Raw genomic sequence first — 57,671 nt, 5'->3', positions numbered from 1 at the left:
GTCTGTAGGCTTCCAGCTCAGCCGGGGACATCTTCGCCAGCCGGGACGCATCGGGCATCGACTGCGCGTGGGCGATCGCGGCGGCGGCAAGGGGGACCAGCAGGGAAAGAAGGAACTTTTGCATCTTTTTGTATTATGGTATCAGGGCAGCTCTTGCAGCCATTTCTCCGCGAACGGTTTCGTCACATCATAGACTTCCTTACCGGCGCGATAGATCATCTTCCAATCATTGCTCTTGTATTGATAGTCCTGTTTGTCAAACACCTGCTTCCCGTTCTTTTCATGCGTCGTGGCGCTGAAGTCGACCGTCGCGGCAAGCGTGAGGTACTGCTGGATGCGCCCCTTTATGAACAGGCGGCAGTCTTCAGGGTACTGCTTTTGCCAGTTCTGTGTGGCTTTTGCGAAGCGTTCCAGGTCTTGCCTGCGGGTATTCACCTGGGCCTGGTAAAGCGCCGCTATCTCGGCGTTGTTCGGGTCCTGGTAGGCGGCAAGGTTTTTTTTGTGGTCCTGCAATATCTTTTCCATCGTCTTTTTCATCTCGCCGGTGGAGGTCTTCAGGGCGCTTTCGGTGTTGGCGATGAGCCGTTTGGTGTCTTCGGTCTTGTCCTGCCGGAGTTGGTCTTTCGACCGGGTCCGGTCGACGGGTTCCAGCGGTTTGGCGTCTTTGCGAAGCTTGTCATAGGCGGCCTTGAAGGCGGGTCCCGACAGGTATTGCCGGGTATAGGCAAGCAGATCGGCGGTAGCGGCGGCCCGGTCGCCACGGGCGATGTTCCTGGCGTTTCTCACTCCTTCCGAATGAAGATAGCCGTCGAGAAAACTGAATTTGATCTTGTCGGATCCGTCCTGCTGGGTGATGCCCAGCTGTTTCCAGATGCCTTCGGCGAGACGGGGAGCAACGACGAAGGAGACAAGGACGCAGCAGGCGTAGAGCAAAGCTGCGGCTGCGATCCAGCGAATGGTGTGTTTCATTTTATTTGCATGTTAGAGTTTGATGAATTCGACCCGCCGGTTCTGGGCGCGGCCTTCTTTTGTCTTGTTATCGCCGATGGGTTCGGTCTCGCCCTTGCCTTCGGCGTCGATACGGCTCGGATCGATATTCCAATCCTTAGCGAATGCATCTCTGACCGCGGCGGCCCGCTTCTTCGAGAGCTCGAGATTGGCTGCGTCATCGCCATCGCTGCTGGTATGGCCGACGATCCGTATGCGGACGGAGGGATTCTCCTTTAAGACCGTGGCGATGTCCTTGAGTACGCCTGCCGATTCAGGCCGGATAGCCGCGCTGTTGAGGTCGAAAACAATGCCGTTCGTGGAAAATTTGCCGTCCTCGAGGAGCTTATGCCGGGTGTCGGGCAGACCGGTGGCGATTCGCAGGTTGCTGATGTAGACGCCATAGCCTTCTTCGGGATAGTTGGTTGCGCCGACCTCGATCCGCAGCTGATTCATCGTATCGGCAGCCGGCATTCCTTTCGGCACGTCAAAGACCTTTAGTCCATTGATCCAATAGCGGAACCGCTGATTCTGCACCTGGATGGCGACGTGCATGGGCTGGCCATACCAGTTCTGCAATTGCCCGATATTCACCAGGTCGCCTTTGAAGACCGATACGTTCTCCTTGAAGGCTTCGAAGAGGGCGCGGGAGGTATTGCCTTCGAAAGGGGCTATCAGCGCAGTCGCGGCGGCAAATTGTTTGTAGTCCTTGAGAAGGGTATTATCGTCCGGCGAGAGGTCGTGGCTGGCCAGCAGGGATGCGAGAAACTGCGGGTACATCCACCCATTGTTCTTCAGTTGCAGGAGCAGGTCGAACTCGATGGTGTAGTCCTGTCCAAAGCTTGCCTTGTTAGCCGACAGATAGGCGACCGACTTGTGGACGCGAAGCCAGCGGCCGGGGAATTTGTCCAGGGTGACCACCTCGCCCGAGCCGCTGCTGTTCCATCCAACGGGCAGTTCACCGGGGGCCTCCTGGGAGAAGTCTTCGGCATATAAAATTTTTTCACCGGGAACAAAGTCGTATTTGGCATAGCTGCTCACGCCGGCAGTTTCCGTGGCCGCTGCCGGAGCGGATGAGCCGGCGCCGGGCACATCCTTTCCCTCCGCTTTGTCGAGGGTCTTGTCCATGCCCTGGTCGACCCGTCGATCGATCCGTTGATTGATCTTGTTCTTTGCCTTGTTGATCAGCCCGCCGAGCTGCCCGAAACATCGGGCGGACAGCAGGGAGGAGAGGAGGATTATGGGAATATATTTTAGCATGTTGGTGTTTTTACAAGTGCAAATTTGGCGGGAGGAAGGTGACGGAGCAATGCCGGGGTGAATGGACTGCGTTTTTTGGTCAATGGATTGGCGGCGTCTTTGCGGGTGTCACCGTCTTCAGGTAGTTAAAGATGGCTTTCAGCTCGGTGTCCGACATCCGGCCAAAGGAAGGCCAGGGCATGGGGCTGCCGGCGATCAACCGTCCCTTGCGAAAGCGGGCGATGAAATCCTGTTGCGACCAGCCCGCGATACGACTGCCGGGACCGGGTGTCAGATTGGGCGTGATAAAGCCGTCGATATTGGCGCCGCCGGCAAAGGGCGGACCGGTGAAGGCGCCGGCGAGATCCCGTTGGGTATGGCAGCCGCTGCATTCTGCAACGCTGAGCGCCAGGTATTGGCCATAGGCGGCAGAGGTATCCTCCCTGACGGTGACAGGCACGGGGCCCGAGGGACCGACCGGCTTGACCAGGAAGGCCTTTACGATGTTACCCAGGGGATTCAAGCGGTTCGTGGGGACAGGATGGTGAAGTGGTTTCTGCGCCCGCAAATAAGAGATCACGGCCCGGAGGTCTTCGTCGCTCATATTATGGAAGGGCATGAAGTCATACACAGCCGTGCCGTCCGGGTGCACGCCATAGCGCAGCGCCCGGGCGATCTCCGCATCGCTGAAATTGCCGATACCCGTAGCCTTGTCGGGCGTGATATTCCGCGAGTAGATCGTGCCCACGGGCAGATCGAACGCGACGGCCCCGCCAAGCGATACGTCTTCCCCGAGCGCCGCGAGCGAGTCGGGGTTATTATGATTGTGACAGTTGATACAATGGGCGGGGCCGAACACCAGGTGCCTGCCCCGGGCGATAACGGCGCTGTCCGTGGATGCCTTTATGTCCGGATAGGGGGCGTCATAGTGGAGGTTTTGCCGGGAAAGGACCGTGATGGTAAACCCGATAAGAAGCAAGAGGGTCACGATAGCCGTCCATTTTCCGATCTTCTTGAGTCGTCGCATGCGATAAAATTTGGCGCAAGCTAGAGCGGACGACCGGCTGGTCGAAGGGCAACGTGCACAAATTGGGGGATTTGGCGAATGAACTGTAAGCCGAGGATGGGGCCTTCAATTCGTTCGGCCGGCGTGACAGTTCATACAGCGATCGTATGATCCTCCAATCTTATTTGAAGCAGTCGGTGAATATTCTTACCCGATCCTGAAGGCGATCGCGTGTTCGCCTACCGGCTTGTTCTGTAATGCCGGCGGGATCAGGATGACCATCGTCTTTCCGTCCTGGCGCCATTTCAGTTTTTCTTTCCGGCCGAGAATGGTAACGCTGCTTTTGGGCTTTGCGGTGAACCGTTCGATGGGAATTTCCGCGGGCAACACCACGTCTTTTCCTGCCCCGAGGAAGAAAGCGTAAACCCGGGCGCTGTCCTTCGACTGGGTCAGGTAGACGTTGCCCGATACGGACGACCAGGGTGCGATCGTCCGGCTGTTGTAGATTCCTTCGCCGTTGACCTTCAGCCAGGCGCCCATTTCTTTTAGCCGCAGATAGGCCGTATCCGCCCAGTCGCCATCGGGCGAGGGGCCGACGTTGAGGAGGAAGTTGCCGCCGCGGGAGACGATCTTCACCAGCAGCTGGACCAGTTGAGTGGTGGATTTATAGTGGTCATTGGGAACATAGCTCCAGGAATTCCCCATGGTCATGCAGGTTTCCCAAGGGTCGTCGAGGGGATGAGTGGGGACCTGTTGTTCTGGTGTGGTGTAGTTCTCGTATTCTCCCTGTACGCTCCGGTCGACTACAATAAGTCCCGGTTGATGGCTGCGGGCCATTGCGGCGATCTTCGGCATGTCGATATCCTGTTCGTAGCGGATGCCCCGTTGCCATTCCACGGCAGGGTCGACGGTGTACAGCGGACGCACCCATCCGCCGTCCAGCCAGAGGACGTCCATCTTGCCATAGCCGGTCATGAGCTCTTCGATCTGCCTGTAGGTGTAGTCGCTGAACGCCTTCCAGCGATCGGGATATTTCGCGGGGTCATAGTTGACGTTCCGGTCCTTTGGCGGGAAATAGGGCCACCAGTAATTTTCCGTGTGCCAGTCGGGTTTGGAGAAATAGGCGCCGATCATAAAACCGTCCTTGCGAAAGGCGTCGAACACCTCTTTGGCCACGTTACTCTTTGGATTGGTATGGAATGGAGTCTTGTCAGAGGTGATCTTATAATCCGTCTGTTTCGTATCGAACATACAGAATCCGTCGTGGTGCTTGGTGGTGAAGACCACATATTTCATCCCGGCTTCCTTTGCCGCCTCGGCCCATTTGGCCGGATCGAAATGGGTGGGATTGAAGGTCGTTTGTAAATTCTCGTAGGCTTTTACATAGCCATTGTAGGTCGCCGAATACGGTCCGCGGCGTTGCGTCCAGCCTTCGTCTTCCGGGCAGATGCTCCAGCTTTCGACGACACCCCACTGGCTATAGGTGCCCCAGTGCATCATGAGCCCGAACTTACTATCCTGCCAGTCGGCGATCTTTTGTCTTACCGCGCCGTCCGCGGGTTGGAAGTAGACCTGGTAGCTGTTGGCTTTCCAGAGTGCATAGCGTTTGTACTGGTCGGCCAGCCGGTGTTGGAATTCGATATAGCTTTTGTCTGTCCGTTTCGGGCTCCAGAGGACCTCGGACAGTGCGCTAAGGCGCGGGAAGAGCATATATTCGACTTTTCGGGGGTTGGCCATGTATTCCGACCACATGTTCGCCTGGGCGCCCTGGATGTATTTGGCTTCCTCGTCGGTGAGGCCGGCGGGGATCGGTTCGTATTTGTAGACCGTCTCCAGCGGCAGGTAGCCGCCAATGGTCAGTGAGTCGTCATTATGGGTTTGCGCATGATCGAAATAGACATAAGTGCCCGGAGTCATGATCACGTTATGATGCTGTTTGGCCGCCTCGATGCCGCCTTTCTCGCCGCGCCAGCTCATGACGGTGGCGTTGGGCGCTACCCCACCTTCGAGGATCTCGTCCCAACCGATTATCTGCTTGCCCTTTGAGTTGATATACTTTTCCATCCGGCCGATGAAATAGCTTTGGAGCTCCTCTTCGTTCTTCAAACCCAATGCCTTCATCCGGGCCTGGCATTTGGGGCAGGCCTTCCAGCTGTCCTTGGGACATTCGTCGCCACCGATATGGATATAGGTGGAAGGGAATAGCGGCATCACCTCGTCGAGTACGTCCTGCAGGAAGCTGAACACGCTGTCATTGCCCGCGCAGAAGACGTCTTTGTGGACGCCGAAATTATGCGGGACGGTATAGGGCCCGCCCGTGCAACCCAAATACGGGTAAGCGGCCAGCGCGGCCGTTGCATGACCCGGCATTTCGATCTCGGGAATGATGGTGATATACCGGTCGGCGGCGTATTGCACGACCTCTTTTATCTGGTCCTGCGTATAGTAGCCGCCATGCCGCGTGCTGTCATCGCCGGTCCCGGGGTGATGCCCGATGATGGTGCCGCTGCGCCAGGCGCCGACCTCGGTCAGCTTCGGGTATTTTTTGATCTCGACACGCCATCCCTGGTCTTCCGTGAGATGCCAATGGAAGTAGTTCATTTTGTGGAGTGCGATATAATCGAGGTAGCGTTTTATAAAGTCGACCGGGAAGAAGTGGCGGCCGACGTCGAGATGCAGCCCGCGGTAGGCGAAGCGGGGTTCGTCTTCTATGGCGACGGCGGGGACGGCAAAGGTCCCCCCGGCGGCGGGGCGGATAGCCGGACCATTGGGTGTGCTCTCGAAGGGGCTTACCGGCAGCAGCTGGATGAGCGTCTGCATCCCGTAAAAGGTCCCGGGATCCGTATTGCCGGTGATGGTGATCGCCGTTGGGGCGGCCTTTAACGTATAGTGGTCTTTCGGGGAACTGCCACCGGTGGTGGTTTGGAACTGAATGTAATTGGAAGCCGGCGCAGATGCGACGACGTGCAGCTTCAATCCATAGAAACGCTGGAGATAGTCGTTAAAGAAGGACACCGTCGGTTTTTGCGCCGGGTCCGCCACGATCACCGTGTTGGCGTTGAGAGAGAAGGACCCGTCGTGCCATTGGGTGCTGACGGGTTGGGGGATGATGCCGATGGGCTGGGCATCCGTTCGGGCGCCGGGCATAAAGAGCCCGAGCACCAGCAGCAGTCGTATGATCTTTGTCATGCGACGAATATAAGGCAAACTTATTTTAGCACCGGGAGGAAAATCCCACTCGGATGCGCTTCGTCATGCCAGATTCGGATGGTCGCCTTTTGAAAGTCGCTTTCTTTTGCGGTCGGGATATTGACGAAGGTCTGTGGATTCCGGTCGACCAGCGGGAACCAGCTGCTTTGCACCTGGACCATGATCCGATGTCCTTTTTTAAAGACATGGTCGATCTCGTTGAGGTCGAAGGACACTTCGGTCGGCTTCCCCGGGACCAGCGGCTCGGGTTTTTCGAAGCTGTTGCGGAACTTGCAGCGGAAGACCTCCGCACGGACCAGCCGCTGGTAGCTGGTGGGATCGGTCGTTGTGGCGATCCCGTCTTCCTTTCCCGGCAGGACGTCGATGAGCTTGACGATCAGGTCGGCGTCCGTTCCGGTGGAGGAAAGCCAGATGTCGGCCTTGAGCCGCCCGGTCACCGTGACGGAATCCGTCAGCGGATCCGTTTGATACGTGAGCACATCCGGCCGCGCTGCGGCAAAACGCTGATCGGTGACGATATATCGGTTGTCCCGGCCGCCATGGACTCCATCGATATAGGGGACGGGATTGGCTGGATCGCTGATATATTCGTCATGGCCGGTGAGGCCGGCCCGGTCGGTCCCCAGCCTGTGGTCATATTGAAAAAGATACTTTACCGGTATCGCTTGCTTCGGCGGCCAGGTATCGTAATGCTTCCACTGATTAGCGCCTGTCTCGAAGACCGTGGCTTCGGCCTGCGGCTGGGTGAAAGCGGAATCCTTCAGATAGTGATTGAAAAATTCCGATTCGACCGCATGATAATATTCGTTGACGTTTTGCTGAAAATCGAGCGGGCCGAACTTTGTCCAGGTCTTGCCGGCCCAGCCGCCATGGGTCCAGGGACCCATGACCAGGTAATTCCGATTGGGCGTCGATTGTTTTTCGATGGCCTCGTATGTGCGCAAGGCGCCGAACATGTCTTCGGCATCGAACCAGCCGCCGACGACAAGGACGGCGGGCTTGATATCTTTCAGATGTGTCCGGATATTCCGCGCGCGCCAGTACTCATCATAAGTTGAGTGGCCGAGATATTCGTCCCAGATCTTACCCTGGTGGTTGAAGTATTCCGCGTTATTGCTGTTCTTTACGGGCCCGAGCTTGAGAAAGAAATCATAGGCGTCCCGGATATCGGCGCGGAACAGGGTACGATCGTAGTTCGTTACCGGCGCCGGCCTCGGGATATCGAAGGAATTATCGAAGTCAAAATTATCGAGCAGGAAGAAGGCGCCGTTATGATTGGCGTCATCACCGATGAACTCGTCCGTCACCGGCGCCTGGGGTGAGACCGCCTTTATTGCCGGGTGCGCATCGGGAAGACTCGCCGACGCATAGAAGCCCGGGTAGGAAATGCCCCAAAGACCTACTCTGCCGTTGTTGTTGGCGATGTTTTTGAGTAGCCAGTCCACGGTGTCCCAGGTATCGGTGCTCTCGTCCGTCTCTTTGGAGCCTTTCTTATGATCTTTTGCCGGCGTCATCTCCTGGAAATCGCCTTCACTCATGTATCTGCCCCGGACATCCTGGTACACAAAGATGAACCCACCGCGCATCAGGCGCGACGAAGGACCGAGGTTGCCTCTGTAAAGCGTATCGCCATAAGGACCCGAGGAATAGGGACTCCGCTCCATCAGGAAGGGCCAGGGATGGCTGTGATCCTTTGGGGTATAAATTGCGGTAAAGAGTTTCTTGCCGTCACGCATGGGGATATAGACCTCGGTCTTATCGTAGTTGTGTTTTACATAATCCGGGATGGGTACCGGCGTCTGGCAGGCGCCGAACAGGGGAAGCGCGAACAGGCAAGCGAAGAATAAGGTTGGCTTAGGCATATTATTGTTTTAATACCGGCAGAATGATCCGCGAGGAATGATCCGCATCATGAAACACACGGATCGTTTCCTTCTGAAAATCGCTGTCGTCGGCCGTATAAATATCCACAAATTTTTGCGGATTCCGGTCAACCAGCGGGAACCAGCTGCTTTGGATCTGGATCATCAGCCGATGTCCTTTCCTGAAAGTATGTGCGACGTCGGGAACGGCGAACTTCACTGTCTCCACCTTGCCGGGAGTGAAAGCTTTTGGCGTCTCGAAGCTTTCCCTGAAGCGGCCCCGCATGACCTCGCCATGCACCAGCATCTGGTAACCGCCCATCGGGTAGCTTGCTGCGTTGTCATGGCTGCGAACAGGTACCGGACCTTGAGTCGTATAGCTGAAATCGTCGGGGAATACGTCGATGACCTTTACCACGAAATCGGCGTCGGTGCTGCTGAGACTTACCTTCAGATCGGCGACGACGGGGCCGGCAAGCGTCAGATCTTCCTGCAACACGGGAGTCTGGAAGGTGAGTACGTCCGTGCGCCGGGAGGCGAAGCGTTGGTCATCGGTCATATATTCCCGTGTCCGGAAGAAATGGACATCCTTCGTATAGGGAACGGGGTGGGCAGGATCGCTGATGTATTCGGAGAAGCTGCTTTTGTTTTTTGGGGCGTCCCAGGCCAGGCCGCCATCGGCTTGCAGATAGATGGGTTGTTCCTGCGATCCGCGGGGGGGCCACCGATCGAATTGGCGCCACTGGTTCTCGCCGCTGAAGAAGACGGTCGCGGCGGGCAGTTTGGGCTCTTCTCCCTTGCCTTTCAGGTAATAGTTGAAGAAAGGGATCTCGATATTGTTCTGGTACCAGAACGAGGTGTTGGAGCCCCACTGGACGTTGCCCAGGTGGGTGCCGTCATTCGACGCCCATTCACCATGGTACCAGGGACCCATCACCAGATGGCTGTTGGTAGCGGGTGACTGGGTCTTGATGGCTTTGTAGAGGTTCCAGGCGCCGAAGCAGTCTTCGGCGTCATAGAGACCGCCGACGACGAGCATCACGGGTTTGATGTCGTGCATCGCCACCCGGGCATTGCGGGCCTGCCACCAGGCGTCGCGGTTGGGATGCGCGTACAGGTCCTTCCAGAAGGCGATGCTGTCACCGGTCAGCTTCATGATGTTCTTCAGGGCGCCCGTTTCGAGGTACCATTTATAATTGTCTTTGGTATAGTAATCGAACCCCGAGGGGCCCACCGTCGTCGGCTGTGGGCGAGGTTTGCCAAAGGAAGAATAGAAGGCCCAGCCGTCCATGACAAAGAACGCTCCATTGTGATGGAAGTCATCACCCATGAACCAGTCCGTCACCGGCGCCTGGGGGCTGACGGCTTTCAGGGCCGGGTGGGCGCTGGCGGCGGCCATCGTCGAATAAAAGCCGGGATAGGAAATTCCAAAAACCCCGACTCTTCCATTGTTGTGCGGAACATTTTTGACCATCCAGTCGATCGCATCATAGGTATCGCTGGCTTCGTCTATGTCGGACGGGGACTTCTTGTCTTTAATAAAGGGCCGGACATCCACAAACTGGCCTTCGCTCATCCATCGGCCGCGTACGTCCTGGCTCGCGACGATATATCCCTCCCTGAGATAGTACCGGAGATAACCGGTATGAAAATTGCGCCACTTGTCCGTGCCATAGGGCGCACAGGAATAGGGTGTACGGGTCAGCAGGATCGGGTGCGGCTCAGTGGTATCTTTTGGAATATAAAAAGTGGTGAAGAGCTTGATCCCGTCCCGCATCGGAATATACCGTTCAATCTTGTAGTAATTTTCCCGGATCCAGGCGCTGTCCTGTGGGGTGCCCTGTGACCAGGCGGCGATAGCAGGGGAAAAAAGCAGTAAAAAAAGGAGTTTTCTCATTTTATCCATTATATTTAGCTCTGCCAATTTAGGGAAAGTTGACCAGCCCCCAATGGCCTGTTCGCGGGGATTTTTTTATGACTGAAGAAGAACAACTGATAACCACTTTCTATGAACGGTTCCGGCAAGGCGACTGGAAGGCTATGCTGGATTGTTATCATGAGGAGGTGTTTTTCTACGATCCCGTGTTCGAAAGCCTGGAGGGGCCGAAGGTGAAGGCCATGTGGGAGATGCTTTTGAGCAATACGAACGATATCCGGCTCAGCTTTGGGAATGTGGAAGGGTCGGACGGATATGGCTCCTGTGAGTGGGTGGCTACCTATACTTTTCCCCCTACCGGGAGAAAGGTGATCAATAGGGTCAAGGCGCATTTCTTCATTGCCGGCGGTAAGATCGCCGAACACCATGATGACTTCAACCTATGGAAGTGGAGCGCCCGGGCCCTCGGTATCCGGGGACTGTTGTTCGGATGGACGTCCACGTTAAGGACCCGGCTGCGCCGCAAGGCCCGGAGCAACCTTGAAAGATTTATCGCAGCGAAAAAGAGTTAATCCTATAATACCATGTCCAATCGTCGTTCATTTTTGCATTCATCCCTTTTGGGATCACTGGGTATTTTTCTGACAAAAAAGGCGGGCGCCGTGACCCGGGGACCGGGTGATAGGGCGTCCCATATTCGTGGCATCGGCGAGGTTCCCGGGCGGGTGCCGGGTCATCCTGTCGTTATTTCCACCTGGGACACGGGGCTCGCGGCAAACAAGGGCGCCTGGGAGGTGTTGAGCCGTAACGGATCGGCCCTCGACGCCGTGGAAGCGGGGGTAAAGGTCACCGAATCCTCCGTCAATTGTTGTGTGGGGCTCGGCGCCAATCCCGATCGCGATGGTTATGTGACGCTCGATGCGAGCATCATGGATCATCAGTTCAATTGCGGCAGCGTAGCCTTTCTCGAGCGGATCAAGCATCCCATTTCGGTGGCCCGCCGGGTGATGGAAAAGACGCCGCATGTCCTGCTTGTCGGGGTAGGGGCCCAGCAATTTGCCATTGCGGAGGGTTTCCCGCTCGAGGATGGGAAGTTGTCCGAGGATGCGAAGAAGAGCTATGAGCAGTGGCTGAAGAAGTCGGAGTACAAGCCGGTGATCAATATCGAGAATACGAAGAGTAGCGCTTTCGGGGCCGCGCCCTCTAATGATTGGGGTGCCGCCGCGCCTGCCCGCCTGCCCAACGGAAAATGGAATCACGACACCATCGGCATGGTGGCGATGGATGCGAGTGGCAATCTCAGCGGGAGCGTAACTACCAGCGGCATGGGCTTCAAGATGCGCGGCCGGGTCGGCGATTCCCCGATCATCGGGGCCGGGATGTTCGTCGATAACGAGGTGGGCGCCGTAGCGGCTACCGGCCAGGGCGAGGACGTCATCCGGATGTGTGGCAGCCATGCGGTTGTGGAATTTATGCGCCAGGGGATGTCACCCGAACAGGCCTGCAAGGCGGCGGTGGAGCGGATCGCCCGGATCAAAAAGGAGAAAGCCAGGGACATCCAGGTTGCGTTTATCGCGCTGAATAAAAAGGGTGAACACGGGGCCTATGCTTTGCAGAAAGGTTTTTCTTATGCGCTAAAGAACAATAACGAAGAGCGGATGGTTGAAGTAAATAGTCTGATATAATGGGTTTTCAATTAGAGATATGTTCTTTTAACCTGGCCTCGGCGATGGTGGCCCAGGGGGCCGGGGCCGATCGGATCGAGCTTTGCGCGTCGCCTGCCGAGGGAGGTGTGACCCCGTCCCCGGGGACCATCCGGGGCGCCAGGGAGCAGTTGCGTATTGCGCTTTACCCCATCATCCGGCCCAGGGGCGGGGATTTTTTGTATTCGGACGAGGAGTTCCAGGTCATGCTTCGGGATATTGAATACTGTAAACAGGTGGGATGCAATGGCGTAGTCATCGGAATGCTTTGTGCAGACGGGACGGTCGACCAGGCCCGATGCGCCCGGCTGGTGGAAGCGGCCTATCCGCTTGGCGTCACCTTTCATCGCGCCTTTGACTGGGCGGCCAATCCCTTCGAAGCGATGGAGACCATTATCCAGCTGGGTTGCGAGCGTATCCTGACCTCGGGTCAACGGCCGACGGCCGCAGAAGGGGTCTCTCTGATCGACCAACTTGTCCGGGAGGCCGACGACCGCATCGTCATCATGCCGGGCTCGGGTATCCGGTCGGGGAATATCGTATCGTTGGCCGAAAAGACCGGCGCCTCCGAGTTCCATACCTCGGCGCGGCTGCTGAAAGCCAGCGCGACGGACTACGTGAACGCCCACATGAAGGAGTCGCAGGACTTCTTTATGGCGGGAGAAGAAGAGATCAAAAAGATAAAAGAGCAGCTGCTCACCTTCGAGAGCTAGCTGCCTTCCAGGCTATTTCAACTTCGTTATCTTCAGCATATTCGTCGGCAAATGGTCTTCGATGGGAAGGCTGCCGGTATTGACCACCACATCACCTGCTTTGATAAATCCGCGTTCTTTCAGGATCGTGTGCTGGTCATGGATGATATCGTCGACACTGACCTCTTCGTCGTAGTGGAAGGCGCGGACACCCCAACTGAGGCTCAGCTGGTTGATCAGGCTTTTTTCCTTGGAGAAGATATACAACGGTGATTTCGGGCGATAGCTCGAAAGGATGAAGGCCGTATAACCACTCTGGGTCATCCCTACGAGTGCATCTGCATTGGCGTCCTTGGCCAGCTTACAGGCGTTGTAGCAGATGGCGTCGGAGAGGAAGGAAGGCGAGTGTGGCTGAGGCACCAGGTCGTCCTCCCGGTTATAGGGATACTCGGTGCGTTCCACTTCCAGGATGATCTTCCGCATCGTCTCGACGACCAGCGCGGGATGCTGACCGGTAGCCGTTTCTGCGCTGAGCATGACCGCGTCGGCGCCTTCCAGCACGGCGTTGGCCACGTCGGTGATCTCACTGCGGTTGGGTTTTACGCGATCGATCATGCTTTCCATCATCTGGGTGGCCACGATGACGGGTTTGGCGCGGTGGATACATTTGCGGATGATCTCCCGCTGAGCCATCGGGACCTTTTCGACGGGCAGCTCCACGCCGAGGTCGCCGCGGGCGACCATGACGGCGTCGGACTCCAGCACGATATTGCGCAGGTCGTCCATCGCCGAGGGCATTTCGATCTTGGCGATGACCTTGCTCACGCTTTTGGCCTCGGCCAGCCGGCGCTTCAGATCGATGATATCCTCCACTTTGCGGACAAAGGACAGGGCGACCCAGTCCACCTTCTGCCCGATGATGAAGTCCAGGTCGACAAGGTCTTTTTCGGTGAGGGCGGGCAGGGAGATCTTAGTATCGGGAAGGTTAACGCCCTTCTTCGGCAACAGCTTTCCGCCATAGGTGACGGCCACTTTGACATCACCGTCGGGCGATACGTTGACGACCACCACTTCCAGCTTGCCGTCGTCGATCAATATCTTGTTGCCCACCTGTACGTCGTGGTGGAGATTGGGGTAGGAGACATAGATCTTTTCTTTTGTCCCGACCACTTTTTCCCGGGAAGTAAAGGTCAGGATATCGCCGGGGACGATGTCGAGGCTTCCGTCCTTGATATCCCCGACGCGGAGTTTGGGACCCTGCAGGTCGGCGAGGATGGAGATATTATAAGGTTCGGAAATATTGATGTTGCGGATGTGCTCGATGATCTTTGCCTTGTCTTCGTGTGATCCATGAGAGAAATTGAGCCGGAAAACATTGACGCCGGCCTTTACCAGCTCGAGCAGTTTGTCATATGTGTCACAGGCGGGCCCCACGGTGGCGACGATCTTCGTTTTGTGGAACGTGTGTTGCAGACCTGCCTCTTTATCCATATCCTGGTACAGGTACTTCGATAAATGTTTTGACATTGACGGGGGATTTTTTTTTATATGACGAGGCCTTTCCGGGGCCTCAGGATGCTAATATTTTTACGATCTTCAGCCAGTCCTCGCTGATCTTCTGTTTTGCTTTTACGGCTTTCTCCAGCGGAGTAAAGTGCATCTTGTTATTGACGATGCCGATCATGACGTTGTGTCTTCCTTCCAGCAGGCTTTCTACCGCCGAATAGCCCATGCGGCTGGCAATGAGCCGATCCAGGCAGGTGGGGGCTCCGCCGCGCTGGATGTGACCCAGGACACAGACCCGGGTGTCGGCATTGGGAACCCGTTCCTTGATGATCGCGGCCACGTCCTCGGCGCCACGGTCGCCTTCGGCTACGACGATGAGGTTGACCAGCTTACGCCGGCGTTCTTTCTCGAGCAGGGAGCTGACGAGTTCTTCGATATCGGTCTTGCGTTCGGGGATGAGGATATTCTCGGCGCCGGTTGCGATGCCGCTGTGCAGGGCGATATAGCCCGCGTCGCGACCCATAACCTCGATGATGAAGAGGCGGTCGTGAGCATCGGCGGTGTCCCGGATCTTATCGATGGCTTCAACGGCGGTATTGACGGCCGTGTCGAAACCGATGGTGAAGTCTGTGCCCGCGATGTCCTTGTCGATGGTGCCGGGGAGGCCGATACAGGGGATGTCGAATTCCTGGCTCAGCTTATGGGCGCCGCGAAAGGACCCGTCCCCGCCGATGATGACCAGGCCATTGATGCCCAGTTTTTTGAGGTTGGCATAGGCCTTTTTACGACCCTCGTGCTCAAAGAATTCCTTGCAGCGCGCGGTCTTGAGGATGGTGCCGCCGCGCTGGATGATATTGGCGACGCTCCGGGAATGCATGGGTACGATATCGTTTTCGATCATGCCGGCGTAACCGCGCATGATGCCAAATACCTCCAGTCCATTATAAATACCAGTACGAACAACGGCACGGATGGCGGCATTCATCCCCGGGGCATCGCCGCCGGATGTGAGTACGCCTATTTTTGTGACTTTGCTTTCCATCTTGGAAGACCCTTCTTAGTTTTGAAGTTTAAAAAAGCTTTAACCAATGGCAGGATTTGTTGAAAATTTTCTACCTTAAGGCCTTTGATCAATCGAAGTCCCAAAAGTAAGGATTTGATCTTGAACCACAAGCGGCTAGCAAAAAGTGTATATGGAATTTGGTAAAGTACAGTATATAGATAACATTGATTTCACATTGCCGCCCGATGATCCGGTGACGCTTCGGATGTGGGAACGGCGGTCCGGGGCCTCGAAACAACCGCTTAGGGTAAGGGTCGGCGGCACCGAGTGGGGGCGCACCAGCTGGCTTGGGAGAGTATACCCCAAGGGGACAAAATCGACGAATTTTCTACCATTTTACGCGAAGCAGTTCAGCACGGTCGAAGGCAATACGTTGTATTACGGTCTTCAGCCACCGGCGACGATCGAACGCTGGGCTTCCATGACGGGGGACGATTTCCGGTTCTGCCCGAAATTCCTGGAGACGATCAGCCATAAGCAGCAGCTGGTGGATGCGGCCGCGGATACCGGCGCTTTTATCGAATCCGTTCGCCATTTTGGTCCCCGGCTTGGCCCGGCCTTCCTGCAACTGTCTGAGGGCTTTGGTCCTGATCGGGCGCCGGTGTTGATGAATTATGTGCGCGGATTGCCCCGCGATTTCCGTGCACATGTCGAACTCCGGCATCCGGCGTGGTTTGGATCTGCCGCGGCCGACCGGTTTGGCTCTTCCGAAGAGCCGGTCACGGCGACCTTCGAGCTCTTCCGCGAGCTGGGCATCGGAACGGTGATCACCGATGTCGCCGGCCGCCGGGACGTGCTGCATATGCGGTTGACCGCTCCCGTGGCCTTTATCCGCTTTGTCAGCAACGGGCTGCATCGGTTGGACTACTCGCGGGTGGACGCCTGGGCCGAACGGCTTGCCGCCTGGGCGGTCAAAGGATTGGAGGAGGTGTATTTTTTTGTGCATAGTCCCCAAGAGCAGACCTCGCCGGAGATGATGGCATACGTCATCGGGAAATTCAACGAGCGGTTGGGGGCAGGACTGCCGGTTCCGAATCTTGCCAACGGCGGGCAGGCGGAGACGCTGTCGTTGTTTTAAGGGGTAGCGACGAACATCAGCCGCCCGGGTGATCGTCCTCATGATTGCCGGATCGCCGAATAGTAGTTTTGGACTTGTAAAACGTAAAACTATTGCTTATGGAAAATGCGGTAACTGTCGAAGTGAGCCGGCGATCGCTGAATGCACTTCGTATCAGCATTGGCATCATCTATATCTGGTTCGGGGCCTTGAAATTCTTCCACGGCTATAGTCCCGCCGAAGACCTGGCGATCCAAACCATCAACAAATTGACCTTTCACCTGGTCCCGCAGCCCGCGAATATTATCCTGCTGGCGGTCTGGGAATGCGCTGTAGGTCTTTTGCTCATCACCGGAAAAATGATGCGCACAGCCCTCAACCTTCTGTTCCTGCATATGGCCTGTACCTTCACCCCATTGCTGCTTTTCCCGGCCGAGTCCTTTAAATTCCCGCCTTATGGGTTTACGCTTGTTGGTCAGTATATCATGAAAAACATCATTATCGTATGTGCAGCCCTTGTTTTACGCCGGGTGGCGCCTGAGCCGGCGCGACGGACGGGGCCGGCCACCCAGCTATCGCGGCGATAGATGGATCTCGGCCAGCATGCATCTGGCGCTGCCCCCGCCATTGGTCTCGATGGTCGTCAGCGGCGAATGCAGGATGCGGTTGAAGGCTTCGAGTTGCGCGATCTGCGCGGGACTCAGCGACTCATACGCCTGCGACGACATCACCAGCAGCTTTTCCCCCTGTTGGTTTTCAACCTGTAGCATATTTCCCGCAAAGTGATTCATCTGGTCAAGTGAGATCGGGATCAGCGTTTTGCCGGAGGCGCGGATGGTAGCTTCCAGGTGTTGCCGTTCAGCGGGGACGGGCAGCGAGTCGAGACAGACGACGACAAAGCGGTCCCCGACACACATCATGACATTGGTATGGTAGATGTCGCGGCCGGCGCCGTCGCGGGCAATGAATACTTCGGGGGTATAACCCATTTTGCGGCAAAAATCCAACAGCACTTCTTTATCAGTGCGCGGCGAAAGACAGGCATAGGCAATCTGTTTGTCGCGGTCGAGGACCATACTGCCGGTGCCTTCGAGGAAGAGGTTTTTCGCTTCATAGCTGCTGAAGTCGAGCGTCGCATCGATGCGGAACTTCCGGCCGATGATGTCGAGCACACCGGGTTTGCGTTCGAGGCGGCGATTGACCGCATACATCGGGTAGAGACATACCGTGGCGTCGCGGTGGAAGGAGACCCAGTTGTTTGGAAAGATCGAATCGGGAGTATAGGGGTCAGGCGTGTCGTCGACAACGGTCACGTCCACTCCGTTGTCCCGGAGGAGACGGACAAATTGATCGAATTCGCCGAGGGCCTTTTGCTGGGCGCCGCCGTCGGCACCGGCGACCTGGAAGGCGTTGTTGACGGCCGTTTCCGCGTTGAAGGTGAAGTTCACGGGCCGAATCATTAAAATATGACGTGTCGTTTGCATGAGGATAAAAGTGATGGATGATGGATTTAGAGATTCAGATCGTCCCGGTGGAGGGGCATGCTCATACAATGGAAGCCACCACGGGCGCGGGACAGTTCGGCGGAGGGCATGAGGATGAGGGTGTTCTCGACCTGGTTGGGCTCCAGGGCGCCGGCCTCCATCTGTTCGATGACCTCTTTGGCATGAACGACCGCAAAGCCGTTGGCCTTAAAGGCTTCGACCGTTTTGTCATTCCGGTCATAACCTAATACGACTCCTTCTTTGAGCGCCAGCAGGTTGCAAGAGTCCGTCCACTGTTCGCGGGCGTCGAAGGGGAATTCGTTGTTGCCGGAATAGATAAAGCGGATCTTCTCGGTGCATTCCAGGTCGTTCCGGCTGATATCGGTGAGCAGGTCTTCCAGGTTGTCGAAATACTCGGGGTTGCCCGGGTCCTTCTTCCGGAACTGGATGATCCTGAGCTTGTCCTCTTTCTTGCTGTTGTCGAGGATTCGCTGGACATCGTCCTCGTCCTCGTGCATCATCGCTTTGCGGGAGAAGGTGCCGAGCAGGATCCAGACATTTCGTTTGATCTGCGTAAAGATGGTATCGATATGCATATAGTCCCGCTTCTTCGGTATGCGGATGATCGTGATCTTTTTGACCACATTCTTTTCGAAGAGGACGCGGATGGCCTGGTGAGCGGCTTCGGACGAAGTGCGCTCACTGACGCCGATCAGCAGGTGGTCCTTGCTGACGACCATCACATCGCCGCCTTCCAACGTGACCTTGCGGTCATCGCCTTCGCGCGGCAGGAGGAAGTGATGATGCGTGTCGGCGAGCTCGATGATGTTGTCCCGATATTCGGCGAAAAGAGGATGGTTGAAGAAGATATATTTCGCCAGCAGGGCCTCGCGGGTACGGGCTTTTTTCGCCGGTTTGTTTAGCAGAACGTAATTATTGATGACGATGCCGATGTCACGGGTGAAGATGAAGTTGGGAATGGGGGCGAAAAGCAGATTGTCGTTATCCGTTGCACCGCTGATGAACGTCTTCGCCAATTGAACGGGGTCCAGCTCCTGCAATTGGTGCTGCGTTTCATAGCTACAGGCCTCTATTGCGCAGACGGAAGCTACCAGCTTTTGCTTGATGGAGGGGTCCATGAGGATGTCGGCCAGCAGCCACTGCAGTTCGACGACCTTGTCGCTGCGGAAGAATCCTTCATTGCCCGGCTTATAGAATGCGCGGCGATTCCGGACATCGTCGACCTCCGCCAGGCGGCCGCGGATCCGGGCCGGGTCGAGGAAGTATAATAATATTTTAGTATAGAAATCATACTCCTTACGGCGGATCGTGTCCAGGTGGACGATATCCTCGAAGAGCCAGTCCTGGGCCTTGGAAGGCACCACTTTACCCAACCCGCTGTCGGGGCTGTGTACCAGCACCCGGCGCAGCCGGCCCACCTCCGAAGACACCGAAACGGCTATTTTGGCCTTATGGCTATAGTTTTTAGACATTCGGCAAATTATGAATTTCCTTACGTTTTAGGAATTTCCGTAGGTTTGGAGAAAATTGCGGATGCAGCCAATCACCGATCAAACGATCGACCTTATCAACGACAGGATCCAGCACATGGACGAAAGCCAGATCGGCCGTATCTGGGATTCGTTTGCCCGGGAGCAGCCGGCCCTGGTAGGCTATGTGCTCGGTGAGAGCCGGGAGCTTGCCGAACCCGATGCCCGGGAAGACGTAGCCTATGTCCTTACCGTTATCCTGCTTAGCTTCCGGGAGTTCCGGCCGGGTATCCCCGCCATTTCCGAACAGGAGTTCGAGAAATCGTTTAACGAGGAGTTCGACGAAATGGAGAATGTCTTCCAGGATGGTTTTGACGAGAGCGATGCGATGGCCGTGATCGAATCCTTCTGCCAGCCCGATCTGTTGCAATTCACGGCCGCCACCATCTATAGCGAAGATGAGGAAGAGACCAGCAATTTCAGTGAAGAGGAGGCCGGCCTCTTTATCGTCATCTTCAAGACCGCCATCGCCCTGCTTCACCGGAAGGCCGACAAGATCCTTGGGTAGGCGCGCTTACTGCCCGCTGCCGCCGGCACTCCCGGTATGCCGGCACACCCACCACAAAAATTTATTTTCAAAAACGCTTGACTCTTACCTTAGGTGATACCCTAGCTTTGTAAAAACGATCGAAGCATGGGTGAATCCCGATATTCCGTCAGGCAGCTGGCCCGGCTGGCGGGCGTGAGTGTGCGCACACTGCACGTATATGACAAGCTGGGTTTGCTGAAGCCATCGGTGAGAACCGACGCCGGCTACCGGCAGTATGGCGAGGCCGAGCTGTTCAGGCTGCAGCAGATCCTTTTCTATAAAGAGTTGGATATCCCCCTGAAGAATATCACGGAGATCATGGATGATCCCGGTTTTGATCTCGTCGAGGCGCTTACCGGCCATAAGCATGCCCTGATGGCGAGACGAGATCGGATCAACACCCTGCTGCACACGATCGATGCGACCATTGATCATCTAAAAAACAAGACCATGTCAAATTTTGAAAAGTTATACGAAGGTTTACCCCATGAGGAGGCGATTGCACTTCGCCAGAAGGCGATCGATAACTGGGGCGAAGCGGCGATCCGGAAGTCGGAGAAGGCGCTGACCGAGATGAGCCCCGATCGGCTCGCCCGGTTGAAGGCGGATCAACAGGATATCGCGCAGCGTCTCCGGGCCCTGCGCCAGACCGATCCGCAGAGTGAGCCCGTGCAAAAGCAGATCGACCGGCACTATGAATTGATCCGGAGCCTTTGGGGAATGGATGCCGGCGAACCGATCAAGGCCAGGGCCTATAAAGGGTTGGGCGAGCTGTATGTCGCCGACGGGCGATACATGGCCGTCGATGGCAGGCCCGATCGGGAATTCGCTGCATTTATGCGCGCGGCGATGGACCATTATGCCGATACGCGATTGTCATAAAAAAAACTAACAGTAGTTAGTTTTTCTATTATTTTTGGGCAACAAAGCCGGCGAATGCCGGCAAAACAAAAACTTCTTGCCCATATGCATTTTCAATTGTCCGAAGAACATGAGATGATCCGGAAAGCCGCCCGCGATTTCGCCAGAACCGAATGTTTGCCGGGGGTGATAGAAAGGGATGAACACCAGAAATTTCCAAAGGAACAAGTTCTCAAGCTGGCCGAGCTCGGCTTTATGGGAATGATGGTCGACCCGGCCTATGGCGGTTCGGGAATGGACACGCTTAGCTATGTTCTGGCCATGGAGGAGATCAGCAAGATCGACGCCAGCGTCAGCGTCTGTATGAGCGTCAACAATAGCCTGGTCTGCTGGGGGCTGGATACCTTTGGGACCGATGCGCAGAAGAAGAACTATCTGACGCCGCTGGCCCAGGGCCGGAAGGACGGAGAATTGTATATCGGGGCCTTTCTTTTAAGTGAGCCCGAGGCGGGCAGCGACGCTACGTCACAACGAACCATAGCCGAAGACAAGGGGGATCATTATCTGCTCAACGGCACCAAGAACTGGATCACAAACGGCAATTCGGCGTCGGTCTATCTGGTCATCGCCCAGACAGACCCGGCTAAAGGTCATAAGGGGATCAGCGCCTTTATCGTAGAAAAGAGTTCCCCCGGTGTCGTTGTCGGCGCCAAGGAGAACAAACTGGGCATCCGCGGCAGCGATACCCACAGCATCCTGTTCAACGATGTCAGGGTGCCGAAGGAGAACCGGATCGGCGAGGATGGTTTTGGTTTCACTTTCGCGATGAAAGTGCTGGCGGGGGGGCGTATCGGGATTGCATCGCAGGCGCTGGGTATTGCCAGTGGCGCCTATGAGCTGTCGCTGGCCTATTCCAAACAGCGCAAGGCCTTTGGCAAGGAGATCGCGCAGCACCAGGCGATCCAGTTCAAGCTGGCGGATATGGCTACCCGCATTGAAGCGGCCCGGTTGCTTTGTTTACGCGCGGCCTGGGACAAGGACCAGCACAACGACTATGCCCTCAGCTCGTCGATGGCCAAGGTCTATGCCTCCGAGACGGCGATGTGGACGGCTACGGAAGCCGTGCAGATACACGGAGGGTATGGGTATGTCAAGGAATACCATGTGGAAAGGCTGATGCGCGACGCGAAGATCACGCAGATATACGAGGGAACCAGCGAAGTACAGCGGATAGTTATCAGCCGTTCGATTCTAAAGTAGCTTTATGGCGGTCGCCATTGAGCTCTTTGCCGAAAGAATACATGAAGCTGATCTTGAACACCCGCGTTTCCGGCTTATTGATCGCGTTCTGAAAGAACACGCCCTGCTGATAGGTGTCGACATCGCTGCGCTGGGTGTTGAAGATATCCGACAGGCTTAGGACCAGGGTGGCGGCGTTATGCGGCAGGAAGTCGCGCTTGACTGCCGCATCGAGCCCGCCGGAAGGCAGAACTTTTCCCTGCGCGATCACCCGGGCTGCATTGTAGTTGCCCGTCAGCTGCAACGAATAGGTATTGAACAGCCTCATATCGGAATTGAGCTTGGCGAACCAGCTGACGCCTGAGTTGGAGAGTCCCTGTCCCTGGGACTGTGACAGGTTGTCCGCGTTGATATCGCTTTCATAGACGTTGAAGTTCGTCGTCGCATTCCACCATTTGGCGATGGGGATGCGGGCGATGATCTCGGCCCCGTAGGTATTGGCGTAATTGCCGTTCTCAAAGGTGCTGAGCAGGGTATCCGAGCTAAGCGGTTTGTTGTACCCCATGATCGGGTCCAGGGTGTTCTTCAGATACAGGGTGGTGTTCAACCCGATGCCGGAGACCTGCGTATTGTAGGCCAGCTCGACGAGGTTGGTATTCTCCGGCCGGATCTCCGGATTCCCCTGGGAGGGATTCAGCGGGTTGCTGTAATTCGTTTGCGGAGTGATCTGCCACCATTGCGGACGGTTGATCCGGCGCGAGAAGTTCAGGTGAAGATCGTTGTCCTCGGTGAATTTCTCGGTCAGATAGATGCTGGGATACAACCCCGTTTGATGATAGCCAAAGCCGCTGTTCTCATCCAGCAAATGACCGGTGTAAGTATAGCGTTCGAAGCGGAGTCCGGCCTGGTAGCTGAACTTGCCCAGCTGCTGGTTGAAGCTGGAATAGGCTGCATACGTATTGTCGTCGTAGCTGTAGTTGTAGCTGGCGTTCGGATCCTTTACGTATCCCTGTGCGAGGTCGTTGTCGAAGTCCCGATAGCTGCGGCTCCCGTGCCGGATCGTTTTGAGACCGGCTTCGAACCTGGCCTTGCCGTCCAGCAAGGGATCGGTGTAGTCGGTCTGCACGGTCAGGTTATGGGCGTTGCCGAGCCCCGAGTAGCGTTGCAGTGCGGCATCTTCCAGCGGGGTGGCCGCGTCCCTGGCAAATCGTTGATTGGAATAGTCGCCATGGCCGGTTCCATGATAGGTCTCCAGTGCGGCGCTGGCCGTCCATTTTTCACTGGGTTTGGCGAAGGTATGGGCCCAGTCGAAGTTGGAGTGCGTGAAGACGAAATGGTTGGCGTCATAGGTATTCCGCGCGGCCGTCGAGTCCACACTACCCTTGCTTAGATATTCGGTATGCTGCGAGCCGCCGGTGGGGTGATAGCCGAAGCCGGCATTGCCGGAAAGACTAAAGGTGTTGTGCGCATCCATGTTATAGTCGGCGCCGAGGCGATAGCTTTGGAAGGGGCCGATCGTCACCGAGTGGCCATGCTGCACCGAGGTGGTGTTCGAGGCCAGATCGGTCAGCGTCGTGGTCGTGTTGGATATTGACCGGTGGCCGTGCGCCATCGCATTGAACGTGAAATTCCATTTGTGTTTGTAGACATTCAGGTTGGCGAACCCATACGTCTCACCGAGCGTGCTACCCACACCGGTGAAAGAACCGTTCATGCCCGGCTTGCGGTTGCGTTTCAGGACGATATTGATGATGCCGTGGTTACCCTGGGCGTCGTATTTGGCCGAGGGATTGGGCATCACCTCGATGCTCTGGATCTGGTCGGCGGGGATCTGGTCCAGCGTCAGCTGGGTTTGCTTTCCGTCGAGGAGAATGGTCGGCGATCCATTGCGAAGGGTAACGTTACCGGTGGCGTCGACATTCAGGGTAGGAACCTGGCGAAGCGCGTCCTGCGCGGTGCCGCCCTTGCTGGCGAGGCTTTGGTTCACATCGAAAACTTTCTTGTCCACCTCTGTGCGGAACACGGGCCGGCGCGCCACTACTGCCACAGCTTGCATCTGCGTGGCGGCGGGCGTCAGCCTGATGGTGCCGATGACAACCGGAACACCGGGGGTGCGATGGCCGGCGGGGATGACCCGGGTGACGGTCTGGTAGCCGACGACGCTGATCTGCAAAATGGCGGAAGACTCGGGCAGGCCCTTCAACGCAAACTGTCCATCGGTTTTGCTGATGACCTCGGCTGCGACGGAAGAGTCCTTGCGCAGCAGCGCGACAGTGGCGGCATGGATGGGCTGTTTGGTCTGGCCGTCGATCACCTTACCGGTCAACTGGGCGCCTGCCGATTGCGGGCGAGTCTGAGCGACGCTGAAAAAGGGTAGAAATGACAGTACTGCGCATGCATACACTTTCCAGGCTGGAAAGCGGTAGTGTTTCGTTGTGACCATGACGACGCGAATTTACGGTATCTTCGTGTTAAAAGACGATTAAAAAATGCCGATCGACAGAGATGCTTATCAAGCAATCCGCAAGACGTTGGGCGAGAAGATAACATTGGTCGCCGTATCGAAAACTAAAACTGTTGAAGATATTTTAGCACTCTTTGCAGAAGGCCAGCGCGATTTCGGTGAGAACTACGTACAGGAGCTGACCGACAAACGTGCGCAGTTGCCTGCGGCAATCCGATGGCACTTCATCGGGCACCTGCAATCGAACAAGGTAAAACATATTATTTCTTTTGTCTACCTGATCCATGGAGTAGACAGTCTCAAGCTGTTGAACGAGATCAACAAACAGGCGGCGAAGATACCGCGTGTCGTGGACGTACTCCTGCAGGTACATATTGCACGCGAGGAAACTAAATTCGGATTGGATGCCGCCGAGCTGGCGCAGGTAATGGAGACTGTCCGGACCAACCCGGAGCAGTGGGCTCATATCCGGGTCCGGGGGTTGATGGGGATGGCTTCCAATACGGAGGATATATCGGCCGTGGTTGCGGAATTCCGGCAGTTAAAAGGGTTGCTCGATCAGTGGTTTCCCTCGGACGGCATCCTGTCGATGGGCATGAGCGGGGATTATCAATTGGCTGTAAAAGAAGGCAGTACGATGGTGAGGATCGGCAGTTTGCTGTTTGGAAAACGGGGTTAGTCCTTTGGCAGGCTCGGTGGGAAGGTGTAAATTCGCGGCATGTCCGAAGAACTAAAGAAAGAAGAAGAAAAGTCGTTGAATTTCCTGGAAGAGATCGTCGAAGAAGACCTGGCGACCGGAAAGGTGAAAACCGTTCGTACCCGATTCCCGCCGGAGCCGAATGGGTATCTCCATATCGGCCACTCCAAAGCTATCATCGTCAATTTCAGTCTTGCGGGGAAATATGGGGGTTCTACCAATCTGCGCTTTGATGATACCAACCCGGTCACCGAGGATACGGAATATGTCGAAGGCATCAAGGAAGATATCCGCTGGCTAGGCTTTGAATGGGCGAACGAATTCTACGCATCCGATTATTTCGAACAGTTATACCTGTTGGCGGAGGACCTTATCCGCAAGGGACTGGCCTATGTCGATGACAGTTCGGCGGAGGAGATCGCGAAGATGAAGGGGACGCCGACGGAGCCGGGTACCGACAGTCCTTACCGGAACCGGACGGTGGAGGAGAATCTTCAACTTTTCCGGGACATGCGGGCCCGAAAATACAAGGAAGGGGAGAAGGTGCTGCGCGCAAAGATAGACATGGCATCGTCCAATATGTGGCTCCGCGATCCGCTTATGTACCGGATCAAGTATGCCAGCCACCATCGCACGGGCGATGCCTGGTGTATCTATCCGCTGTATGACTTTGCCCATGGCCAGAGCGACGCCATCGAGCAGATCACGCATTCCTGCTGCTCGCTGGAATATGTTTCTCACCGCCCCCTGTATGACTGGTTCATCGAAAAACTGGAACTATTTCCTTCTCATCAATATGAGTTCTCCCGGTTGAATATGACCTACACCGTGATGAGCAAACGGAGGTTGCTGCAACTGGTGAACGAAGGTTTTGTGGCAGGGTGGGACGATCCCCGGATGCCGACGATCTCGGGTTTGCGCCGTCGCGGTTATACGCCTGAGAGCATTCGCCTTTTTGCCGACAAGGTTGGCGTACAGAAACGCGAGAACCTGATCGATGTTTCGCTGCTGGAGTTCTGTGTCCGCGAACATCTCAATAAGATCGCGCATCGCCGGATGGTCGTTTTCGATCCGTTGAAGGTGGTGATCACGGACTATGCGGGCGACGAGGAATGGCTGCCGAGCGAAAATAATCCCGAAGACCCCGAAACGGGAACCCGGGATATCCCCTTTAGCCGGGAATTGTATATCGAGCGGGAAGATTTCATGGAGAATCCGCCCAAGAAATTCTTCCGGCTGTCACCGGGTCAGAAGGTGCGGCTGAAAAGCGCTTATATCATCCAGTGCGATGAGGTGGTGAAGGATGCCTCGGGCAACATTACCGAGCTGCGCTGTTCGCATCTGCCGGAGAGCAAGAGCGGCGGGGCGCAGTCCAATATAAAGGTTCAGGCGACGATCCATTGGGTGAGTCTTCCGCATGCGATCACCGCGGAGGTGCGGCTCTACGACCGGCTCTTCCGCGTTGAGGACCCGGCCAATGAGGATGGGGATTTCAAGGAGTATATCAACCCCGATTCGTTGCAGGTGCTCACCGGGGCCTTTGCCGAGCCGGCTCTGCGCAAAGCGAAATTCGACGAGCACTATCAGTTTCTGCGAAAAGGATATTTCTATCTCGATAAGGACAGTTCGGAGGAGAAGATCGTCTTCAACCGGACGACGACCCTGCGGGACACCTGGGAAAAAGAAAAAAAGAAGAGCAGCTAAGGCTGCTCTTCTTTTTTTATCTGCCGCCGCCGCCGCGTTGCGGTCGATTGGCTTGCATCCAATCCTGGTATTTCTTGAACAGGTCGGCGCCAAGGGCGGCCTGCAGCCGGGCATTCATCGCCTCGGTCAGCGGTTGCATCTTGGCCATGCGATCTTCCCGGCTCAGGCCCTGGTTGGCCGGGTCCATGAAGATATCGCGCCTTTTGGCATTGAACTCCATGCTGATGGCTTTCACGGAGTCCGCCTGGGTCTGCGTTAGATTCAGGTCGGTCTTCATCTTGGCCAGCATGGCTTCCTGCCGCTGACGCATGGCGGCCGTATCCATCATACGACCCCCTCCGCCCTGGGCGAAGGTAGAGGTGACGGTGAAAAGCGCTATGATCAGGGTAGCGCAAGCGATCATTTTTTTGCTCCAGTTCATGAGTGAAAAGTTTTAATGATAAATGGGTGTTACACCAAATTTGTGCTAAAAACGCCTGTGGTTCATGGCTTTTAGATAGGCGGCAATCGGTGGCTTCGCGTGTCGGTCAATGACTGCTTTTTTGGCGTGAATATTGCTCTTTTGTACTTCCAGCCCGCCCCCAGGCCCGGAACTCGAATTCAAAATTCTTCCTTTTATACAATCGCCTGTATATCACTATTGAGAGCAACTCTACTTAAACCTTTTGGTCATGTATCGACTACTTGTCAACCTGTATGAGTTCGGGCAATTCCTGCGCATTCTTTTATGGATCTCCGTGCCGCTGGTGATCTTGTCCATGCTGATCACCACCTGGCTGCATTATCGGCGGAAACGGCAGGTGCCGGAAGAGCTGTTACTTTCCCTTTCCGGGGCCAAAGGAGGGGAGACCGGCCATGAGGATACTGCTCCCACCGTGGCGTCCGCCATCCTGCGGTCGGCCTCGGAGCCGGGCGGGAACGGCAATACCCCCATGCAAGAGACAGGCGTGGAGCCGGCCCTGGACCCGGAACAGCAGGAAAAGGTCTACAAAGGCATCCTCTGGATGAAGCAGAAATACGAGCAGTACCGGGATATGGCCGACCGTCGCTATGAGCAGCTGAAGGAGCAGCTTACCCGGACCGAAAAGAAATACCAGGAGCTGCTGGAAGCGGCAAGCCGTAACCTGGCCCCGGCAAGCCAATTGGGGGGCGATGGGGGGCAAGGGGTTGCGGCGGCGGAACCGGCGGGAAATCTGGCGTTATCCGATGTGGAAAAAGCTTCTTACCCCGATCTCCTGGAGGAAAAAAACCGGCAGATCGCTTTTCTTCAGCAACAGCTGGACCAGCGGATAAAAACCTACCACCAGGCCGAGATCGACGGCCGGGAAAACAAGAGCCGGATGCTGGAACTGGAAGAAGGTCTGTTCCGCACCCGGCATCTCCTGGAAGAAAAGCAAGCCTATATCGATCAATTGGAAGGCCAGTTGGTATCCGAACGCCGGAAGATCGAAGACCTTGTGAGCAAGCTTCAGACGAGCAGCCATCAGCTGCTGACCATCTATGAAGAGCTGGACCGGTCGATGAGGCCGGCGGCGGACGAGCCGCTTAATTCTCCCACCGGATCGTGATGGGTTGAATTTTATAGGAATTGACTGCCCGCCCATTCTGAATGGCGGGCTTCCATTTTTTGCTGAGGCGGATCACCCTGATGGCTTCTTTTTGCAGTACCGCGGCGCCGTCAAGCGCTTTGACATCGCTGACCATTCCTTCCTTATCGACGATGAACTGGACCCTGACGGTGGCGGTGCTGCTGTCGCCTTCCGGGGCGTCGGGCACGCGGAAGTTCTTCGACAGGAAGCGCTGCCAGGCGCCGGACCCGCCCTCGAATTCGGACTCGATCTCCACTTTTCTGAAGACGATATTATCATCATCGTTTGTTTTCACCGGCACATCGACCACATTGCTGCCGGGGCCATTGCCGTCCGACAGCGGCCGCGCGAGATCGTCTCCATGAGCCGTAAGATCGGTGGTGACGCCGATCTTGAAATTATCCGGGACGACATCCGGCTGCGGTTTGTCATCGGGCCGCACCTGGTCGTCCGGCACGATACGGGAGGGGACGAAACGGATCGTCGGGGCGGGAGCCGCGATGTGCAGGGGTTTGGGGATGGGGGGTAACGGATCTTTTTTGATGGCCACGGGATCGATGGGTGTGATCGACCAATCGGTTACGGAAATGGGTAACCGATTACGGTCCGGCTTCCCGGCTACTGTAAACCCGATGAACAATAAAAGACAGAGCGAGAGCATGACCGCTATCGACCGGCGGAGCCTGCCGTTGTACGACTTGCGCAGATCGTATGCGCCGTACTCTTTATTGCGGCCATCGAATACAATGTCGAGGAGATCGGCTTGTTGAATTTGTCGAGTGTCCATAGAAGTGTGTTTCTATTGAGACACCCGATACAACGGAATCCACAGAGCACAACCTGCAATATTTGTTTGTGGAAATTGGCGTTGACGGCATCTTCTTAATGGCGGCGCCCCGATCCTACATCAACTTTTTGGCTTCGAAGCTAAGAACCTCCGAGACCACGTTCTGAAGGGAAGCTTTAGGGTTTTGCACGAGGAGATCGAGCAGATGCTTGTTCAGGTCGACGCCTGTAGCTTCGGGCGCCAGGAAGGAGGCTACCTGATTTACGATCAGCAGGTTTTGCTCTTTATAGTTTCGGACGGCATCCCAGGCCTCGGCGCTGACATAGATCTGCTGGGTGATATTGTGCTCGAATTCCTGGCGGATGGCCTGGGTCAGCAGGGATTGCATGTCCCGCGCTTCGAGTCCCGGCTGGTTGAGGCGCTGGATGAGATTGGGCAGGGCGATGCGGTCGGTCAGAAGGATCAGCCGCTCATAGGCCTGGAGCTGCAGCTGCCGGGTATTGGCATCACCGGTAGCGGGCGCTGCGGCCTGGGCAGCTTTCAGCTCGCGACGTTGTTTCAGGAACAGGAAGACGAGAACGCCCGCAACGAGGGCGGCAAATGCAATGGCGATGATAAGCAGGGTGGAGTCCATAATCGTAAAAGTAAAAAAAACGCTGCCATAGACCTAAAAAGTATGGCCAGCGTTTTTTTTCATGATGTCCGGTGCGCTATCGCGCTCCGGGGAACGCGACCGGAGCCGCATTTATTATTTTATCCCTCTTTTGTATGTACCGTGTCCACCTTCCGGTAGGACCAGAAGAACACCAGCGGGAAGACGAGCAGCGAGAACACGGTCGCGCAGATCAGTCCGCCGATGACCACACGGGCCAGGGGGCGGCTGCTCTCCGAGCCGATGCCTGTACTGATCGCCGCCGGCAGCAGGCCAATGGTCGCCATCAGGGCGGTCATCATGACCGGCCGGATCAGCTCGTTCACGCCGAGCTTGATGGAGGTATACAGGGGACTTTCACTATGTTTGATCAATTCGAGATTCCGTTTGAACGCGGTGATCAGCAGCACCCCGGTGAGGATACAGATACCAAAAAGGGCGATAAAGCCGATACCCGCGGAGATGCTGAAATTGGTGCCGGTGATCAGCAGGGCGAGAATGCCCCCGACGACGGCTGTGGGGACGTTGAGGAAGACCAGCCCGGCGTCCTTGAGATTGCCGAACATGACGAACAGCAGTAAAAAGATCAGTAAAAGGCTGATGGGCACCACCTGCGCCAGCCGTTTGGAGGCTCGTTGCTGGTTCTCAAAATCCCCCTGCCAGACCATCGAATAGCCCCGCTTCAGCGAGATCACCTGGTCCACTTTTTGTTGGGCCTCGGCGATGGCGCTGCCCATGTCCCGGCCCCGGACCGAGAACTTGACGGCCGAATAACGGCGGTTATCGTCGCGGAAGATCAAACAGGGGCCGGTCTTTTGCGTGATCGTTGCGATCTCATGCACGGGGACCTTGGCGCCGCTGAGGGTCGGCACCAGCAGGTTGCCGATATCGTCCTGGGTCATGCGGAACTGTTCCGGGAACCGGATGCGGATATCGAATTTGCGGATCCCTTCATACAACTGGGTCACCGCCTTGCCGCCGATCGCCATCTCGATAACGGCGTTGGCATCGGCCGTGGAGACGCCGTACAAGGCCATCTTACTTTGATTCAGATCGATGTCCAGTTCGGGCTGGCCGATATTGCGGATCACCCCGAGATCATCGATCCCTTCGATCTTCTTAAGGACGTTATATACTTTGGTCGACTGCTCTTCCATATAGTCCAGCGAGTCGCCGTAGACCTTCACGCAGATGGAGCCCTTTACGCCGGATACCGCCTCCTCCACGTTGTCCATGATGGGCTGCGAGAAGTTAAGATCGGCGCCCGGGATCACCGAAAGGGCCTTGCTCATCGTATCGATCAGCTCTTCTTTGCTTATTTTGGGGTTCCACTCTTCCTGTGGATAGAGCGATACGCCGAACTCGTTATTGTAGAAGCCCGCTACATCCGTTCCGTCATCCGGCCGGCCGGTTTGCGACATGATGCGCCGCACCTGCGGGAACCTGATCATGATCGCCCGCATCTGTTCGGCCTTGGCCATCGAGGTGTCGAGCGAGATGCTATAGGGCAGTGTCGCCCGGACCCAGATAGAACCTTCATTCAGCTCGGGCAGGAACTCGGTGCCGAGGAATTTGAATGCATACAGCCCGATGGCGATGATCACCGTGGTGACGATCAGGCAGAGCCGTTTATTTTTGAAATTGAATTTGAAGATCGCCATAATAATGGCGGTGAGGAAATGCACGATGGGATTGTGCTTTTCCTTCACGTTCCTGCGCAGCAGCACATTGACCAGCACGGGTACCAGGGTCAGCGTAAAGATCAGTGCGCCCAGCAGCGCGAAGCCAAGGGTATAGGCCAGGGGAGAGAAAAGCTTTCCTTCGACCTTTTGGAAGGAGAAGATGGGCAGCAGTGCGGTGATGATGATGATCTTGGTAAAGAAGATCGCCTTGGCCAGTTCTCCGCCGCGACGGCGGATGATACCGAGCTTGGACAGGTGGTTGAATCGTTCCATCCCCACTTCGTGCGCCCGTTTATCGAGCACCACGAACAGGCCTTCCACCATGATCACGGCACCGTCGATGATGATCCCGAAGTCGATGGCGCCGAGTGAAAGGAGGTTGGCCGACATCCCCATATAATTGAGACAGATAAAGGAAAAGAGCAGGGAGAGGGGGATGATGATCGAGACGATCAGCGTAGTCCGCCAGTTGAACATGAACAGCGACACGACCAGGGTCACCAGCACGATCCCTTCCACGAGGTTGTGCAGGACAGTGTGGGTGGCGTATTTGATGAGGTCTTCCCGGTTGTAGAAGGAGTTCAATTTGGTGTCGGCCGGCAGGATACGGGTGTTCAACCGGCTAACGGCCGTTTTGATCCCCTGGATGACATGATCGGGGTTCTCGCCCTTGCGCATCAGCACGATGCCTTCCACCGCATCGGGGTTGTTCCGGTATTTACGCGGTTGTCCCGCGCTGTCGATGCCATCGGTTCGGCCGACTTCACCGAGCCGCGGAAGATTGGATATCTGTACGTCGGCGACATCCTTTACCAGCACGGGAATACCGTTGTTGTCCTCGACGATGATGTTTCGGATCTCGTTGATATCGTTCAGCAGACCGATGCCGCGGACGACATAGGCCTGGGAGTTCTTTTTGATGACGTCGCCGCCGATATTGATATTGCTCTTGCTGACGGCGTTGTAAACATCCAGTGGGGTGATGCCGAGGTTGTTCAACACCAGCGGGTTCACCTGGATCTCGTAGGTCTTTACCTTTCCGCCGAAGCTGACGATATCTGCTACGCCGGGCACGGAGCGAAGTTCGCGATCCACCACCCAGTCCTGAAGGGTCTTCAGCTCGCGCGAGTCCCGGAAGTTGCTTTCGAGCGTATAACGGAATACCTCACCCGTAGGACCGGTCGGCGGCTGTACATCCGGGTCCACATTTTCGGGAAGATCGGCATTATGAAGCAGGCTATTGACCTGCTGGCGCGCGTAGGAGTCCTGCACGTCGTCATCGAAAATCAGTTTCACCACCGAAAGACCGAATATCGTCGTGCTCCGCAGACTCGTCTTTCGTTGAACAGGGTTCATCGCCAGCTCGATCGGGATCGTCACAAATTTCTCCACCTCCTCGGCGCTGCGGCCCGGCCACTGCGTGATGATCGTGATCTCGGTATTTGTGACATCCGGAAATGCCTCGATCGGCATGTTCTTGAACGTGATGACGCCGTAGATGACCAGTAGGAGGGTAGCGAAGAAGACGAAATATTTGTTCTTTAAAGAGAAAGCTAAGATGCCTTTGAAGACCTTGTTCATCCGGTAAATTTAACTGCGGCAAGTTAATCAAAAGTTAAGCGCTGGTTAAGCCGCGCCGGGGGAATTTCGGGCCATTAACAAATCAATAGTAAAAGGGGTGGAATTGAAGACCTTTTACGGCATTCCATTCAAGGGCCGGGGCGGGTGTTTTGAAGGTCCTGTTCACTTCCAGCAGGGTAGAGGTCAATGGCGAAAGCCCGTCGATGCGATAGAGGTCCGTGTCGAAGGAAAGATACCATTGCCGGTACCGCCGGAATTCCGGGATGGTCCGGCCGTTGACCTCCGTAGGATTCTTAAAGGCGCCGATCATCCCCTCCGCGCCATAGCCGGCCGAGACATTGAGCCATCGCGGGAAGTTGCTGGACGCCGGGAGAAAAGAGGCGATATTGAAGGATAGCCAGTAAGATTGGCCGTTGTAGTCCTTCAGCATTCGCTGTGGAAGATTGGCGCCCAGCTCGGCGGGATAGTATTTGGGAAAGATCGTGCCGTGGTAAGAAAATTTCAGGCTGATGCGCTGTTCCCCCCACATCAGGTGTTGGCCTTCGAAGAGCAGACAGCCCGCCATATTGGCGAACATGTCTCCTTTGGAGAACCCCCAGTGGGCGGAATGACCGTCCATGATCTCGATCATGGATAGAAAGCTCAGCGCGGTGGCGGTGCCGATAAGCGCGGCGGTGCCTGGACGGACGCCACCCCAGCGGAGGAGATCGGTCTGGATGGCGGCGATGTTATAGGCGGTGGCGGCATGGCCGACCTTATCGACCTGCAGCCATTCGCCATTATCGTTGAAATAGTGGAATTTGCCGTGGGGAAATTTCTTATACCAGAGATAGTTGAGCCCGATGGTCACCGCGACGCCGATCGCGGATTCCACGATGATGGTGCTGTTGACACGACCGGGATTGTAGGTAGGGGAGCGTTTGAAGAAGTCCTGCGCCCGGGCGGAGGACAAAACCAGCAGGGAGAGGGCAACCGACAGGCAATATTTTTTCAATTGCATGCTCTAAGATATAGAAAAACGTTCCTCCCTGAACGTTTTTCTATAGGCCCAGGCGAAGATCAGCGGGAATACGAGCAGCGAGAAGATCATCGCACATAGGATCCCTCCTATGACGACGCGGGCCAGGGGCCGGCTGCTCTCCGAGCCGATGCCGTGGGAGACCGCCGCGGGAAAGAGGCCGATGGCGGCCATCAGCGCGGTCATCATCACCGGCCGGATGCGGGAGCTCACCCCAAGCTTGATGGCCGTGTACAAGGTGTTGCTTTGATTTCGCATATGCTCGAGGTTGTGTTTAAAGACGGTGATCAGCAGCACCCCGTCCTGTATACAGATGCCAAACAGCGCGATGAAGCCGATGCCCGCGGAGATACTGAAATTCGTGGCTGTCACATGCAGGGCGATGACCCCGCCCACGATGGCGAACGGCACGTTGAGGAAGACCAGCCCGGCATCCTTAAGGTTGCCGAACATGACGAACAGCAGGATAAAGATCAGCAGCAGGCTGATGGGCACCACCTGTTCGAGGCGTTTGGTCGCCCGTTGCTGATTCTCGAAGTCCCCCTGCCAGACCATGTCATAGCCTTTTTTAACCGTCACGGCCTTATTGACTTTCTCCTGTGCTTCGGAGATGGTGCTACCCATGTCGCGGCCGCGGACCGAGAACTTGAGCGCCGAATACCGCTCGTTGTCATCCCGGAAGATAAGACAGGGGCCCGTCTTCGGCGTGATGGTCGCGATCTCCCGGAGGGCCACCCTGGACCCATTCTGCGAGGGCACGAGAAGGTTGCCGATATCGTCCACCGTCATGCGGAAAGCTTCGGGATAGCGGACGCGTATGTCGAAGAGCTTTATGTCTTCATGCAGGGTACTGGCGGCCTTGCCGCCGATGGCCATTTCGATGACCGCGTTGGCGTCGGCGGTGGCAACGCCATAAAGGGCCATCCGCTGCTGATCGAGATCGATATCCAGCTCGGGCTGACCGATATTGCGGATGACACCCAGGTCTTCAATGCCCCGGACGGTCTTCAGGATATCATACACCTGTTGCACCTTCGACTCCATGTAATTGAGCGAGTCGCCGAAGACCTTGACGCAGATGGAGCCTTTTACGCCCGATACCGCCTCTTCGATGTTATCGCTGATGGGCTGCGAGAAGTTCCAATCGACGCCGGGGATGACGGACAGCCGTTTGTTCATCGAATCGATGAGTTCATCTTTTGTGATATGGGGCTTCCAATCCTCTTCGGGATGGAGGATGATATCGAATTCGTTGTTGTAAAATCCGGTCACATCGGTGCCATCATCGGGCCGTCCCGTTTGCGAGGCAATGGTCTTTACCTGCGGGAACTCCATGACGATCTTCCGTACCTGGCGCGCCACCTCCACCGATTGGTCCAGCGAAGCGCTATAGGGCAGCTGGGCGCGAAGCCAGATGGCGCCTTCGTCCAGCTCGGGAAGGAATTCGGTGCCCAGCAGGGAAAAGGCATAGAACCCGGCGATGATGATTAAGAAGGCGACGGCGATCGTCGCCTTCTTGTGTTTCCAGTGAAAGACGAACCCACGGACCATCAGCCCCGTCAAAAAGTGGACGATGGGATTATGTTTTTCATGTACGTTCTTTCGTAACAGGACATTGATCAGCACCGGCACCAGCGTCAGGGTCGTGATCAGCGCGCCCAGGAGTGCGAACCCAAGCGTATAGGCCAGCGGCGAGAACAGCTTTCCTTCTACCTTCTGGAAGGCGAAGATGGGCATCAGACCGGTGATGATGATCAGTTTGGCAAAGAAGATGGCTTTGCCGAGCTGGGCGCCATTCTTTTTGATCAGCCCCATTTTTGCCATCTTGTTGAACCGCTCCATGCCGGCCTCGCGCGCCTCGTGGTCCAGGATCACGAACATCCCCTCGACCATAACCACGGCGCCGTCGATGATGATCCCAAAGTCCACGGCGCCCAGTGAAAGCAGGTTGGCGCTCATGCCCATGAGATGGAGACAGATAAAGGCGAAGAGCAGCGACAGCGGAATGATGATCGACACGATCAGCGTGGTCCGCCAGTTGAACATAAAGACCGACACGAGCAGAGTGACCAGCAGGATACCTTCTACGAGGTTGTGCAGCACGGTATGCGTGGCGTAGTGGATGAGGTTCTCCCGATCGTAATAGGGCACGATATGCGTGTCCTTCGGCAGTACGGCGTCGTTCAGTTTGTCGATCTTTTTCTTCACTGCCTGTACTACCTGGGTGGGGTTCTCGCCTTTGCGCATTATGATGATGGCCTCGACGACATCATCCTGGTCTTCGACCGTCACGCGTCCTGCGGAGTCGGTGACATGATCCGCCCGCCCTACATGCCCGAGGCGCGGCAGATTGGATAACTTCACCTCCGCCACATCCTTTACGAGAACAGGTATGTCGTTGGTATTCGTGACGATGATATTTCGGATCTCGTTGATATCGTTCAGCAACCCGATCCCCCGCACTACATAGGCCTGGTTATTCCGGACGATGAAGTCGCCGCCGATATTGATGTTGCTTTTCTGGACGGCCGAATAGACGTCCAGCGGGGTGATCCCCAGGTTGGTCAGCTTTCCCGGGTCCACCTGTATCTCGTAGGTCTTGACCCGGCCGCCAAAGCTGACGATATCGGCGACCCCGGGCACGGCGCGCAGCTGGCGGTCGATGACCCAGTCCTGGATCGTTTTCAGCTCCCGGTCATCGCGGATGCTGCTCTTCAGCGTATAGCGGAAGATCTCCCCCGTGGGTCCTGTCGGCGGTTGCACCTGTGGCTGAATGCTTTCCGGCAGGGTGACATTGGCCAGCAACGAATTCACCTGGTTGCGGGCGTCCCTGTCCATCACGCCGTCTTCGAAGATCAGCTTCACATAGGAGAGCCCGAAGATGCTGGTACTCCGAAGGCTGATCTTCTGCTGTACCGGGTTCATCGCGATCTCGATCGGGATGGTGATGAACTTCTCCACTTCCTCCGCGCTACGTCCCGGCCATTGGGTGATGATGCTGATCTCCGTATTGGTCACATCCGGGAAGGCCTCGATGGGCATGTTCCGGAACGTGACGATCCCCGATGCCAATAAAAGGGCTGTACAGAAGAAAATGAAGTAACGGTTCTTTAAAGAAAAGGCAATAATACTCCTGAGAAGCTTATTCATCTTCTAAATAGTTTTAATATTAAAACGGTATGGTCTTGCGCGCCCGGCTAGCTGTTCAGCGCATTATAGATCAATATCGCCTGGGAGCCGACGACCTTGTCGCCGTCACTGACGCCCGATGCGATATAAGTCCGGTCGCCGACCGAATTGAGGACCTGTACAGGAGTAATTTTGATATCAGTTTTGGAGTTGTAGACTAAGACATAATACTGGCTGTGATCGAAGATCAGGGCCTGTGACGGAACGCTGAGGCATTTGGCGTTCTCTTTGTCGGCGACGGTGATGCTGGCATACATTTCCGGCTTCAGCACATAGTCCGGGTTGGGCAGCACGACCCGAACCTTCATGACCTTGCTGGAAGGATCGAGGACGTTCATGACCTTATCGATGCGCCCCCTGAACACGCGTCCGGGGTAGGCGAGGGTAGTGACGTCGACATTCTCGCCCTGGTGGATCAGGCTGATATTGGACTCGTAGACATTGGCCTGGATCCAGACCGTCTTGAGATCGGAGATGGTGAACAGGCTGGCGCTGTTGTCGGCACGCATGGCCATGTTGTTGATCGCGGACTTCTGGACGATGAACCCGCTGATCGGGGCCTTTACGACGAAGTCGCCCTGGCTGCCGGCGCCATTGATGGTCAACACGGCATGGACCCGGTTAAGCTCGGACCGGGCCTGTTGAACGGTGATCTCCGCGTTCAGCGAATCGGTCATCGAGGCGAGACCGGATTTATAGAGGTCCCTGGTCTTCTGGAGATTGGTCTGGGCCAGCCGGAGATTGGTCTCCGCGTTGACGAGATCGTTACTATAGCCGGCGATCTCGGAGCTTCTTACGACCGCAAGGGTCTGTCCTGCCTTCACATAATCCCCCAGCATGACCTTTACATCGGAGATGATCCCGCTGACCATGGAATTGACAGGCACCACATGGTCTTCGTCCGAGCCCACTTTCCCGGTAAGGGTGATCGAGTTCACCAGCTGCGAGATGGTCACCGTGTCGATCTTCAGGTTCCTGGCGATGGTATCCGGAAGCACGTATTTTTCTTTGTCTGGGGCGGGCTTTTGCTCCTGTGAGCCGCAGGACGCAAACAGCACGACTCCGGCTGCCAAAAGGGAAGAGAGGAAGAGATGACCGTTGATAAAGCTCTTTTGCATATTGGTGTTAGTTGAAGAAATTCGTTCCGGTGTAAAAATTGATATCTTCAAAAGCGCTGACCCGGTTGAACCCGATGGTGTTCAGCTGCAACGTATTTTGTTTGTACGAATCGTAGAAATCGAGGAACTCCAGGATGTTGATATTCCGCTTTTGGTAGTTGATCAGCATTTCATGCATCAGCCGCTGGAAGTCGTTGAAGAATTTGGGATCGACAGTGCCGAACAGCTTTTGCTGTGCAAAAGCCCGTTGCAGCGAGTTGGTGACATTCTCTTCCACCGTCGCCTGGATGCTGCGTTGGGTGGCCTCCGAGTTCGCTATCTGCAGTTTGGAGCTTTTAATATTGCCCTGGTTGCGGTTGAAGAAAGGCAGATCGATCGAAGCGCCGATGCCGTAATAATCGGTCAGGAAGCTGCCTGCATGGTCATAACCGAGATTCAGGGTCAGGTCTGGCACCGCCAAAGATCTCTGGTAGTTGTAGTTCAATTGGTTGATCCGGTTGTTGGTCCGGGCAATCTGCAGATCGCTGCGGTTGTGATAGGCGGAGTCGATCAGCTGCGTCAGCGAATATTGACCCGGGTCGAGCCGGGTCAGGGCCATGGAATCCACCTGCGGATCGATGTAGAAATTGGGCCTGGCCTGCAATACCAGCCGCAACTCGCTTTGGGTGGTGTTGATCTGGTTGATCAACTGGCTGTACTCGCTTTGAAAGCTGTACAGTTGCGCCTTGATCCGCACGACCTCTTTCTCTGAGATATATCCCTTGCCCTGTTGCTCCGAGAATGCTTTCACGACCTGGCTCAGGGCCTTTATCTCTTCGTCATAGACCCGGGCGGACTCCTGCAGGTAATAGATCTGGAAGAAGTCGGTGCGCAGGGTATACTTCAACGTACGCATGAGATCGAAAAACTGGTATTCCGACAAATGGGCCGTTTCCTGGGCCAGTTGGATCTGCTTGTTGCGTTTGCCGGCCAGCAGGATCAGCTGGGACACTCCCACGGAGGTTTGATTGGGGAACCATTGTTTCAACTGCCCGGAATACAGTCCCTGGTTGATCTGGAAATTCGGGTTGGGCCAGAGCCGGGCCTGGATCACCAGCGCCTGGTTGGCGCTGATATTGTATCGCGACGCGAGGAGCTGAAGATTGCTGTCGAGAAACATTTTCTCGGCTGCGGCCAGCGGCAGATGCAGGGTGTCCTGCCGGGGTTGCGCCATCGCGGGGGCGTCGAAGAGACAAAGTCCGAGAAGGAGATAGAGCCACTTCTTATGCATAGGTTCAGCGAACGTTTTTTTAGTGTGCAAAAGTATTTTATTAATATGTTAATCAGGGGTTAACCGGCCCCCTGGATGTGAACATATGGCAAAAAAAACTGAAGAATGCGGCTCAGTCCTGTGGAGTGTTGAAGCGGAATCCCACTCCGTGGATGGTCTCGAGGTTCACCTGAGGATCGGCCTTGAAATACTTCCGCAACTTGGTGATGAAAACATCCATGCTCCGGCCGAGGAAATAATCGTCCTTGCCCCAGACATTGAGGAGTACCTCTTCTCTTTTCAGGATGCGGTTGGAGTGTTCGCATAGGAATTTGAGGAGATCGGCCTCCTTTTGGGTAAGGTTGAAGATATCCTTGCCGATGATCAGTTTCAGATCGGTATAGGAGAAATTGAGCCGGCCGATGGTGAATGTCACCGACCGCTCCGAATGCATCTTCCGGGTGCGCCGCAGGAAGACCTCCATGCGCATCAGCAGCTCCTGGATGCTGAAGGGCTTGGTGATATAGTCGTCGGCACCGCTTTGGAACCCCTTGATCTTGTCCTCTTCCATCGAGCGGGCCGTCAGGAACAGGATGGGCACCATATCGCTTTGCTGGCGGATCTTTTTGGCCACCGCAAATCCATCCTTATTGGGCATCATGACGTCGAGCAGACAGATGCCGAATTCGTCCTTATCGAACTTTTCGATGGCGGCCTGGCCATCGGGACACAGGACTACCTCGTAACCGGCGTCGATCAAATTATCCTTGATGACATATCCGAGGGAAAGATCGTCTTCTGCCAATAACACTTTAACTTTTGACGCTTGTTGCATAGATAATCTTAGTTAAGGGGGATAAATAATCTAAATTCGGTGCCGATGCCGGGCAGGCTATGGACCCTGATCCTGCCTTTATGCGCATCGATGATCCGTTTGACGAAGTTGAGACCCAGGCCAAAACCTTTTACGTCGTGGATATCCCCGGTGGGCACCCGGTAGAACTTTTTGAAGATATTCTTCAGATACTGTCTCTCGATACCGACCCCGTTGTCTTTAACGGAGATGAAGAAATCGTCCTCCATGCGTCCGGTCTCGACCACGATATGGGGGTCGTGGGAGTATTTCAGGGCGTTCTCCAGCAGGTTGACGACGGCCAGCTCGAGATGGGCCCGGTCCGCGTGTACCCGCCCGTTGCCGGTCCCGTCGTCGATCTTCACTTCCACCCTGGCCCGCTTCTGGTCTATCAGCGGCTGCACTTTTCCAAGGGCTTGTTCGATCAGCAGCTGCGGGTCGACATCCTCCTTGCGTATCGGAAGGTCCCTGGACTCGATGGAAGCGGCGCGAAGGAGCCGTTCGACCTGGCTTTGAAGGTGTTCCGTCTGGTTCCGGATGATGGCGGAATAACGTTCGAGCCGATCGGGCTGGTGGACGATGGACTCCTGCGAAAGCACGTCGGCGGCGATCTTCATCACGGCCAGCGGGGTCTTGAACTCGTGGGTGAAATTGTTGACGAAGTCTTTCTGGATCTCCGCCAGGAACTTCTGCCGGTAGAAATAGAACAGGCTGGCGGCAAGACCGATCAGCGCCAGAAATAGTATGACGGTGCTGACGATCCAGAAATCCATCTGTTCGAGGATATATTCCTGGCGATGGGGGAAATACAGCAGGATATGGTCAAAGCCCCTGGTGTTGTCATAAACGGGCAGTTCCTGCGCTGGGGGCTTCACGCCGGCGTAGCGGGAAGCGGGGGTCGGGATGAACTCCTCGTAGACGAATTTTTTTTCCGTCGAGCTATAGGCGCCAAGCTTGCAGTCGGTGAGGACGCCGAAGTTGGCGAATTCGACCTGGATATTGAACACCAGGGAATCCTTTGGCGGGATGGTATCGGCTTTGAAAGTGAAATAGTTGTTGTCCGGGGCGTCGATCAGCTGTTGGAGACTGATACCCGGCGCATCGTTCATCTTGAGATCCTCAAAAAGACCGCGGATGCTCTTGACGACGTTGATGTTGAACTGCCGCTGTTCGAATGAGTAGACCTTTTTCAACCAGTAGAGCTGGACGGTCACCACGACGGCTGCGAGCAGGGTGGCGGAGAGAACGATCCATTTTAAGGTTGATGAACGCATGGATGCAAAATTGCTGAGGTTTGGGCTTTGCGCATTCGATTTATGGTTAAGTAGTGGTTAAAACGTCAATGCCAAATATATAACAATAAAAACTGATCTTTTTCGTTAAATTGACTCTCAAAATATGCCGATTATGAAAAAGATCATTTTGATTGTCAATCTGTTGTTTGCATGCGTAGGCCTTAGCTTCGCTCAAACGGCTCCCGCCAAGACTAAAGACGCCAAGACGAAGCCGGCCACTACGGCTACGACACCGGCGAAGACCTCGACTTCTACCACTGCGGCTGGTCCCACGAAAAAGGACGGTACACCCGATATGCGGTACAAGGCGAACAAAGATGCTGCGAAAGCCAAGCCGGCCGGTCCCCTGAAAAAGGATGGCACTCCAGACATGCGGTATAAGGCCAATAAAGAGGCCGCAAAAACTACTCCGGCAAAGAAGGCGAACTAAGCCATACATTTGCAAAAATTCGTGAACATGAAGAAATTGCTTTTTGCCGCAGCCCTTTTTATTGGGATGACAAGTTTTACGATGGCGCAGTCGCATCGTCGCCCCGTTCATCATCGCCGGGTGGTGCATCACTACCATCGGCATCACACGGTGCATCATGCGAGGCCACATCATCACTAAATAAAAAGGCCGCTCATTCGAGCGGCTTTTTTAATGGGGCTATACTTTCTTGTTATGCCGTTGCTTTTGTGGTCTTCGTTGCAGGTTTTACCGCGTCCTTCGATTCTCCGCCCAGGGGACGACCCTTGGCAAAGTCTACGAGGAACGGAGCCGCTACGAAGATGGAAGAGTAGGTACCGGTGATGACACCGATCAGCATCGCGAAGGCGAAACCGCGGGTGACTTCGCCGCCTACCAGGAACAGGATGAGGATCGTCAGGAACACTGTCAGGCTGGTCATGATCGTCCGGCTCAGGGTATCGTTGACCGATTTGTTGATGATCTCGGCGTTGGTGGCGCCCTTCATCAAATGGCTGTTCTCGCGGATCCGGTCAAAGACGATGACGGTATCGTTCATCGAGAAGCCGATGACGGTCAGTACCGCCGCGATAAAGTGCTGGTCGATCTCCAGTGTGAAGGGAAGTAAACTCCCCTTACCGAAGAATGAGAACACCGCCAGCGTCACGAAGACGTCGTGCAGCAGGGAGATGATCGTACCGAGCGAATAACGCCAGTCGCGGAAACGGATGAAGATGTAGAGGAAGATAACGATCAGCGCGAAGATCGTGGCTTTGATGGCGCCCGACTTCAGCTCTTCGGAAATGCTGGGCTCGACCTTTACGTTCCCCTGCAGGTATTTGGTGGTCTTGAATTCGGTGAACGAGATGCCTTCCGGAAGGAAGGTCTTCAACCCGCTATAGGTGGTGGCCAGCACGGTGGAGTCGGCGATGGGACCGGTCTCTTTGACCATATAGTCTGTGGTGATCTCGAGCTGTTCGGTGCCGCCATAGGTCTTGATCTCGGGGTTGGTACCGGGAAGCGCCTTTATCAGGGCCGCGCGGACCTGCTCCGGTTGTACCGGTTTGTGGAAATTGACGATATAGCTGCGGCCGCCCTGGAATTCGACGCCTTCGCGGAAACCATGGATCAGGGAGCCGACGCCGAGGATCAGCACGACGACGGAGATGCCATAGGCGACTTTCCGGTATTCGATGAACTTAAAGGCGGCATGTTTGAAAATGCGCCGGGAAAGCGGGGTAAAGTACTGGAAGTGCCGGTTCTTGTTGGTATAAAAGTCGGTCACCAGGCGGGATACGAGGATACCGCAGAACAGCGAAAGCAGGATACCCAGGATCTGTGTGGTTGCGAAGCCCAGGACAGGACCCAGACCGAAATAGAACAGGATCAGGGCGGTCAGCATGGTGGTGACGTGGGCATCCAGCACAGGCGCCAGTGAGCGCCGGTAACCGTCTTTCACGGCCAGGGGATAGCTCTTGCCCCGCGTAAGCTCTTCCTTTATACGTTCGAAGATGATAACGTTGGTGTCCACGGCCATACCCACGGTGAGAACGAGGCCGGCGATACCGGGGGCCGTCAGGGTGGCATGTATGGCGCTGAGGACGCCGACGGTAAAGAGCAGGTTCAGGATCAGCGCGATGTTGGCGACCCAGCCGCCCGTGTTGTAATACACCAGCATCAGCAGGAAGATGATCAGGAAGGAGATGCCGAAGGCCATCATACCGCCATTTACCGCTTCGCGGCCGAGGGTAGGGCCGACTACCTGTTCCTGTACGATCTTGGGCGGAGCCTCCACTTTACCTGACTTCAGGATGTTGGCAAGGTCCTGCGCTTCGGTGATGCTTTGGTTGGAACTGCGGCCATGCCCCATCGTGATCCGCGAGCTGCCGCCCGTGATGGGTTCATTCACATATGGCGCCGAGTAGACGATATTGTCGAGGACGATCGCGATGGGTTTGCCTACGTTCTTGGTGGTCATATCGGCCCAGGCCTTCGCCGCCTGTTTGTTCATGCTCATTTCGACGACGACCTCACTGGTGATGGGGTCGAAGTCCTGGGAGGCGTTCTCGATGATCGAGCCCTCGAGCTTTGCCTTATCGGTACCCGGCAGGGTCTTTATCGCATAGAGTTCCAGCGTGTTGCTGAGCTTGCCGTCCTCATCCGCCTGTTGCTTGCCCCAGACAAAACGCAGGTCCTGCGGGAACTGGTTGCGGACGACGGGGTTGCTCAGGTAGCTATTGATAAGACCGGTATCCGTGAGGGGAACGATCGCGAGCCGGGAGTCGAAACGCTGCTGACCGGTCTTGGGGTCCTGTTGGGGCGGGATGAACTGGATATGCCGCGAACCCAGGAGCGGGTTCTTATTGGCGGCGAGCAGGCTCGTGTCCTTTTTGGCCGAGTCGGCGGCCAGTTTCGTGGAATCGGCGCCGGCCGTGGTATCTGCTTTTACTCCATTAAGATAGTTTTGCAGCGCCTTATCGGCATTGATCAGCGAGGTTTGCAGCTCCCCGATGTTGTATACTTCCCAGAACTGGAGGTTGGCGGTGGAAGTAAGGTATTTGCGGACGCGGTCCGGATCGGAGGCGCCGGCCAGCTCGACCGAGATGATCCCGTGTGCTTCGTCCAGGTTGATATTGGGCTGGGCGACGCCGAACTGGTTGATACGATTGTTGAGGATAAGGTAGGTTTGCTTCATCGCGGCGCTGGCCTGCTCGTGCAGGTAGGCGAGGACGGTAGCGTCGGAGGCATCGTAGCCGATCTTGTTGCGGTTACTGTTCGAGAACAGGGGAGCTAACTTATCGTTTGGGTTCTGCTTTTTGTAGGAGTCGGCGAACAGATCGATCAGGTTGCCGCTCTCGGTTTGCCGCCGTTGGACGGCGGTATTGAGAGCCTGGAGCATTTTCTGGTCATGGGCGTTGTTTGCCAGGCCCTTGATAAGGCCGTCCAGCGCTACGTCCATGGTCACGCTGATACCGCCTTGCAGGTCGAGACCGAGCAGCAGTTCGTTTTCTTTGGCTTTTTGATAGGAGGTGCCCCAGGGGGTGATCTTTGTATCTTTGGAGCTATCCAACAATTTCTTCTTCCGGGCGTTGAACGCGATGTCGATGCTATCCTGGTAGAGGGCCTGCGCCTCTTTGTTGCCGGGATACTTTTGAGCAGCCGACTGAGGAAACAGTCTCGACACCTGCGCTTTGGCCTTTGCTTCGATCGCCGATTCGTGTTTGTTCACGAAATAAGTGAAGGAAAGCTGGTAGGCGGAAATGATGATCAATAAAGCAGCAAAAATACTTACCAGTGCTCTCATTGGAAGTTTCGTTTGTTTTTTTTAGAACGGCAAATATAGGTTTTTTGAATCCTTCTGCCGCTTTTTTCGTACTTTCGCCGCCCAAATAGATCATTTTTTAGAATACTATGCAGTTATCATCTCTTCTTTCCCGCTTTGCAGAGCCGGAAACCTTGAAAATGGCCAAGCTTGGCCGCGAATTGAGAGCAAAAGGCATCGATGTCATCGACCTGAGCCTTGGCGAACCCGATTTCGATACTCCCGATCATATCAAGGCAGCCGCGAAGAAGGCGATCGATGACAACTGGAGCCACTATACCCCCGTTGCCGGCTACGCCGACCTCCGTGAGGCTGTTTGCGTCAAGTTCAAGCGGGATAATAACCTGGACTACAAGCCCGAAAACATCGTCGTCAGCACCGGCGCCAAGCAGAGCCTGGCCAATATCATCCTTGCCCTGGTGGACGAAGGCGACGAGGTGATCATCCCTACGCCGTACTGGGTTACCTACTCCGAATTGGTGAAGATCGCCCGGGGAAAGGTGGTGGAGGTTCATACTACCACCGAAGCCGGCTTCAAGATCACGCCTGCTCAACTGGAAAAGGCGATCACTCCGAAGACCAAGGCCTTCCTGTTCTCCTCGCCCTGTAACCCTTCGGGAGCGGTTTATACCCGCCCGGAGCTGGAAGCGCTGGCGGCGGTATTCCGCAAACATCCCGACGTCGCCATCCTTTCGGATGAGATCTACGAATACATCAACTTCACCGGCAAGCACGAAAGCATCGCGCAGTTCGCCGACATCAAGGATCGCGTGATCATTATCAACGGGCTGAGCAAGGGCTTTGCCATGACAGGCTGGCGCCTTGGCTATATCGCTGCCAATCCTGAGATCGCCAAGGCCTGTGAGAAACTGCAGGGGCAGTTCACCAGCGGCACCAACAGCATCGCCCAGAAATCGGCGGTAGTGGCGCTGACGGCCGACCTGGCGCCGTCCTTCGATATGGTGAAGGAATTCACCGCCCGCCGTGAGCGCACGCTGCAACTCGTAAAATCCATCCCCGGGCTCAAATGCTTCGAACCCCAGGGCGCCTTCTATATCTTCCCCGATGTGTCCTATTATTACGGGAAGTCCGACGGCGCCAACAAGATCACCAATTCCGCCGACTTCAGCATGTACCTGCTGAATACGGCCCATGTCTCTTCGGTGATGGGGGATGCATTTGGCGAGCCGGCCTGTGTGCGGTTCTCGTTTGCCAACAGTATGGGCAATATCGAGAAGGCCTGGGGAAGGATCAAGGACGCTCTTGCGAAACTCAAATAATAGAGCCGCTACCGCGGCTTTGGGAAGTGAGTTTTTCGTGTAGGGCGAGCACCTGCGGGATCACTGCTTCCCGCTCGTCATTGCGAATGACGGCGTCACAAAGCTTCATCTTTATTTCCTCGTCGATCTGGTTGCGCATTCGCTGCTGAACGGCTTCGCGGCTGATGTGATCGCGTTGCATCGTCCGATGGATGCGAAGCGCCAAAGGAGCGTATACTCCAATCACGAAATCGAGGTTACCCGCGCCTCTTGCTTCGAAGATGAGCGCGGCCTCGCGGATGGCGTAGGGATGGCCAAGGGCGGCCTGCTCGCGCATCCATTGCGACCCTTCCCGGATGGTCACCGGGTGTACGAGGTTATTCAGGGTTTCCAGCTTTATGGGATCGTTGAATACCAATCCGGCCAGGTATTTCCGGTTCAGCGTGCCGCCGGCATAGGCTTCGGCGCCGAATTCGCGGCTGATGGCCGCCCGGAGCCCGGGGTCTTCGTTCATCAGCCGCTTTGCTTCGTCATCGGCATAGGACACCGGTATCCCGAGTGTTTCGAAAATGGCGGCGACCGTCGACTTTCCCGAACCGATACCGCCTGTCAATCCGACCTTGATCATAATAATTAACCCCGGCGGAGCCGGGGTTGTTTTTATTTTTTGTCGGCGGTTGCGGTAGCCGCTTTGTTCAGATTCTGCGTCCACTCCATGGAGATGGCGCTTTTTTCGATCTTCAGATAGCTGCCGGGGCTGGTCTCCATCTGGATCGTCCCGTCCTCGTTTATCTTGTTCACTGTCCCGTGGATACCGGCGATGGTCACGATCTTATCGCCCTTTTGCATATCCTCCTGGAATTTCTTGGCGATCTTGGCTTTCTTGGCCTGGGGGCGGATCATAAAGAGCCAGAACACGAGGATCATGCCGCCCAGCAGGAGCAACTGCAACATACCGCCGCCGGCGGGAGCCGCCTGCAACAATACGAATAGAAAAGAATGCGTCATTGTTTTATTGTTTGAATTGTATTGACTAAGACTTATTACTAAGATTTTTTCAGCACCTCCACGACGAACTGCAGCGAGTAGTTCTGGGTGCCCTTTGTGTTGGTAGTGACCAGCAGGGACTTGTGATTGATCCCGACCCTGCCGTCGCTGTTGAAGCTGGCCTTGATCTGTCCTTCTCCGCCGGGTGCGATGGGTTCCCGGGGCGCCTGGGCGACCGTACACCCACAGCTGGGATGCACCTGTCCGATCACCAGCGGGGTGGGTCCGGTATTCCGGAACCGGAACGAGACGTCCAGCTTTTGCCCTTCGGGGATCTTCCCGTAGTCCCGGGAGGAGTCCAGCCACTGGATCGTCGTAAACCGGGCCGTGTCCCGCATAGCCAGGAACTGGGCGGAGCCGGCGCTGATGCCGGGGTTATTGGCATCCCTGCCGCCACAGCCGGTAAGCAGGGCGAAAAGGAGCGAGCCGGTGATGATCCTATACATGGGAGCCTGATTTTTTTGCAAACCTACTAATTCGCCTTGAAATTGATCTTATGCATCTTGTCTTCCCTGACCAGTTCCTTATGGATATTGTCCAGGATGCCATTGACAAACTGACCGCTCTGGGGGGTGCTGTATTCCTTGGCGAGATCGATGTATTCGTTGATCGTCACCTTGGGCGGAATGGTCTCGAAGTAAAGGAATTCCACTACGCCCATCTGCATAAGGATCATATCGAGGGTGGCGATCCGCTCGGGATCCCAGTTCTTCAGCCGGGGACGGATCAGGTCCATCACCACCTCTTTCTTGTCGATGACGGTCTGCAGCAGCTGACGCGCAAATTCCTTTTTTTCCTTGCTCACGATCTCCTGGAAATCAAGCGAACCCGGTTTGGCCAGGTAGCTCATCACCAGCTGGCTGATCATCTCTCCGTCGTCGTCCCAGTTGGTATACAGCTCTTCTATGTGGGAGACGAAGGTTTCGTTGGCCAGCATCTTTTCGGAGAAGATGAACTCCAGCATTGCCTTTTCCGACTTTTTGTCGCGGCCCTGAACGGCGATGTATTGCTGATATTCGGGAGTGGCGACCAGGTCGAGGTAAAGCCGGCGGATCAGCTCGCCGTTGTCCTGTAGTTGCGGTTTATCCGCATCAAGCGCTTTTTTCAGGGAGGCGTCCTCCATCATCTTCCAAAGCACCTCGTTTCCCGCGAGCTTTATATTCACATTAAGGTCCTCTTCACTGGGTAAATGCTTGGAGGACCTGAGACGGGAATCCGTTTCCGCATACCGTGCGACTTCGGTAATGAAATAAATAAGATAGGAAAGCAGTTGCCTGGTTTGCTCGAAATGCTTTTGAAGTATCTTTTGCGGATCAGCCGGCTTTGCCGCTGGTTTTTGTGCTGCTTCCCCTGGATTCCCGGCCTGTTCCTGCGCTTCCAACGTATAAAGGGTTTGCATCACCTTTACCCGGATATTTCTTCTACTGATCATTATAATGTAATAGAGCTTTGTTTGTCAACCGCCTCCGGCGGCTTCGGGCTGCAAATATAGGCATTTAAAGGTATTTGAACGGTCCTCATGACAGGTGTCGGACCTGAAAAAATGGCATTTTCGGCGGGTTTGGTATAAAATTCGTGTAGCTTTGCGAGCCTGTCATTTCTGACAGGACTTACAACAAAAACAAAAATCAAATACAACTATGGGCAAAAAGTTAAGCGTTACCCCCTTATCTGATCGGGTAATTGTGAAGCCAGCACCCGCTGAGGAAAAAACTGCCGGCGGTATTATCATCCCGGATACAGCAAAAGAGAAGCCGCAACGTGGTACGGTCGTAGCTGCCGGCCCCGGCAAAAAGGACGAACCTGTAACGGTAAAGGTCGGAGATACGGTCCTCTATGGCAAATATGCAGGAACCGAGATCCAGATCGAAGGAGATGATTTCCTGATCATGCGGGAATCTGACATTTTAGCAATCGTTTAATTTGATAATCGCTCAACTGAAATAATTATGGCAAAACAACTTTTCTTTGATATCGACGCCCGCAACAGAATGAAAAAGGGTGTCGACACGCTGGCCAACGCTGTAAAGGTTACGCTTGGTCCAAAAGGTCGTAACGTAGTGCTTGAAAAGAAATTCGGCGCTCCCGCCATCACCAAGGACGGTGTTACCGTTGCCAAGGAGATCGAGCTGGAAGACCCTATCGAGAATATGGGCGCCCAGATGGTAAAGGAAGTGGCTTCCAAGACGGCGGATATCGCCGGTGACGGAACGACCACGGCTACGGTACTCGCCCAGTCCATCATCGGAGAGGGTCTGAAGAACGTTGCCGCCGGCGCCAACCCTATGGATCTGAAACGCGGGATCGACAAGGCCGTTGAAAAAGTCGTCGCCAGCCTCAGCGCTCAGTCCCAGACAATCGGCAACGACAAGAACAAGATCGAGCAGGTCGCTTCGATCTCTGCCAACAACGATAACAATATCGGTAAGCTGATCGCCCAGGCCTTCGGCAAAGTGGGCAAGGAAGGGGTGATCACTGTTGAAGAAGCAAAGGGTACCGATACTACTGTTGAAGTGGTAGAAGGGATGCAGTTCGATCGCGGCTATATCTCCCCCTATTTCGTTACAAACAGCGAAAAGATGGAAGCCGAGTTGCAGAACCCTTACATCCTGATCTACGATAAGAAGATCTCCGCTATGAAGGATATCCTTCATATCCTGGAAAAGGTGGCTCAGAGCGGTCGTCCGTTGCTGATCATCGCTGAAGATCTTGAAGGCGAAGCACTGGCTACCCTGGTGGTCAACAAGCTCCGCGGCACCATCAAGGTAGCGGCAGTCAAGGCTCCCGGCTTTGGCGACCGTCGTAAGGAAATGCTGCAGGATATCGCTATCCTCACCAAGGGGATCGTGATCAGCGAAGAGCAGGGTTACAAACTGGAAGGCGCCGACATCAGCTACCTGGGTACGGCCGCTTCCGTCACCATCGACAAGGATAACACCACAGTTGTCGGCGGCAAGGGGAAGAAGGAAGATATCCTGGCCCGCGTCAACCAGATCAAGGCTCAGATCGAAACCACTACTTCCGACTACGACAAGGAAAAATTGCAGGAACGTCTCGCCAAGCTTTCCGGCGGTGTAGCCGTTCTCTACGTCGGCGCCGCAACCGAAGTGGAAATGAAAGAGAAGAAGGACCGCGTCGATGACGCCCTCCACGCAACGCGCGCTGCTGTTGAAGAAGGCATCGTTCCGGGCGGTGGTATCGCGTACATCCGCGCCGTAGACTCCCTCGACCGGCTGAAGGGCCTCAACGAGGACGAATCCACCGGTATCGCCATCGTAAAACGCGCTCTCGAAGAACCCCTGCGCCAGATCGTTGCTAACAGCGGCCTCGAAGGTAGCATCGTTGTACAGAAGGTTCGCGAAGGCAAGGCCGACTTCGGCTTCAATGCCCGCACCGAGCAGTATGAGAACCTCCTGAAGGCCGGTGTCATCGACCCGACCAAGGTAACCCGTATCGCTCTCGAAAATGCCGCTTCCATCGCCGGTATGTTGCTGACGACCGAGTGCGTCATCGCCGACAAGCCCAAGAAGGAAGAAGCACACGCTCATCCGGGCGGCGCTCCTGGCATGGGTGGGATGGACTATTAACGGCCGGAGGCCGTTAGCCCGAAGGGCAGACATTAACGCTATACAAAGGCCCCGCCAAAGGCGGGGCTTTCTTTATAAACGGCGGAGTTGGTATCACAATTTGATGCCGAATGTGAGAATTACCGTTCCGCCCATCTCCTTCAGCGTTGCTGCCGTATTGGCCTTGTCGGCCAAATAATAGGGAACATGGATGTCTCTGCTGAACCGCGCCACATAGGTAAGATCGGCAAAGAACGCCTTCTTGCGATACCCCACGCCCGTGCTGAGAAACAGCTTATCGGCCTTTACCCCGCTGTATTTATATGGGTTCGTATAATATGCACCGCCCGCACGCACCATCCAGGTGTCGAATTTCATCTCTCCACCCAGCCGTGCGCTGATCGTGCCTTTGTACGTTTCCTTTATCGCTTCGTTCACGCCATCATAGATGCTGTTGGGATCGCCGGAACCGTCCTCGCTGGCTGCCGCGCTGAAATGCGGGTCATGGGTGGTGATGTATTCGAGGTCGGCGGTGACAAAGCCTTTTTGATCCTTGGCGTTGGCCTGGCCGCTGCCGAAGATATAGCTGCCACTGACCAGGAAATGCCAGGGCGTGTACAGCCGGTAGTTGAAGGAATTGGGCGGCGGCGCCAAGCCGGTGGTCTCATCCAGCTCCTGTGAGGTGACGGACACCTCCTTCAGGTTGGTATAGGCTTCCGTCCGTGTCGTCATTGCGGCGCTGATCCTGTCCGTAAGGCCCAGCACCGAGGGGGTATGGATCGCAAGCCCGATGCGCCAGGGCGCCGAAGGGGCGAAGATGAGCCCGCCTTTCAGATTGACGCCTGCGCCCATCGTCCGGTAGGTCTCGCTGTAGGTGAAGGACTCGAAGTCATTGTTGGTATTGCCGCTGGCGTCGGTCTCGGTATAGGTCTGGTAGCGGGTATAATTGAGGATCGGGATGCCGAGGGAGCCGCCGACATACCATTTGCCGTGGTAGTTGGAGGCAAGCGAGATCGCGATCTCGGTGATGCCGCCTGTAGACCGCAGGTCGTTTCGTTGCAGGACCTTGCCGGCCTTCTGCGGCTGGGCGATCACCTGCAGTGTTCCGTTGACCGTCGCCGTGTCGATCAGCGAGGTCCACAGCGCCATTCTCGTTCCGTAGTCGAGGGAAGGACTGGCGAGACCGCCGTTGATGTCGAGGCCGGAATAGGCAAATTCCTCGGCATACTGTTCGGCAAAACTGCTGTAAGAATTGGCGCCCTGGTAAAGGACATGGCTATTGAAATCGGCAGTTTGATTGACCGAGATGGCAAAGGCGTTGTTGACGCCGGGCAGGACGCCTTCGTAACCCAGCACCAGGCCGCTGGTACCCAGGGAGAACCGGTTGGCGGCAGGTCCGTTCAGGGTCTGCCCGAGATAGCTGCCTTTGTCGTTGAGGAAACGCCAGCCGGGGCTGAGGACCAGCTCCCGGGTCTTATAAACACCGAGACCGGCCGGGTTTACGAATGCGGCAGTAAGATCGCCGCCGAGGGAGCCCATGGCTCCGCCGATGGCCTGTTCGCGGGCGGTGCCGCCGGGTGTGGTCCAGCTGGCTCGCAGCGCGTCTTCGGGAAGTTGGGCACTGGCATTCAGGCATAGGGATATCCCTATGATAAACAAGAGCTTATGCATATATTGGGTGTTAGGTTAGCCCCGCACAAAGGCTGTTGAGGCTGAAAGCTTCAATAAAGGAAACAGGTGTAGGGTTGCAGTATGACTGTGAGATTAATGCCGCCCGGGTCTGCTGAATCCACCGCCGCCACCGAAACTACCGCCACCCCGCGAGCCGCCTCCAAAGGAGGGAGAGGGGGTATAGCTGCGGGTCGGCTGGTTGTTGAAGGCAGGCCGGTACGATCCGTTGTTGTTGGAGGGCCGATAGAACGAATTGTTCACCTGTCTTCCCTGGCCGGTGCGACTGGAATTATAGTTGGAGGTGGTAGACATTCCGGGCCGGTAGAACCGGTTGTTGGCGGTTGCTCTCGTAGTATGGCTAAGCCCATTGCGGTAGCCGACCGAATTGAAAGGACGGAGATTGGCATAAGCGCCTCCCGATTGATAGGTGTGACCTACGACAAATACTGCGCCGCCATAGTAAGGGTTGTAGAAATAGGGATTGTACCAGCTGTTCCACAGGAAGTAGCTGTCCCAGGCAGAATAGGGATTCCAGAAGCCAAGCCCGTAGCCAAATCCAACACCGAGACCATAGCCCATGCCCATTCCATAATAGGCAGGGTATCCCCAGCCGTAGCCAATTGAAGCGCCGACGGGGGCATAGTAGGCATCATAAGCGCTGTAGTCGTCGAAATATGACCAGCGGGCCTGATCTTCCGCCTTCATGCGAACGTAATTGTCGCTTGGTGCGGTGCTGTAATAATCGCTTTGATCGGTTCCGGCAGCAGCGGTACGCCTGGCGCCCGAGGAATAATATATGTCGTCTGTTGTCTGCGCGTTCCTGGACGAGGAGCAGCTGCTCATTCCAAAGCCCGTGATTGCGGCAACGGCTAACAGGGTAAAAAGATGTTTTGTCATGGCTCTGTATTTACCGGCGAAGTTGCTATTTTTGCAACCCTCCGTGTTATAGTAAAGTTACAATAAATATACGGGGCGTTTGCGTCAAAAGTTAACATTTTCTTGTTAAAAGGTGATTAATTCAAATACGTACTAAAAAGCATTCATGAGCAAAGAGATCACGAGCCGGGCACAGGACTATTCGCAATGGTATAACGATCTGGTGATCAAGGGTGGCCTGGCAGACCATTCCGAGGTCCGCGGCTGTATGGTCATCAAACCCTATGGTTTTGCGCTCTGGGAGAAGATGCGTGACCAGCTGGACCGCATGTTCAAGGACACCGGGCACGTCAATGCCTATTTCCCGCTGTTCATTCCCAAGAGCTTTCTCAGCAGGGAAGCGGCGCATGTGGAGGGCTTTGCCAAGGAATGCGCGGTAGTCACGCACTATCGCCTGAAGAACGATCCTAACGGGGGTGGGGTAATCGTGGACCCCGCCGCGAAGCTGGAAGAAGAGCTCATCATCCGGCCGACCAGCGAAACCATCATCTGGAATACTTACCGGGATTGGATCCGCAGCTATCGCGATCTGCCTTTGCTGATCAACCAGTGGGCCAATGTCGTCCGGTGGGAGATGCGAACCCGGCTTTTCCTGCGAACCGCGGAATTCCTCTGGCAGGAAGGACATACGGCCCATTCCACCTCGGATGAAGCGGTCGCGGAAGCCCGCCAGATGCTGGATGTATATGCGGAATTCGCCGAAGAATATATGGCCGTTCCCGTCATCAAGGGGACCAAGACCGAGAACGAGCGGTTTGCGGGCGCCGTCGACACCTATTGCATCGAAGCGTTGATGCAGGACGGCAAGGCCCTGCAAGCCGGAACTTCCCATTTCCTCGGACAGAATTTTGCAAAGGCTTTCGAAGTGAAGTTTTCCGATAAGAATAACCAACTGGACTATGTCTGGGCTACAAGCTGGGGCGTCAGCACGAGGCTGATCGGCGGGTTGGTGATGGCGCACAGCGACGATGACGGGCTGATCCTGCCTCCGCGTATCGCTCCTTTACAGGTGGTGATCGTGCCGATCTATAAAGGGGACGAACGGAAGGACGCTCTCGATGCAAAAGGCAAGGAGCTGGCCGCTGCCTTCAAAGCCGCCGGAATCAGCGTCAGGTTCGACGATAACGATAACAACCGCCCCGGATTCAAATTTGCGGAGTACGAGATGAAGGGCGTACCCGTCCGCATCGCCATGGGTCTTCGGGATCTCGACAACGGTACCGTAGAGGTGGCGCGCCGCGACACGAAGGAAAAGAGTCCGGCGCCGATGGAGGGATTGACGGGCTATGTCAGCAATCTTTTGGAAACCATCCAGAAAAGCATGTTCGAAAAGGCAAAGGCGTATCGCGATTCGCATATCACCCGTGCGGACACGCTCGAAGAGTTTGAGCGGCTGCTGGATGAGAAAGGAGGGTTTATCCTCGCGCATTGGGACGGGACCGCTGCCACCGAAGAGGCTATCAAGGAAAAGACAAAGGCGACGATCCGTTGTATCCCGCTGAACAATCCTTCGGAAGATGGCAAGTGTATTCTCACGGGCAAGGCGAGTAAACAGCGGGTGCTGTTTGCAAGGGCGTATTGATATGCCGCCTTGGCGTTGTGCCGGCGTTTTGAATAAAATGTTTGACTATGGAACCATCGCCGCAAACCAATCTTTTCGAGTTGCAGGTCGAAGCAACAGCCCAGTCCTATCTGCGGGATGCCGCCCGCTGGGCCCGTTTTTTGTCCCTCGCCGGTTTCGTCTTCTGCGGCCTGTTCGTCGTATTTGCCATTGTCGCGCTGACCTTGCTGGCGGGACTGTTCAACACCATGGGAACCTCCCCGGCCAGCGGCGGAATGGGCCCGGTACCCATCGCGCTGGTCTGTATCGGCATCGCAGCTCTCAACTTCTTCCCCAATCTCTACCTGTATAATTTTGCCGGACGGATGCGGCTGGCGCTCCAGAACAACGACCAGGACCATTTGAGCACCGCCTTCCGGAACATCCGCGCCCTGCTTCGTTTTGTCGGGGTGCTCATGATCATTGCGGTGGGATTGTTCCTCCTGATCTTCCTCCTGCTGCTTATTACGGCCAGCAGGGTCAGTTCGTAGAATAGTAGTTGTAGTCCTTGAGCAGCGTCTGCAGGAATTCGAGCGAGTCCTGGTCGCTGCTGATGTCAAGCTTGCTGCGGATGCGGTCTGCGATCCGCATCGAAAGGTCGTAGTCGCCGCTCTTGCTCACCGAATTGATGATCGATTTAAGCGTGTTGATATCCTTGTCGCTCAGCTGCATCACCTGCGGATAGCGGGGTTTATAGTCTTCGGCCAGTTCGGTAAAGACGGTATCCTCCCAGCTGGTCCGGTTGCGCGTGTCGATCAGGATCGTCCCCGCCACCAGGTCCCCGATGCGTTGCGAATAAGGGGTTGCAAGGAGACAGGCCAGTCCGGCGAAAAGAAAGATGCTGCACCACCAGGGCAGCGCCCCATAGTAAACGGAGCCGAGGATCCAGATCGGGAAATCCGCCAACCGGAACAGCCATCGGATAAGATATTGGCTGAGGGTCGGCTCGCCCCCGTCAGCGGATATGACCTTGATCCGGGTGGCCTTCTTCCCGATGCTCTGGCCGTTGAGAAATACCTCGCAAAGCAGGTGATAGAAAAAGGGGGGGGCGCCGAACAGGACCCAGACGAGGATCCGCCGGTTGCCTTCGGGGCCCAGCAAGCTGCCCAGCAGGTTGCTTCCGACCAGGTAATAGGCGAAGATGATCGTACCATCGAGGATCCAGGCCAGGAATCGCTTGAAGAAACCAGGGAGGAGAAAATCCACCTCGATATTGAAGCCGGTATCCAGTTTTACTTCTAACATGTTACTGAAATCACTATATTGGGGCTAAATATACTACTAAATCTTTCCAGTGAGAGAAGGTCTCTTTATTAAGAAAAATATTGATAAGTGGAAGCAATATCAATATGAGCCCGCGACCGATCCTGATGAAATGGCAGGGCAATTTACCGACCTGGTGAATGACCTGGGGTATTCCAAGACCTTTTATCCGCACAGCAAGGTGACCAACTATCTCAACGGGCTGGCCTCGCGCATTTACCTCGGCATCTACCGGAATAAAAGGGAGGAGTCCTCGCGGATCATCCGGTTCTGGAAGACGGAGCTGCCGCTGGTAGTCCGGCGGTATCACCGGGAGATCCTCTACTCGTTCATCATCTTCACTCTTTTTGCCCTCATGGCGGCCTTTTCGGCGGCTCATGACGAGACTTTCGTAAGAGGCGTCCTCGGGGACGGATATGTGGACATGACGGAGGACAATATCGCCAAGGGGGATCCTTTCGGCGTCTACAAACACGACGACGCCATGAGTATGTTCGTGGCGATCGCCACCAACAATATCAAGGTATCCTTCGTCATTTTCATCTGCGGCTTCATCCTTTCCATCGGCACCATCTGGCAGCTGTTCCAGAACGGTGTGATGATCGGCGCCTTCCAATACTATTTCTTTGCCAAAGGACTCGGGCTGAAGTCGGTGCTGGTGATCTGGATCCATGGCACGTTGGAGATATCTTCGGTCATCATCGCAGGGGCCGCGGGGCTCGTGCTGGGCAACAGCATTCTCTTTCCCGGGACGCATCGCCGCATCGACTCGCTGAAACGCGGCGGCAAGGACGGGTTGAAGCTGATGATCGGCCTT

49 protein-coding genes (2 of these 49 only partly in view) are annotated in these 57,671 nt (G+C 55.6%); 19 read left to right on the top strand and 30 right to left on the bottom strand.

The genetic code is table 11. The features are described from left to right. The 7 genes from VHE34_RS16090 to VHE34_RS16060 all read right to left on the bottom strand — a co-directional run. Nucleotides 1–124, bottom strand: the start of a protein-coding gene (locus VHE34_RS16090; protein ID WP_325589760.1) for a tetratricopeptide repeat protein. Its footprint begins 1,841 nt before the window's first position; only the first 124 of its 1,965 coding nucleotides appear in the window; the start codon lies at nucleotides 122–124; its stop codon lies off the left edge, out of view. Nucleotides 125–141: 17 nt separating this feature from the next. After that, nucleotides 142–969, bottom strand: coding sequence for a hypothetical protein (locus tag VHE34_RS16085; RefSeq protein ID WP_325589758.1), 828 nt, complete (start codon nucleotides 967–969; stop codon nucleotides 142–144). Between the two features lie 12 nt (nucleotides 970–981). Next, a complete protein-coding gene (locus VHE34_RS16080) occupies nucleotides 982–2,247 on the bottom strand; it encodes an OmpA family protein (protein WP_325589756.1) in 1,266 nt (421 codons plus the stop codon). A 79-nt stretch (nucleotides 2,248–2,326) separates the two neighbouring features. Continuing rightward, a complete protein-coding gene (locus tag VHE34_RS16075; RefSeq protein ID WP_325589754.1) occupies nucleotides 2,327–3,253 on the bottom strand; it encodes a cytochrome c in 927 nt (308 codons plus the stop codon). A gap of 186 nt (nucleotides 3,254–3,439) precedes the next feature. Continuing rightward, nucleotides 3,440–6,421 carry a family 20 glycosylhydrolase gene (locus VHE34_RS16070; protein WP_325589751.1) on the bottom strand — a complete coding sequence of 994 codons (2,982 nt, stop codon included), beginning with the start codon at nucleotides 6,419–6,421 and terminating at the stop codon, nucleotides 3,440–3,442. 20 nt (nucleotides 6,422–6,441) lie between these two features. Next, entirely contained in the window at nucleotides 6,442–8,304 is a 1,863-nt protein-coding gene (locus VHE34_RS16065; protein WP_325589749.1) for a CocE/NonD family hydrolase, read from the bottom strand. 1 nt (nucleotide 8,305) lies between these two features. Then, nucleotides 8,306–10,201 carry a CocE/NonD family hydrolase gene (locus VHE34_RS16060; protein ID WP_325589747.1) on the bottom strand — a complete coding sequence of 632 codons (1,896 nt, stop codon included), beginning with the start codon at nucleotides 10,199–10,201 and terminating at the stop codon, nucleotides 8,306–8,308. A 77-nt stretch (nucleotides 10,202–10,278) separates the two neighbouring features. Here VHE34_RS16060 and VHE34_RS16055 point away from each other — a divergent pair, with 77 nt between their 5' ends. The 3 genes from VHE34_RS16055 to VHE34_RS16045 are packed head-to-tail and all read left to right on the top strand — an operon-like array spanning nucleotide 10,279 to nucleotide 12,596. Next, a complete protein-coding gene (locus VHE34_RS16055) occupies nucleotides 10,279–10,752 on the top strand; it encodes a nuclear transport factor 2 family protein (RefSeq protein ID WP_325589745.1) in 474 nt (157 codons plus the stop codon). 12 nt (nucleotides 10,753–10,764) lie between these two features. After that, nucleotides 10,765–11,865 carry a N(4)-(beta-N-acetylglucosaminyl)-L-asparaginase gene (locus tag VHE34_RS16050; RefSeq protein WP_325589742.1) on the top strand — a complete coding sequence of 367 codons (1,101 nt, stop codon included), beginning with the start codon at nucleotides 10,765–10,767 and terminating at the stop codon, nucleotides 11,863–11,865. Continuing rightward, a complete protein-coding gene (locus VHE34_RS16045; RefSeq protein WP_325589740.1) occupies nucleotides 11,865–12,596 on the top strand; it encodes a copper homeostasis protein CutC in 732 nt (243 codons plus the stop codon). The genes VHE34_RS16050 and VHE34_RS16045 overlap by 1 nt, the downstream gene beginning before the upstream one ends. Before the next feature lie 12 nt (nucleotides 12,597–12,608). Here the strand turns inward: VHE34_RS16045 and pyk are convergent, their stop codons facing one another. Together pyk and pfkA are read right to left on the bottom strand one after the other, a co-directional pair. Beyond that, nucleotides 12,609–14,102 carry a pyruvate kinase gene (gene pyk, locus VHE34_RS16040; protein WP_325589738.1) on the bottom strand — a complete coding sequence of 498 codons (1,494 nt, stop codon included), beginning with the start codon at nucleotides 14,100–14,102 and terminating at the stop codon, nucleotides 12,609–12,611. A 43-nt stretch (nucleotides 14,103–14,145) separates the two neighbouring features. Continuing rightward, on the bottom strand, nucleotides 14,146–15,123 hold the full coding sequence (gene pfkA / locus VHE34_RS16035; RefSeq protein ID WP_325589735.1) for a 6-phosphofructokinase: 978 nt from the start codon (nucleotides 15,121–15,123) through the stop codon (nucleotides 14,146–14,148). 151 nt (nucleotides 15,124–15,274) lie between these two features. On the opposite strand from pfkA, the gene VHE34_RS16030 reads away from it, so the two are divergent. Both VHE34_RS16030 and VHE34_RS16025 read left to right on the top strand, forming a co-directional pair. Next, nucleotides 15,275–16,222, top strand: coding sequence for a DUF72 domain-containing protein (locus VHE34_RS16030; protein WP_325589733.1), 948 nt, complete (start codon nucleotides 15,275–15,277; stop codon nucleotides 16,220–16,222). Between the two features lie 98 nt (nucleotides 16,223–16,320). Beyond that, entirely contained in the window at nucleotides 16,321–16,788 is a 468-nt protein-coding gene (locus tag VHE34_RS16025) for a DoxX family membrane protein (protein ID WP_325589731.1), read from the top strand. Here the strand turns inward: VHE34_RS16025 and ctlX are convergent. Together ctlX and VHE34_RS16015 are read right to left on the bottom strand one after the other, a co-directional pair. Next, complete coding sequence (ctlX, locus tag VHE34_RS16020) at nucleotides 16,774–17,661, bottom strand: citrulline utilization hydrolase CtlX (RefSeq protein ID WP_414709900.1); 888 nt, start codon at nucleotides 17,659–17,661, stop codon at nucleotides 16,774–16,776. The genes VHE34_RS16025 and ctlX overlap by 15 nt on opposite strands. A gap of 50 nt (nucleotides 17,662–17,711) precedes the next feature. Continuing rightward, the gene (locus tag VHE34_RS16015; protein ID WP_325589727.1) at nucleotides 17,712–19,178 is read right to left on the bottom strand and encodes an arginine deiminase family protein; all 1,467 of its coding nucleotides are present in this window, start codon (nucleotides 19,176–19,178) and stop codon (nucleotides 17,712–17,714) included. A gap of 61 nt (nucleotides 19,179–19,239) precedes the next feature. On the opposite strand from VHE34_RS16015, the gene VHE34_RS16010 reads away from it, so the two are divergent. From VHE34_RS16010 to VHE34_RS16000, 3 genes are all read left to right on the top strand, one after another. Then, nucleotides 19,240–19,743: a hypothetical protein gene (locus VHE34_RS16010; RefSeq protein ID WP_325589725.1), complete on the top strand. Its 504-nt coding sequence runs from the start codon at nucleotides 19,240–19,242 to the stop codon at nucleotides 19,741–19,743. A gap of 126 nt (nucleotides 19,744–19,869) precedes the next feature. Then, a complete protein-coding gene (locus VHE34_RS16005) occupies nucleotides 19,870–20,646 on the top strand; it encodes a MerR family transcriptional regulator (protein ID WP_325589723.1) in 777 nt (258 codons plus the stop codon). Between the two features lie 84 nt (nucleotides 20,647–20,730). After that, entirely contained in the window at nucleotides 20,731–21,885 is a 1,155-nt protein-coding gene (locus VHE34_RS16000; RefSeq protein WP_325589721.1) for an acyl-CoA dehydrogenase, read from the top strand. Here VHE34_RS16000 and VHE34_RS15995 read toward each other — a convergent pair. Continuing rightward, nucleotides 21,863–24,307, bottom strand: a complete 2,445-nt coding sequence (locus VHE34_RS15995) for an outer membrane beta-barrel family protein (protein WP_325589719.1) — start codon at nucleotides 24,305–24,307, stop codon at nucleotides 21,863–21,865. The two genes, VHE34_RS16000 and VHE34_RS15995, sit on opposite strands and share 23 nt — an antisense overlap. 46 nt (nucleotides 24,308–24,353) lie before the next feature. Between VHE34_RS15995 and VHE34_RS15990 the strand changes: the two genes are divergently transcribed. Further along, on the top strand, nucleotides 24,354–25,007 hold the full coding sequence (locus VHE34_RS15990) for a YggS family pyridoxal phosphate-dependent enzyme (RefSeq protein ID WP_325589717.1): 654 nt from the start codon (nucleotides 24,354–24,356) through the stop codon (nucleotides 25,005–25,007). A 39-nt stretch (nucleotides 25,008–25,046) separates the two neighbouring features. Continuing rightward, a complete protein-coding gene (locus tag VHE34_RS15985; RefSeq protein ID WP_325589714.1) occupies nucleotides 25,047–26,729 on the top strand; it encodes a glutamine--tRNA ligase/YqeY domain fusion protein in 1,683 nt (560 codons plus the stop codon). 16 nt (nucleotides 26,730–26,745) lie between these two features. On the opposite strand, the gene VHE34_RS15980 is transcribed toward VHE34_RS15985, so the two are convergent. Beyond that, nucleotides 26,746–27,150, bottom strand: coding sequence for a hypothetical protein (locus tag VHE34_RS15980; protein WP_325589712.1), 405 nt, complete (start codon nucleotides 27,148–27,150; stop codon nucleotides 26,746–26,748). A 250-nt stretch (nucleotides 27,151–27,400) separates the two neighbouring features. On the opposite strand from VHE34_RS15980, the gene VHE34_RS15975 reads away from it, so the two are divergent. Next, on the top strand, nucleotides 27,401–28,297 hold the full coding sequence (locus tag VHE34_RS15975) for a hypothetical protein (RefSeq protein ID WP_325589710.1): 897 nt from the start codon (nucleotides 27,401–27,403) through the stop codon (nucleotides 28,295–28,297). On the opposite strand, the gene VHE34_RS15970 is transcribed toward VHE34_RS15975, so the two are convergent. The 9 genes from VHE34_RS15970 to VHE34_RS15930 all read right to left on the bottom strand — a co-directional run bounded on the left by VHE34_RS15970 (nucleotide 28,275) and on the right by VHE34_RS15930 (nucleotide 41,721). Further along, nucleotides 28,275–29,105: an energy transducer TonB gene (locus tag VHE34_RS15970; RefSeq protein WP_325589708.1), complete on the bottom strand. Its 831-nt coding sequence runs from the start codon at nucleotides 29,103–29,105 to the stop codon at nucleotides 28,275–28,277. The two genes, VHE34_RS15975 and VHE34_RS15970, sit on opposite strands and share 23 nt — an antisense overlap. Before the next feature lie 115 nt (nucleotides 29,106–29,220). Then, complete coding sequence (locus tag VHE34_RS15965) at nucleotides 29,221–29,739, bottom strand: hypothetical protein (RefSeq protein WP_325589706.1); 519 nt, start codon at nucleotides 29,737–29,739, stop codon at nucleotides 29,221–29,223. Between the two features lie 119 nt (nucleotides 29,740–29,858). Next, nucleotides 29,859–33,020 (bottom strand): CusA/CzcA family heavy metal efflux RND transporter, encoded by a 3,162-nt coding sequence (locus tag VHE34_RS15960; RefSeq protein WP_325589702.1) that lies wholly within the window; start codon nucleotides 33,018–33,020, stop codon nucleotides 29,859–29,861. Between the two features lie 82 nt (nucleotides 33,021–33,102). Beyond that, complete coding sequence (locus VHE34_RS15955) at nucleotides 33,103–34,020, bottom strand: DUF2279 domain-containing protein (RefSeq protein WP_325589700.1); 918 nt, start codon at nucleotides 34,018–34,020, stop codon at nucleotides 33,103–33,105. A 3-nt stretch (nucleotides 34,021–34,023) separates the two neighbouring features. Beyond that, the gene (locus VHE34_RS15950; protein ID WP_325589698.1) at nucleotides 34,024–37,188 is read right to left on the bottom strand and encodes a CusA/CzcA family heavy metal efflux RND transporter; all 3,165 of its coding nucleotides are present in this window, start codon (nucleotides 37,186–37,188) and stop codon (nucleotides 34,024–34,026) included. A 47-nt stretch (nucleotides 37,189–37,235) separates the two neighbouring features. Continuing rightward, nucleotides 37,236–38,345: an efflux RND transporter periplasmic adaptor subunit gene (locus tag VHE34_RS15945; protein ID WP_325589696.1), complete on the bottom strand. Its 1,110-nt coding sequence runs from the start codon at nucleotides 38,343–38,345 to the stop codon at nucleotides 37,236–37,238. Between the two features lie 7 nt (nucleotides 38,346–38,352). Then, entirely contained in the window at nucleotides 38,353–39,615 is a 1,263-nt protein-coding gene (locus tag VHE34_RS15940; RefSeq protein ID WP_325589694.1) for a TolC family protein, read from the bottom strand. Between the two features lie 112 nt (nucleotides 39,616–39,727). Beyond that, the gene (locus VHE34_RS15935; RefSeq protein ID WP_325589692.1) at nucleotides 39,728–40,429 is read right to left on the bottom strand and encodes a response regulator transcription factor; all 702 of its coding nucleotides are present in this window, start codon (nucleotides 40,427–40,429) and stop codon (nucleotides 39,728–39,730) included. 8 nt (nucleotides 40,430–40,437) lie between these two features. Then, the gene (locus VHE34_RS15930) at nucleotides 40,438–41,721 is read right to left on the bottom strand and encodes a HAMP domain-containing sensor histidine kinase (RefSeq protein ID WP_325589690.1); all 1,284 of its coding nucleotides are present in this window, start codon (nucleotides 41,719–41,721) and stop codon (nucleotides 40,438–40,440) included. Nucleotides 41,722–41,854: 133 nt separating this feature from the next. Here VHE34_RS15930 and VHE34_RS15925 point away from each other — a divergent pair, with 133 nt between their 5' ends. Then, nucleotides 41,855–42,172 (top strand): hypothetical protein, encoded by a 318-nt coding sequence (locus VHE34_RS15925; protein ID WP_325589688.1) that lies wholly within the window; start codon nucleotides 41,855–41,857, stop codon nucleotides 42,170–42,172. Between the two features lie 27 nt (nucleotides 42,173–42,199). After that, complete coding sequence (locus tag VHE34_RS15920; RefSeq protein ID WP_325589686.1) at nucleotides 42,200–42,352, top strand: hypothetical protein; 153 nt, start codon at nucleotides 42,200–42,202, stop codon at nucleotides 42,350–42,352. A 52-nt stretch (nucleotides 42,353–42,404) separates the two neighbouring features. Here the strand turns inward: VHE34_RS15920 and secDF are convergent, their stop codons facing one another. Next, nucleotides 42,405–45,494, bottom strand: a complete 3,090-nt coding sequence (gene secDF / locus VHE34_RS15915) for a protein translocase subunit SecDF (protein WP_325589684.1) — start codon at nucleotides 45,492–45,494, stop codon at nucleotides 42,405–42,407. A 158-nt stretch (nucleotides 45,495–45,652) separates the two neighbouring features. Between secDF and VHE34_RS15910 the strand changes: the two genes are divergently transcribed. Then, entirely contained in the window at nucleotides 45,653–46,792 is a 1,140-nt protein-coding gene (locus VHE34_RS15910) for a pyridoxal phosphate-dependent aminotransferase (protein ID WP_325589682.1), read from the top strand. Here VHE34_RS15910 and coaE read toward each other — a convergent pair. From coaE to nusB, 4 genes are read right to left on the bottom strand one after another with little or no spacing between them, the layout of a single operon-like run. Further along, nucleotides 46,785–47,399: a dephospho-CoA kinase gene (coaE, locus tag VHE34_RS15905; protein WP_325589680.1), complete on the bottom strand. Its 615-nt coding sequence runs from the start codon at nucleotides 47,397–47,399 to the stop codon at nucleotides 46,785–46,787. The two genes, VHE34_RS15910 and coaE, sit on opposite strands and share 8 nt — an antisense overlap. A 32-nt stretch (nucleotides 47,400–47,431) precedes the next feature. Continuing rightward, entirely contained in the window at nucleotides 47,432–47,779 is a 348-nt protein-coding gene (yajC, locus tag VHE34_RS15900; RefSeq protein WP_325589678.1) for a preprotein translocase subunit YajC, read from the bottom strand. 38 nt (nucleotides 47,780–47,817) lie between these two features. Then, nucleotides 47,818–48,264, bottom strand: coding sequence for a DUF1573 domain-containing protein (locus tag VHE34_RS15895; RefSeq protein WP_325589676.1), 447 nt, complete (start codon nucleotides 48,262–48,264; stop codon nucleotides 47,818–47,820). A 26-nt stretch (nucleotides 48,265–48,290) separates the two neighbouring features. After that, a complete protein-coding gene (gene nusB / locus VHE34_RS15890; RefSeq protein WP_325589674.1) occupies nucleotides 48,291–49,250 on the bottom strand; it encodes a transcription antitermination factor NusB in 960 nt (319 codons plus the stop codon). 208 nt (nucleotides 49,251–49,458) lie between these two features. Here nusB and VHE34_RS15885 point away from each other — a divergent pair, with 208 nt between their 5' ends. Then, on the top strand, nucleotides 49,459–49,740 hold the full coding sequence (locus VHE34_RS15885) for a co-chaperone GroES (protein ID WP_325589672.1): 282 nt from the start codon (nucleotides 49,459–49,461) through the stop codon (nucleotides 49,738–49,740). 24 nt (nucleotides 49,741–49,764) lie between these two features. After that, entirely contained in the window at nucleotides 49,765–51,405 is a 1,641-nt protein-coding gene (gene groL, locus VHE34_RS15880; protein WP_414709899.1) for a chaperonin GroEL, read from the top strand. A 93-nt stretch (nucleotides 51,406–51,498) separates the two neighbouring features. Here the strand turns inward: groL and VHE34_RS15875 are convergent, their stop codons facing one another. Further along, complete coding sequence (locus VHE34_RS15875; RefSeq protein ID WP_325589669.1) at nucleotides 51,499–53,055, bottom strand: hypothetical protein; 1,557 nt, start codon at nucleotides 53,053–53,055, stop codon at nucleotides 51,499–51,501. A gap of 93 nt (nucleotides 53,056–53,148) precedes the next feature. Further along, on the bottom strand, nucleotides 53,149–53,952 hold the full coding sequence (locus tag VHE34_RS15870; protein WP_325589668.1) for a hypothetical protein: 804 nt from the start codon (nucleotides 53,950–53,952) through the stop codon (nucleotides 53,149–53,151). A gap of 145 nt (nucleotides 53,953–54,097) precedes the next feature. Between VHE34_RS15870 and proS the strand changes: the two genes are divergently transcribed. Both proS and VHE34_RS15860 read left to right on the top strand, forming a co-directional pair. Next, the gene (proS, locus tag VHE34_RS15865) at nucleotides 54,098–55,573 is read left to right on the top strand and encodes a proline--tRNA ligase (protein ID WP_325589667.1); all 1,476 of its coding nucleotides are present in this window, start codon (nucleotides 54,098–54,100) and stop codon (nucleotides 55,571–55,573) included. Between the two features lie 47 nt (nucleotides 55,574–55,620). Beyond that, nucleotides 55,621–56,082 (top strand): hypothetical protein, encoded by a 462-nt coding sequence (locus VHE34_RS15860; protein WP_325589666.1) that lies wholly within the window; start codon nucleotides 55,621–55,623, stop codon nucleotides 56,080–56,082. On the opposite strand, the gene VHE34_RS15855 is transcribed toward VHE34_RS15860, so the two are convergent. Continuing rightward, nucleotides 56,072–56,836, bottom strand: coding sequence for an RDD family protein (locus VHE34_RS15855; RefSeq protein WP_325589664.1), 765 nt, complete (start codon nucleotides 56,834–56,836; stop codon nucleotides 56,072–56,074). The genes VHE34_RS15860 and VHE34_RS15855 overlap by 11 nt on opposite strands. 49 nt (nucleotides 56,837–56,885) lie before the next feature. On the opposite strand from VHE34_RS15855, the gene VHE34_RS15850 reads away from it, so the two are divergent. Further along, nucleotides 56,886–57,671 carry the 5' portion of a stage II sporulation protein M gene (locus VHE34_RS15850; protein ID WP_325589660.1) on the top strand. It continues 165 nt past the right edge of the window, so the window shows 786 of its 951 coding nt (coding positions 1–786); its start codon is at nucleotides 56,886–56,888; its stop codon lies off the right edge, out of view.

The organism is Puia sp., assembly GCF_035546395.1.
Classification (GTDB): Bacteria; Bacteroidota; Bacteroidia; order Chitinophagales; family Chitinophagaceae; genus Puia.
The sequence above is the reverse complement of the archived record's forward strand: the minus strand, read 5'-3'. Positions and strand labels throughout refer to the sequence as shown.

Excerpts from the sequence above, each read along its gene's own strand:
- VHE34_RS16085 (WP_325589758.1), bottom strand. The coding sequence starts at position 969 with ATGAAACACACCATTCGCTGGATCGCAGCCGCAGCTTTGCTCTACGCC.
- VHE34_RS16080 (WP_325589756.1), bottom strand. The coding sequence starts at position 2,247 with ATGCTAAAATATATTCCCATAATCCTCCTCTCCTCCCTGCTGTCCGCC.
- VHE34_RS16075 (WP_325589754.1), bottom strand. The coding sequence starts at position 3,253 with ATGCGACGACTCAAGAAGATCGGAAAATGGACGGCTATCGTGACCCTC.
- VHE34_RS16070 (WP_325589751.1), bottom strand. The coding sequence starts at position 6,421 with ATGACAAAGATCATACGACTGCTGCTGGTGCTCGGGCTCTTTATGCCC.
- VHE34_RS16065 (WP_325589749.1), bottom strand. The coding sequence starts at position 8,304 with ATGCCTAAGCCAACCTTATTCTTCGCTTGCCTGTTCGCGCTTCCCCTG.
- VHE34_RS16060 (WP_325589747.1), bottom strand. The coding sequence starts at position 10,201 with ATGAGAAAACTCCTTTTTTTACTGCTTTTTTCCCCTGCTATCGCCGCC.
- VHE34_RS16055 (WP_325589745.1), top strand. The coding sequence starts at position 10,279 with ATGACTGAAGAAGAACAACTGATAACCACTTTCTATGAACGGTTCCGG.
- VHE34_RS16050 (WP_325589742.1), top strand. The coding sequence starts at position 10,765 with ATGTCCAATCGTCGTTCATTTTTGCATTCATCCCTTTTGGGATCACTG.
- VHE34_RS16045 (WP_325589740.1), top strand. The coding sequence starts at position 11,865 with ATGGGTTTTCAATTAGAGATATGTTCTTTTAACCTGGCCTCGGCGATG.
- pyk (WP_325589738.1), bottom strand. The coding sequence starts at position 14,102 with ATGTCAAAACATTTATCGAAGTACCTGTACCAGGATATGGATAAAGAG.
- pfkA (WP_325589735.1), bottom strand. The coding sequence starts at position 15,123 with ATGGAAAGCAAAGTCACAAAAATAGGCGTACTCACATCCGGCGGCGAT.
- VHE34_RS16030 (WP_325589733.1), top strand. The coding sequence starts at position 15,275 with ATGGAATTTGGTAAAGTACAGTATATAGATAACATTGATTTCACATTG.
- VHE34_RS16025 (WP_325589731.1), top strand. The coding sequence starts at position 16,321 with ATGGAAAATGCGGTAACTGTCGAAGTGAGCCGGCGATCGCTGAATGCA.
- ctlX (WP_414709900.1), bottom strand. The coding sequence starts at position 17,661 with ATGATTCGGCCCGTGAACTTCACCTTCAACGCGGAAACGGCCGTCAAC.
- VHE34_RS16015 (WP_325589727.1), bottom strand. The coding sequence starts at position 19,178 with ATGTCTAAAAACTATAGCCATAAGGCCAAAATAGCCGTTTCGGTGTCT.
- VHE34_RS16010 (WP_325589725.1), top strand. The coding sequence starts at position 19,240 with ATGCAGCCAATCACCGATCAAACGATCGACCTTATCAACGACAGGATC.
- VHE34_RS16005 (WP_325589723.1), top strand. The coding sequence starts at position 19,870 with ATGGGTGAATCCCGATATTCCGTCAGGCAGCTGGCCCGGCTGGCGGGC.
- VHE34_RS16000 (WP_325589721.1), top strand. The coding sequence starts at position 20,731 with ATGCATTTTCAATTGTCCGAAGAACATGAGATGATCCGGAAAGCCGCC.
- VHE34_RS15995 (WP_325589719.1), bottom strand. The coding sequence starts at position 24,307 with ATGGTCACAACGAAACACTACCGCTTTCCAGCCTGGAAAGTGTATGCA.
- VHE34_RS15990 (WP_325589717.1), top strand. The coding sequence starts at position 24,354 with ATGCCGATCGACAGAGATGCTTATCAAGCAATCCGCAAGACGTTGGGC.
- VHE34_RS15985 (WP_325589714.1), top strand. The coding sequence starts at position 25,047 with ATGTCCGAAGAACTAAAGAAAGAAGAAGAAAAGTCGTTGAATTTCCTG.
- VHE34_RS15980 (WP_325589712.1), bottom strand. The coding sequence starts at position 27,150 with ATGAACTGGAGCAAAAAAATGATCGCTTGCGCTACCCTGATCATAGCG.
- VHE34_RS15975 (WP_325589710.1), top strand. The coding sequence starts at position 27,401 with ATGTATCGACTACTTGTCAACCTGTATGAGTTCGGGCAATTCCTGCGC.
- VHE34_RS15970 (WP_325589708.1), bottom strand. The coding sequence starts at position 29,105 with ATGGACACTCGACAAATTCAACAAGCCGATCTCCTCGACATTGTATTC.
- VHE34_RS15965 (WP_325589706.1), bottom strand. The coding sequence starts at position 29,739 with ATGGACTCCACCCTGCTTATCATCGCCATTGCATTTGCCGCCCTCGTT.
- VHE34_RS15960 (WP_325589702.1), bottom strand. The coding sequence starts at position 33,020 with ATGAACAAGGTCTTCAAAGGCATCTTAGCTTTCTCTTTAAAGAACAAA.
- VHE34_RS15955 (WP_325589700.1), bottom strand. The coding sequence starts at position 34,020 with ATGCAATTGAAAAAATATTGCCTGTCGGTTGCCCTCTCCCTGCTGGTT.
- VHE34_RS15950 (WP_325589698.1), bottom strand. The coding sequence starts at position 37,188 with ATGAATAAGCTTCTCAGGAGTATTATTGCCTTTTCTTTAAAGAACCGT.
- VHE34_RS15945 (WP_325589696.1), bottom strand. The coding sequence starts at position 38,345 with ATGCAAAAGAGCTTTATCAACGGTCATCTCTTCCTCTCTTCCCTTTTG.
- VHE34_RS15940 (WP_325589694.1), bottom strand. The coding sequence starts at position 39,615 with ATGCATAAGAAGTGGCTCTATCTCCTTCTCGGACTTTGTCTCTTCGAC.
- VHE34_RS15935 (WP_325589692.1), bottom strand. The coding sequence starts at position 40,429 with ATGCAACAAGCGTCAAAAGTTAAAGTGTTATTGGCAGAAGACGATCTT.
- VHE34_RS15930 (WP_325589690.1), bottom strand. The coding sequence starts at position 41,721 with ATGCGTTCATCAACCTTAAAATGGATCGTTCTCTCCGCCACCCTGCTC.
- VHE34_RS15925 (WP_325589688.1), top strand. The coding sequence starts at position 41,855 with ATGAAAAAGATCATTTTGATTGTCAATCTGTTGTTTGCATGCGTAGGC.
- VHE34_RS15920 (WP_325589686.1), top strand. The coding sequence starts at position 42,200 with ATGAAGAAATTGCTTTTTGCCGCAGCCCTTTTTATTGGGATGACAAGT.
- secDF (WP_325589684.1), bottom strand. The coding sequence starts at position 45,494 with ATGAGAGCACTGGTAAGTATTTTTGCTGCTTTATTGATCATCATTTCC.
- VHE34_RS15910 (WP_325589682.1), top strand. The coding sequence starts at position 45,653 with ATGGCCAAGCTTGGCCGCGAATTGAGAGCAAAAGGCATCGATGTCATC.
- coaE (WP_325589680.1), bottom strand. The coding sequence starts at position 47,399 with ATGATCAAGGTCGGATTGACAGGCGGTATCGGTTCGGGAAAGTCGACG.
- yajC (WP_325589678.1), bottom strand. The coding sequence starts at position 47,779 with ATGACGCATTCTTTTCTATTCGTATTGTTGCAGGCGGCTCCCGCCGGC.
- VHE34_RS15895 (WP_325589676.1), bottom strand. The coding sequence starts at position 48,264 with ATGTATAGGATCATCACCGGCTCGCTCCTTTTCGCCCTGCTTACCGGC.
- nusB (WP_325589674.1), bottom strand. The coding sequence starts at position 49,250 with ATGATCAGTAGAAGAAATATCCGGGTAAAGGTGATGCAAACCCTTTAT.
- VHE34_RS15885 (WP_325589672.1), top strand. The coding sequence starts at position 49,459 with ATGGGCAAAAAGTTAAGCGTTACCCCCTTATCTGATCGGGTAATTGTG.
- VHE34_RS15875 (WP_325589669.1), bottom strand. The coding sequence starts at position 53,055 with ATGCATAAGCTCTTGTTTATCATAGGGATATCCCTATGCCTGAATGCC.
- VHE34_RS15870 (WP_325589668.1), bottom strand. The coding sequence starts at position 53,952 with ATGACAAAACATCTTTTTACCCTGTTAGCCGTTGCCGCAATCACGGGC.
- proS (WP_325589667.1), top strand. The coding sequence starts at position 54,098 with ATGAGCAAAGAGATCACGAGCCGGGCACAGGACTATTCGCAATGGTAT.
- VHE34_RS15860 (WP_325589666.1), top strand. The coding sequence starts at position 55,621 with ATGGAACCATCGCCGCAAACCAATCTTTTCGAGTTGCAGGTCGAAGCA.
- VHE34_RS15855 (WP_325589664.1), bottom strand. The coding sequence starts at position 56,836 with ATGTTAGAAGTAAAACTGGATACCGGCTTCAATATCGAGGTGGATTTT.